Genomic DNA, 57,671 nt, shown 5'->3' on the forward strand with positions numbered 1-57,671 from the left:
ATTGGCAGCGTCCTGAGCCCTCGGATGAGCAGCCACGCATCGAAGGGCGAAAGCTTGCCGCCGAGATAGGGATAGGCCTCCGCCTTCAACCGCGCGATCATCTGCTTCGAGCCGGCAACGACACCGGCGACGACGTCGCTGTGGCCTCCCAGATACTTCGAGGCCGAATGGATGACGAGATCGACCCCCAGAGTAATGGGGCGCTGGAAGAACGGGCTCGCCCAGCTGTTGTCGATCATCGACACCACGCCGTGCTTCTTCGCAAGTGCTGCGAGGGAGCCGACATCGTGGGCCTCCATGATCCAACTGGTGGGGCTTTCCATGTAGAAGACCTTGGCGCCGGGCAGAGCCTTGGCCACGGCTTCCTCGTCGCGGCCGTCGACATAGGTAACCTCGATCTTCATCCGCTTGAGGATGGTCCCGAACAGCCTGAAGGCATCGGGGTAGACGTGCTTGACCGCGACGATCCGATCACCGGGCTCGACGAAGCTGAGCACGGCCGACGAGATCGCCGACATGCCGCTTGCAAAACCCAGTGCATCCTCGGCGCCTTCGAGCTTCGCCAGCATTTCTTCGAAGGCACGTACAGTCGGATTGAGGCCACGCGTATAGATCGGCCGCACCTTCTCGCCACGATAGGCAGAAATCATGTCGTCGTAGTCTGAAAAGGTGAACAGCGACGTCTGGAAGATCGGCGGAACGACTGCCTCGGCAAAATTACCGTCGTCATGGGCGGTGATCAGCGAGGCAAGTTCGAATTGTTCCGAGCCGTCATTCATTTGGACATTTCCTTGATATCTTCCTCGACGATTTCGAGGATCTTCAGTGTCTCGCTACGCGCCGCTTCCGGATCCTGCGCGACGATCGCGTCGAACAGAGTCCGGTGGTACGGAAACGACCGGCGTGCGAAGTCGAAACGTTCGAACGGATGGCTCCAGAAGCGCTCGAACGTTTCGCGCATCTGCTCAAGCAGTTGACGGAAGAGCGGATTGTGGGTGGCGTCGTAGACAGCCAGATGGAATGCCAGGTCTTCCGGTCCCGAAGCGCCCTTGGCGTGATGCACCCGCTCCATCTCCTCCAGCCGTGCCTCGATCATCTCCAGGTCAGAGGCAGTCCTCATCCGTGCCGCGACCATCCCGGCTTCGCATTCCAGCCCCCTCCGCACCTGCAGTGTTTGCAAGAGCGCATCGCGCAGGTTGGCCGTATCGAGTGATAGCGGCATATGGATCGTGCGTCTGGATATGGGCTTCAGCAGATAGTTTCCGCTTCCCTTTCGGGATTCCACCACGCCGAGCGCCTGAAACCAGCGGATGGCCTCACGGATGGTAGAGCGTCCGACACCAAGTGCGGCCATAAGTTCCCGCTCGGCCGGCAATCGATCGCCGGATTTAAGGTCGGCGCCCTCCACGTAGTCGGCAAGAGCCTCGCCTACTTGGCGAGCTCTGTCGATCGGCGGCAGCAAAGGGATCAGGGGCTTGTTCATGGCGTGCGTAATTGGTCTGACATCTGAGCAATAAAATATCGGCATGGATACTTTGTCAATGCGCCGGCGACGCAGCCAAATGTCGGGCGGATGAAGCGGTGAATGTTGAGGATGGAGGGGTGGCTCCGCTGGCCAATTCCGAACTATGGGCGGCCAGCCCCGGCTGCCGAGGACCGCAATAGGGGGACGACGAGCGTGATACGGTTTGCTTGGCGAAGCCGCTTAGCTCAATGGCGCATCAGCGCCGGTGACCTGCTGATCGTATCAGCAGGTCTCTTCGCCGATGTCGCCCTCGGCAAAGCCGGCTTAAACACAAATCTCTTTCGCTGCTCAGTTGGCGCTTTCACCGCCACATCGACCAGGTATCAAAGGACGGTTCTCGGTTGCCGAAGGATCCTGATCGGATTGCGTCAGAAGGTTCACATGCCCCTCAGAGCCACTGACGACCGTCAGCCGTCTGGCAGCCGTATGGCGGAAGAACATTGCCAAACGTTTCGTGCAGCTTGTCGCAACCCCATTTGTTGATTGGGCCCGGCATACGGCTGTTCAACTCGATACCGATCTCGTTGTAAGGGCTTTCGGTATTGGTGACGTAATTGTACCAACGGAAGCCGACAATGCCGATAAATGCAATTGCGGCGATCAAAAGCAGCTTGATAACTTTCATTCAGTTTTCCAATGCGCGAAACGGATCTTCCTCAGCGAATACGGCTAGGTCTGGAAAAGAGACTTCGTCCGCCGCCCCGCCGATTTCTCGAGGACGTGCGGTAACCATCCGTTGCGGCGAAATCAATCCCCTGCCCGAAATGCTCATGCTGGAACCCACCTCTTGCTGGCGCGCCTGAAATTAAACTTGCCCCCTGCTCGCGGTGGTTCCTATTGACTCAGCGAAACTGAAGGGTGGCGGGTTTTCTCCGATTGCTATCCTGCCTTGTCTAAAGGATAGTCCAGATCAGATTCGAAGTTGAAGACATTGCGATCGCAAAGGGTTCGAAATCGAAGAGATGCTTCCAGTGTCATCTATCTGCTTGCGGGCAGATCAGACGACCGAAGGACGAAGGAAGACATTTCTACCTCCCCTAAATCTCGCGAAAGCGACGGTATGATCCGAGCGATCGATGTTGCCGTTGAGATGATACCATCAAGGCCAACCAGGAACGAACCCATGAAGACACCGAGACGAGCCGCCAACCCCCGCGACGCCGCCGAAGCGCTGTTCAGCCCGGCGAAAAAGCCGCCTCCGGCGCCTGCGGAACGACCAATACTGCCGAACGCCAAGGAACTCGTGACGCTCAAGCTTGACAGCGAAGTGCTGGCCTATTTCCAGTCGGAAGGTAGCCGCTGGCAGGACCGCATCAATGCGATCCTGCGGGCCGCGATGAACGACAAGAACTAGAAGGGAAAGCTATCCGGATAGCATCAATGCATGCGATTTCGGCAGAATCGATGATCGCGGGTATGTCCATGTCATCAGCAGCTATGCGGCTCAAACGGAACTGAGCAAAAGGCTGGTTTCGCTATTCGACACGCCGTCGATCATGCGCACTTCGCGGAGCACGCGATCGAAATCCGAGAGGCTGGATGCGCGGATATTGGCGACGAGATCCCAATTGCCGTTGGTGGTATGAAGGGAATAGATTTCAGCTATGCCACGGAGCCTGCGGATAACCTGGGTGGTGGACTTGCCCACCACCTCGATCATCATGACCGCCCGCACCGATTGCGCATCGTAATCCTCCCTCACCCGCACGGTGAAACCAAGCAGTGTTCCGGTTTCCATCAGCCGGTCGAGGCGGTTTTGTACCGTGCCTCGGGCCACGCCAAGGGCCTGGGAAAGCCTCGACAGCGAGGCGCGCCCGTCCGCTCGCAAATGGGCGATGATCCGCCGGTCGAGATCATCGGGGATATATTTGGCAACATCCATAGCAAATCCTCTTGGCGAATTTGGCAAGATCATTGATCAATTTGCTCAAAATGCTGACCGATGCAACACAGGTTTGGCATTTAGCCGAACGCAGTGGGCTGGTATCCTTGCTGGAAGTACAAGGAGATCGATGTGCTGCAGGCCCCTTCCCAGAAAGCGCTTATTCCTTTCGTCAGCGTCGAAAACATGATGCGCCTGGTCCATCACATCGGCGTCGAGACCCTGCTTGAGGAGCTGGCAGGCGTTGTCGAAGGCGATTTTCGCCGATGGGAATTGTTCGACAAGACGCCTCGCGTCGCGTCTCATTCGCGTGAAGGCGTCATCGAGCTGATGCCCACCTCCGATGGCGAGATTTACAGCTTCAAATATGTCAACGGACATCCGAGAAACATGTCCCACGGGCTCCAGACGGTGACAGCCTTCGGTCTGCTGGCGGAAGTCTCCACCGGCTACCCCGTGCTCCTTACCGAGATGACATTGCTGACGGCTTTGCGCACGGCGGCAACTTCGGCGATGGCGGCACGTCATCTTGCGCGGAAAGGCGCCAAGACGATGGCTCTGATCGGCAACGGTGCGCAGGCTGAGTTCCAGGCGCTAGCGATGAAGGCGGTGCTCGGCATCGAGAACGTCCGCCTTTACGACATCGATCCTGCCGCAACTGAAAAGACAATCCGCAATCTCGCCGGCTCTGGATTGTCTGTCACCGGGTGCCGCTCGTCTCAGGTGGCAATCGAAGGCGCAGAGATCATCACGACCTGCACCGCCGACAAACAGTTCGCGACCATTTTGACGGACAACATGATTGGCGCCGGCGTGCACATCAATGCAATCGGGGGCGACTGCCCCGGCAAGACAGAACTCCACCGGGACATCCTTCTGCGCGCCGATACCTTCGTGGAATATCCGCCGCAGACGCGGATCGAGGGCGAAATCCAGCAGATGGCTCGCGACTATCCGGTGACGGAACTCTGGCAGGTCGTCGCCGGGTTGGCTCCTGGACGGCGCGACGCCAACCAGATTACTCTCTTTGATAGTGTCGGCTTTGCCATCGAAGATTTTTCCGCCCTCCGCTACGTCCGGGAAAAGCTTCGAGGAACGGAGTTTTATCAGGAGATCGACATCATCGCGGATCCTGACGATCCGCGCGACCTCTTCGGCATGCTCCAGCGCGCGCAGGCTGATTGACGACCTGTCCCACGAAGTCGCATGGCCGACGAAGGGAGTCATCGAGATGAAAGATGCTCGCCCAGCCTCCCTGGCGAATGGACGTCGTGGTCCTCTTCCGCTAATGCCTGACGAAGAAGGTGGCAGCGGAGAAATGCATGCCGGAACGGGACGTCATCATTGTCGGTGCAGGTTTCACCGGCCTTGTCGCTGCATCACAGCTGGCTGACGCCGGCCTCGACGTTCTCCTGCTCGAAGCACGCAGCCGGGTGGGCGGGAAGGTCGAATCCACCGTCCTGACGAATGGCAGGCGGGTTGATACGGGCGGGCAATTCTTCTGCCGTGACATGCCGCAGTTGATGGCGCTCATCGAAGCCCATGGCACGATGCCGATGATGTCCTATGCTGATGGGGACACCGTTTTCCGTCCTCCCGTTTCACCCGCCGAGGGTCTTGCCCTGTGGCATCGGGTTGATGCGCTTCGGGAGCAAATGATCGCAACGGACCCGCACGACCCGGAACTGGCCGGACTGACAGTTGCTGCCTGGATTGCGCGGCAGGACATTCCTGCAAATGTCGCGCAAGGCTTTCTTCGTCTCGTGAAGGGCCTATGGTGTCGTTCGCCCGAGGAAATCTCCTTCGCCTACCTTGCTTCGAACGATCGGCGGATAACCAATACTCATTGGGAACTGGAGATGTTCCTCGCCGAAACCATGCACTGGCTGGCCGAGCGGATCGCCGCCAACCTCGACCATCGACTGCGGCTGGATGCCCGTGTCACCCATGTCGATCATTCCCCCGGCGGTGTCACGGTAGGGGTGGAACAGGAGCTTTTTTCAGCGCGCAGGCTTATCCTCGCTCTGCCTCCGACCATAAGCCGCCGGCTGTCTTTCTCACCTGCTCTCTCCGACGCTTTAGGTCGCGCACTCGCCGCCTGGGGCGCCGGCAATGCGATAAAGGTGCACGTGACCTATGCTCGACCCTTCTGGCGCGTTGACGCGCTGAATGGATCGGTGATGTGGCAGGAGCCACAAGGGCTCTATGCCTGTGATGCAAGCCACGGGGACCATGCCGGACTGGTTGTCTTTATCGGCGGCCCGCTGGCGGACGATTGGCACAGGAAGTCCAACGGTGAGCTGCGAACCTTTATCCTGGGCTTGCTTGTCGACGCGTTCGGCCCGGAGGCCGGACAACCACAAGAAGTCCATATCCGTGATTGGGTCGCCGATCCCTGGAGCGGCGGCGCCTATAGCGACGTCATTGTCGAGCTCGATGCCGCAGACGCCGAGGATGTCCTCAACCACGGCGCACCGCCTGTCTATTTCGCATCATCGGAGCTCTCGCCATCTTTCCCAGGTTACATCGAAGGAGCCATCGTGGCGGGAAAACAAGTGGCTGCGCGCGTATTCTCAGACGTTAGACAAGGGGTTGCGACACCATGGCAAGAATAGAACCGGACGAAAACGACGCTCCCCGCCCTCGCGGTTCCGGCACTCAAAGCGTCTATGCGGTATTGCGTAGGGAAATCCTCGCCATGGCGCTGCCGCCGGGAAGCCCGCTTGATGAAGTGCGGCTGTCGGAGCGCTTCGGAATGTCGCGCACTCCCGTGCGGGAGGCGCTTCTGCGTCTTTCTGCCGAAGGCCTCGTCACCACGTTACCCAACCGCAATACCATCGTCTCGCCGATCGACTTTGCATCGCTGCCTGGTTATTTCGACGCTCTGACATTGATGTACCGGGTCACGACCCGCGGGGCCGCGACCCGGGCGGAGCCGGAGGCCATGGATGTCATTCGCGCCCGCCAGGCGGAATTCACCGCGGCCGTTGAGGCGCAAGACGCGTTGGGGATGATCGAAGCCAACCGCGAATTCCATGTCGCCATCGCCGAGCTTGCCGGCAATTCTTACTACATCACCTTTTTCGCACGACTCCTCGATGAGGGACGGCGAATCCTGCGGCTTTATTACCGGACATTCGATGACCGCCTGCCTCGGCAGTACGTCGAAGAACATGAAAAGATCATCGCCGCGATCGAGGCTCGGGATGTCGGACAAGCCGACGAGCTCGCACTTCAGCATGCCGCACAGATCGTCAAGCAGATCCAGGATTATCTTGCCCGCGATCTCGGCAATCCCCTCGATCTCAACAAAATCGTCTAAGTCAGATCCCCAATATTGGTGTCGACAAACTGAATACAGAAGCGTATAAAGGGCTGAGCAGCAAGGAACCCCATATGTCTTGGTCTTGGCCTCACCCTGTTCCTGACATCGCACACGACGAACGCCAGCGGCGGCTTTCGCTACTGCAGGCTTCGCTCGTGGAAAGGGAGTTGGGCGGACTGCTGTTGGGCGCGACGGAGAGCCTTCGCTATTTCACGGGCTTGGTCTGGCACCCAAGCGAACGCCTTCTCGGCGCGCTCGTAACACCGAATGAAATCCGCTACATCGTGCCCGGCTTCGAGCAGAGCCGCGTCGAAACCCTCTTCCGGCTTCCAGGCGATATTGCGGTTTGGCAGGAAGACGAAAGCGGTGCGGCTCTGGTGGCGTCACTCCTGCCGCCCGGCGCAAAACTCGCTCTCGACGACGCCTTGCCCCTTTTCGTCTATCATCAGCTCGCCGCGGTCTTCGGTGCCGATCGCCTTGTCGACGGAGGCCGGCTAATCCGCGATATGCGGCTTAGAAAGTCGGAAACAGAAATTGCCATCATCAAGTATGCGATGGACCTGACGCTGGAGGTGCAACGCCGCGCTCATTCCATCATCAGGCCGGGCATCCGCGCCTCCGAAGTCATTCGCTATATCGACGAACAGCACAAGGCGCTCGGAGCCGCCGGAGGATCGAGTTTCTGCATTGTCTCCTTCGGTCTCGCGACGTCGCTGCCCCACGGCGCCGATGGCGACCAGGTCTACTCCCCGGGAGATGTCGTCCTGGTCGACACCGGCTGCCGGTTGGACGGCTATCATTCCGACCTCACCCGCACCTACGTGTTGGACGAACCGACAAGCGAGTTTGCCGAAGCCTGGATGATCGAGAGGGAAACACAGCAGGCCGTGTTCGAGGCGGCGCGGATTGGCGCCACCTGCGGCAGCCTCGACGACGCGGCGCGGCGCGTCCTGGCAAGCCACGGACTCGGCCCGGACTATGTCCTCCCGGGGCTGCCCCATCGCGCCGGCCACGGACTTGGCATGGAAATTCACGAGGAGCCTTATATCGTTCGGGGCAACTCTACCGTGCTCCAGCCCGGAATGTGCTTTTCGAATGAACCGATGCTCGTATTTCCGGGACGCTTCGGCATACGTCTCGAGGATCATATCCACATGACCGCAACCGGGCCGGAATGGTTTACCCAACCGGCAAGGAGCCCGACCGAACCCTTTGCCTGACCGCTTCGCCGGCGGCGACGGATCCGACAACCATAGGAGTGCTTGAAATGACCACAGGCTGGAGCGGCGTTTTCCCCGCCGTGACGACACAGTTCAATGAAGATTTCTCGGTCGATATCGACGCGACGCAGGGCGTTCAGGACGCGCTCGTGCGCGATGGCGTCAACGGGCTGATCGTCATGGGCACCTGTGGCGAGAACAATTCCCTCGATCCGGAAGAAAAGCGCACGATCCTCAAAGCCGCGGTCGAAGTGGTCAATGGGCGGGTGCCGGTGATCACAGGCGTTTCCGAATTCGACACGCGCCGTGCCGTCGCCTATGCCCGGGACGCGGAAAAGCTTGGAGCCGACGGTTTGATGGTTCTGCCGGCCATGGTCTATGTGCCGAAGCCGGAGGAACTGATCGCGCATTTTAAGGCGGTGGCGGCAGCGACTTCCCTGCCGATCATGCTCTACAACAATCCGCCCGCCTATCGCGTCAACATCACCAACGAGGTGCTGCGCGAGCTCGAAGGTGTGGCAAACATCAAAGCCGTCAAGGAAAGTGCGCCTGATCCCCGCCGCTTTACCGACCTGATCAACGCCTTTGGCGATCGGTTCGATATCTTCGCCGGGCTTGATGATGTGGCGCTTGAAGGCTTGTTGCTCGGCGCCAAAGGTTGGGTGTCAGGCCTTACCAGCGCCTTCCCGCAGGAATCGGTGGCGCTCGTCGCTGCGACAGCCCGCGGCGATTGGGAGGAAGCCCGTCGCATCTACCGCTGGTTCATGCCGCTGCTGCATCTCGACGCCGAGCACGATCTCGTCCAGTCGATCAAGCTTGCGGAGCAGATCATGGGCCGCGGAACGGAGCGCGTGCGCATGCCGCGCATGTCGCTCACCGGCGCCCGCCGTGCGGAAGTCACCGCCATGGTCGAGAAGGCTGCCGCGACGCGCCCGACGCTCAGCAAGAAGGCCGCCTGAAAAGCTGCCTCCTTTTGGAAATGGAATTTGCAAAATGCCGGGGGACAAGCCCGGCATTTTCGATTTCAGCGCCCGGGACCCGGTTCGTTGCTCTGATCGAGAACGCGGCTCACGCTGAGCGCGATCAGGGTGCAGATCGCCCCTGAGATCAGATACCCGCCGATAAAGATGATGCCGAAATTGCTGGCAAGGCCAAGCGCCACCAAAGGCGCGAACCCGGCCCCAACCAACCAGGCAAGATCGGACGTCAATGCCGCGCCGGTATAGCGGTAATACTGGCTGAAGCGGGAGGAAACGGCACCGGAGGCCTGGCCGAAGGACAGGCCCAGGATACCGAAGCCGATGATGATGAAAGCATCCTGCCCCTTCCCCCCGGCATCAAGCAGGAAGGGTGCCGAGAACGAGAAGATCGCGATGATCACTGCGCCGACCATCAACTGGCTGCGACGGCCGATGCGGTCGGCCAATACCCCTGAGAGAATGATGCCGATGATCCCGACAGCCGCCCCTGCCACCTGCACCCAAAGGAATTCCGCCGCCGACTGACCGCCGTAGAGCGTCACCCAGCTCAGCGGAAATATCGTCACGAGGTGGAACATGGCAAAGCTTGCGAGCGGCACGAAGGCGCCGAGCACTACGTCATGGCCGTGTTTGCTGAGCATTTCAAAGACGGGCCGCGGCTGCAATTCATTGGCTTCCAGCGCCGAGCCGAACTCCTTGCTCGCCACGATCCGTAGCCGCGCAAAGAGCGCCACAACATTGATTGCGAAAGCCACGAAGAACGGGTAGCGCCAGCCCCAGGCCAGGAAGTCGGCTTCCGAAAGATTGGCGACAAAATAGCCGAACAGGATGCTCGCCAGCGCAAAGCCAATTGGCGCTCCGAGCTGCGGGATCATCGCATACCAGCCGCGATGATTCGGTGGCGCGTTGAGGTTGAGGAGGGAAGCCAGACCATCCCAAGCCCCCCCGAGCGCAAATCCCTGTCCGAGACGGAAGAGCGCCAGAAGCGCCACCGCCCAGTAGCCGATCGTTTCATATCCCGGCAGGAAGGCGATCGAAGCCGTCGATCCGCCCAGAAGGAAGAGCGCGACCGTCAGCTTCGTGCCGCGTCCATAGTTGCGGTCCACCCACATGAACACGAAGGACCCAACCGGACGCGCCATGAAGGCGAGCGGAAAGATCGCAAACGACATCAGCGTTGCGGTGACCGGATCGGGCGCAAAAGGAAAAATGAGCTTCGGGAAGACGAGGACGGAACCAAGACCGTAAACGAAGAAGTCGAAAAATTCCGACATGCGACCAATGACCACGCCGATGGCGATGCTGCCCGGCGATATCGGCTTGTCGTCATGAATGCGGCGGGCATCCCGTTCCAGGCCAGATGATGTGGGATTGACGACCGTGTTCATGCTTTCCTCCTGGCGTGACTCCGCCTCACTCTGGAAATGTTGATCAAACTGCCGGCGAGATCAAGGACAGCCGGCCGAAAAAGCCCGAGGGTCGTGTGCGGCCGCCCCTCTAGCCGGAGAGGCATTGCGTCCTAGATGTGATCGAGCGGCATCGGCGACCCCTCGGGATTCAGCAGCGGCAAGTGCTGATCGGCCCGAAAGGTCTCGTTGCTGCATTGCGACATATTGCTGCACTGCGACGAACGACCTCATTCCCGACCATGCATCGTCGCGATTAGTCCAACTAGACAAAACGCAAATTCGAGCCCGAGATGCAAAGTCTAATCAAGTTCGTCGGCCGCCTCTTCCTTTTCGTGTCTTTTCCGGCTCTTGCCGGATGCAACCTCGTGGTCATGTCGCCTTCGGGGGATATTGCCGTACAGCAGAGAGACCTCATCGTCGTCTCGACGGTGCTGATGTTGTTGATCATCGTGCCGGTCATTTTCCTGACACTGTTTTTCGCCTGGCGATACCGCAGCTCGAACACCAGCGCACCCTACGATCCGGAGTGGCACCACTCGACGCGGCTTGAAGTCATCATCTGGTCGGCGCCACTTGCGATCATCATCGCATTGGGCGCGGTCACCTGGATTAGCACCCATAAGCTTGATCCCTATCGGCCGCTCGACCGGCTGGATGCCGAGCGCGCCATTCCCGCCGAAGCGAAGCCGCTTACGGTCGAAGTCGTCGCGCTCGACTGGAAATGGCTGTTCCTCTATCCGGACTACGGGATCGCGACGGTGAACGAAATCGCCGCGCCGGTCGATGTGCCGATCAATTTCAAGATCACGGCCTCCTCGATGATGAACTCGTTTTATGTTCCCGCGCTTGCCGGCATGATCTACGCCATGCCAGGCATGCAGACCAGGCTGCACGCCGTCATGAACGAGCAGGGCGAATACGAGGGTCTGTCGACCAACTACAGCGGCGATGGCTTCTCCCATATGCGCTTCAAGTTTCACGGCCTGCAGCAAGCCGGTTTCGATGAGTGGGTTGCAAGGGTGAAGGCGCAGGGAACGGCTCTCAGCCGGGATGCCTATCTCAAGCTAGAAAAGCCGAGCGCCAGGGAACCGGTCCGCTACTTTGCGAGCGTCGAGAACGGTCTATTCGACGCAATCCTGAATATGTGCGCGCGTCCCGGCCAGATGTGCATGAGCGAAATGATGCATATCGACATGGCCGGAGGCGGCGGCGCCGAAAGCCACGACAACCGCGCCAAGCTGGAATACGACAATCGTCATGCCGATGACGCGGCACACGGAGAAGCAGCACCCGGAGCCACCTTCCCGGCGACAGGAAATCCTGCTCGCAGCCCGGAACCCGCCAAAGGCATAGATGCACCGCATCAGCCGACCGAAACGCCGATCCAGCAAAACATGCACGAAGGCCACACAACTCCAGGCAGCGCTCCGGGCGGACCCGCCGCGCCACAGATGAACCAAGGCACCACGCAGCCCTGACCGGCACATCAATCGATTTTGGACAATACAATGTTCGGCAACTCTACCCTGACGGAATTCATCTTCGGACGCCTCTCATGGCAGGCCATCCCTTACCACGAGCCCATCCTTGTCGTGACATTCGCGGCGGTTGTTCTGGGCGGGATCGCCCTGCTGGCGCTGATTACCAGGTACAAGCTCTGGGGCTATCTCTGGACGGAATGGTTCACCAGCGTCGACCACAAGAAAATCGGCGTCATGTATATCGTTCTCGCGATCATTATGCTGCTGCGCGGCTTCGCCGACGCGATCATGATGCGTATCCAGCAAGCCATCGCCTTCAACGGCAATGAAGGGTACCTCAATCCGCACCACTACGACCAGATCTTCACGGCTCATGGCGTGATCATGATCTTCTTCGTAGCGATGCCCTTCGTCACCGGCTTCATGAACTACGTGGTGCCGCTGCAGATCGGCGCGCGCGACGTCTCCTTTCCCTTCCTCAACAACTTTTCCTTCTGGATGACGACAGCCGGAGCCATCATCATCATGATGTCGCTGTTCGTCGGCGAATTTGCCCGCACCGGCTGGCTTGCCTATCCGCCTCTTTCGGGTGCCGATTACAGCCCTGGTGTCGGGGTCGACTATTATATCTGGGGGTTGCAGGTGGCAGGTGTCGGTACGACGCTGTCGGGCATCAATCTGATCGCGACGATCGTGAAAATGCGCGCACCCGGCATGACGTTCATGAAGATGCCGGTATTCACCTGGACCTCGCTTTGCACCAACATTCTGATCGTTGCGACCTTCCCGATCCTTACGGCTACGCTCGCGCTCCTGTCGCTCGACCGCTATGTCGGCACGAACTTCTTCACCAACGACCTTGGCGGCAATCCGATGATGTATGTGAACCTCATCTGGATCTGGGGCCACCCGGAAGTCTATATCCTGGTGCTGCCGGCTTTCGGCATCTTCTCGGAAGTCGTCGCCACCTTCAGCGGCAAACGGCTGTTCGGTTATGCCTCGATGGTCTATGCGACCTGCGTGATCATGATCCTGTCCTACATCGTCTGGCTGCATCATTTCTTCACGATGGGTGCCGGCGCCTCGGTGAACGCCTTCTTCGGCATCACCACGATGATCATATCCATTCCTACCGGCGCGAAAATGTTCAACTGGCTCTTCACCATGTATCGCGGCCGTATCCGCTACGAGCTGCCGATGTACTGGACGATAGGCTTCATGGTGACCTTTGTGATCGGCGGCATGACCGGGGTCATGCTTGCCATCCCCCCGGCCGACTTCGTGCTGCATAACTCGCTTTTCCTGATCGCCCATTTCCATAACGTCATCATCGGCGGTGTCCTGTTCGGTCTGATGGCAGGCATCGTCTACTGGTGGCCGAAGGCTTTCGGCTACAAGCTCGATCCGTTCTGGGGCAAGATGAGCTTCTGGTTCTGGCAGATCGGCTTCTTCGTCGCGTTCATGCCGCTCTACGTACTCGGCCTGATGGGCGTAACCCGTCGCGTCTCTCAGTTCGAAGATCCGTCGCTGCAGATCTGGTTCATCATCGCGGCATTCGGAGCTTTCCTGATAGCGATCGGCATTGCGTCCTTCATAATCCAGCTTGTCGTCAGTTTCCTGAAGCGCGACCAGCTACGCGACAACTCCGGCGACCCCTGGGATGGTCGCACACTGGAATGGTCGACCTCCTCACCGCCTCCGGACTACAATTTCGCTTTCACCCCAGTCGTGCATGATCATGACAGCTGGTACGACATGAAGCGCCGCGGCTATGAGCGCCCGCTCGGCGGTTTCAAACAGATCCACATGCCCAGGAATACCGGGACAGGTTTGATCCTGGCCGCACTCAGCGTCGCCCTCGCCTTCGGGATGATCTGGTATATGTGGTGGCTGGCGATCCTCTCCTTCGTCGCGATGCTCGCGGTCGCGATCGGCCACACATTCAACTATAACCGGGATTTCTACATTCCTGCCGAAACCGTAACGACAACAGAGGACGCGCGCTCCGAACTGCTCGCGGAGCGGACCTGACATGGCAAGCAATATCCAGGCCCAAGATACGGATAAGCCGGAATTCTACCTGACTGAAGAGCATCATCCAGAAGGCAGCACCATGCTGGGCTTCTGGCTCTATCTGATGAGCGACTGCCTCATCTTCGCGACGCTGTTTGCGACCCATGGGGTACTTGGCCGCTCCTATGCCGCCGGCCCCTCGCCCGCCGATCTGTTCAATCTGCCGCTGGTGGCCGTCAATACGGCCATGCTGTTGTTGTCGTCGATCACCTACGGCTTTGCCATGCTGCAGATGGAGCGCAATGCCAAAACCGAGACGCTGTTCTGGCTCGGGGTGACCGGCGTGTTCGGCGCGATCTTCCTCGGGCTGGAGCTCTACGAATTCATCCATCTGATTCACGAGGGCGCGGGTCCTACCCGCTCGGCTTTCCTCTCCTCCTTCTTCACGCTGGTCGGTACCCATGGCCTGCATGTCACCTTCGGCATCATCTGGCTGATCACCTTGATGGTGCAGGTTTCGATGCGGGGATTGATCCCCGAGAACCGCCGCCGGCTGATGTGCCTTTCAATGTTCTGGCACTTCCTCGACGTCATCTGGATCGGTGTCTTTTCCTTCGTTTACCTCCTGGGAGTCCTAGGATGATCTCGCACCCGCACGCCCCCGCCCATGAAAGCGCCTCTGCCACCCATCACGGCCACAGCAACGGCCATGAAGCCGGCCACGGCACTCTTAAGGGCTACCTAATCGGTTTTGTTCTTTCCGTCATCCTGACCGCCATCCCGTTTTGGCTGGTCATGGGCGAGGTCTTCGACAGCAAGCTGGTGACGGCTTTCTTCGTGATGGGCCTCGGCGTCATCCAGATTGTCGTTCACATGGTTTATTTCCTCCATATGAACCCGCGCTCGGAAGGGGGCTGGACGATCATGGCGCTGATCTTCACGCTGGTGCTCGTCGGCATCACGCTCGCCGGTTCGCTCTGGGTCATGCATCATCTGAACGCGAACATGATGCCCATGTCGCCTGAAATGATGAAGAACATGCCATAAGGGTCCACAACTGTGAGCTCGGATGCAGATCACCTGAGGTTCGGCGAGGAAAAATCCTTTCGGTCCCGCCGGTCCCGGGTCATTTTCGCGACGGCCATGTTGGTCCTTGTCGCGGTCTTCCTCAGTCTCGGCACATGGCAGGTGCAGCGGCTTTTCTGGAAGCTTGACCTGATCGAGCGGGTGGACGCCCGACTGCATACCGATCCCGTCCCGCCCCCCGGACCGACCGATTGGGCCGGCATCACTGCGGAAAAGGACGAATACCGTAGGGTCATAGCAATCGGTGCGTTCCTCCATGACAAGGAAGTCCTGGTCCAGGCGGTGACGGCGCTTGGCGCCGGCTTCTGGGTTGTGACCCCGCTTCAACGGCCGGACGGTACGACGATCCTGATCAACCGCGGCTTCGTGCCCGAAGACCGGCGCGATCGGGCGTCACGGACGGATGGAGATGTCCCGGGTGCGGTGGAGATCAGCGGGCTTTTGCGTATCACCGAGCCCAACGGCGCCTTTTTGCGAACCAATGCACCCCAGAATGACCGCTGGTATTCCCGTGACGTCGCGGCGATCACCGCAGCGAAGGGGCTCGCAAACGTTGCGCCTTATTTCATCGATGCCCAATCCACCCCCAACGCCGGCGACCTGCCGGTCGGAGGGCTGACTGTCGCCCAGTTCCGCAACAGCCATCTCATCTACGCAATCACCTGGTATTTTTTGGCAGCGATGAGCGCTGCTGCGGCCTATGCAGTCCTTCGCAGGCGGATCGGCTGAGGTGTCCCGCGACCGAATTTAAATCGTCCGCCGACCAAGTTTGACTGGTCATGGGAACCCTCGCGGGGTACCTATGGTTTTGGAGGATCGATGTCCGCTCGGTTGTGCAGACATCTTTTAGAGGAGGAAACGGGAGGTTTTAGCCAAAACAGGAGAGGCTTTGATGACCAAAACCGTTTTGAACGCCGTCGGTGACACGCTCTATTATAGTGGCACTTCAAAGGCGTGGTTTTCCGCCACCGGCTCCGGGCCGACACTATCTGGAACTGCCGGCAATGACTCCATGTGGGGCGACAGTTCGGTCAACGTCACGATGAGCGGCGGCACAGGCGACGACATCTACTACCTCTATTCCAGCATCAATCGCGCCTATGAAGCCGCGAATGCCGGCGTGGATACCATCGACACCTGGATGAGCCATACGCTCGCCGCCGGCTTCGAAAACCTCAGGGTGACAGGCGACAAACGCTTCGCTTTCGGAAATAGCGTCGACAACATCATTTCGGGATCTTCAAGCCGACAGACATTCGACGGCGGTGACGGCAATGACGTGCTCACGGGTGGAGGCGGCGCCGACACCTTCATCTTCGCCAAGGGCAACGGCAGCGACCTGATTACCGACTTTGGCGCAGACGATACCATCAGGCTGAACAATTACGGCTTCACGTCCTTCGAACAGCTCAGCAGCCGTTTCATACAGGAAGGCGCGAATTTGCGTCTTGATCTTGGTGGTGGCGAGAGCCTCGTTTTTGCCGGAACCACTCCCGATGAACTCAACTCCGATCAGTTCGCGCTGAGCCTCGACCGCTCTGGGCTGACACAGACTTTTTCGGACAATTTCAACTCGCTGTCGCTTCACAACGGCACAACCGGCACCTGGGACGCCAAATTCCCCTGGGCTCCGGACAAGGGCAGCTCCCTTTCCAGTAATGGCGAACAGCAGTGGTACATCAATCCACTCTATGCGCCCACGGCCTCGGCAAATCCCTTCTCCATCAACAACGGCGTGCTGACGATCACTGCGAAGCAGACGCCGGCGGCTATCGAAAGCCTGGTGAACGGGTATGACTACACCTCGGGCTTGCTCAATACACACTCCACCTTCGCCCAAACCTACGGCTACTTCGAAATCCGGGCCGACATGCCCAACGATGGCGGCGTCTGGCCGGCCTTCTGGCTGCTTCCGGAAGACGGAGCCTGGCCGCCGGAACTCGATGTGGTGGAAATGCGGGGACAGGACCCTAACACCCTCCACGTCTCGGCCCATTCCAACGCGACTGGCAAGCAGACAACCCAGACCTCGGCAGTCAACGTGCCCAGCACTGACGGCTTCCATACCTACGGGATGTTGTGGGACCAGGACCAGATCGTCTGGTATTTCGACGATGTTGCCATAGCGCATGCCGATACGCCGGCAGACATGCACGACCCGATGTATATGTTGGTCAATCTGGCCGTGGGCGGAGCCGCGGGAAGCCCATCAAGCGGTCTGGTCAATGGTTCTCAAATGAAGATTGACTACATTCGCGCGTATTCGCTCGAAGACAATCCGCCTGCTGCTACATCATCGACGGCGGATACGACGAATGACTGGCTGATCTAGGATCGGCCCCGTTCCCGACGACCTCGGATGACAGCATCCGAAGGGGCAGGATCGAGCCTTCCTGCCCCTCGATCTAACGGTATTTCATGGCAGCGGGCAGACTGCTGAGTGTGTCGTTTTGAAACGATGGCTGTGGGTATTCACAAAACGTTGATCATGTTTGCTAACGGTCCTGGAACTATGCCGAGGCGGCGACAATATTGTCCGTGCTGTAGAGACCCCATTGGTTACCCCGCCTACGGCCGGAGGCTTGGCGGCGTATGCGATAGGCGCCGCCGAGCCTCTGTCAAAAGTCCTATGAACCATTCTCCAGCCATCGGACCTGCTCCGGCGAAAGCCGGATATCGAGTGCCGAGAGGCTATCCTCAAGTTCGCCCACGGTTCGCGGCCCGATCAGCGGTATCACAGGGAAGGGTTGTGCGATGACATAGGCCAATGCCACATGGATCGGGTGGCGACCGAGCTTTTCAGCAAGCTCGATTGCTCGATCTCGGCGGTCGAAATTCCGCTCGGAATACCAGACGCGTACCAGTTCGTCGTCGTCCCGCTTGTCCCGTCCCGCCCGGTTCGTAAAAAACCCGCGGCCCTGGCTCGACCAGGCAAAGTTCGGGATCTGCTTTTCGGTCAACCATGCCTTCCAATCGTCGTCGGACGCAGCGACACATCCCGCCCAGATCGGATCGAGCATCTCTGCGAGCGAAAAATTGTTGGACAGGGCGCCCGGGGCCGTCTTTCCGTTCTTGCGGGCATAGGCGATCGCCTCGTCCATGCGCGCTCGATTCCAGTTCGACCCGCCGAAAATGCCGCGGATCCTGCCCCGCTTCACCTCCGCATCCATCGCATCGACGAACTCGCCGACCGGTATTTCGGGATTGTCCCGGTGCATGAAATAGACGTCGACATAATCGGTCTTCAGCCTGTCGAGGGATTGATCCAATTGCTTGGCAATCACATCCGGATAGCAAAGCGGTGAATGCCCGCCCTTGCCGATCAGGACGAATTCATCGCGCGGCACCTCCCGGCTTGTGTGCCAGTCGCCAAAAATTTTCTCCGTTTTGCCCGCCCCGTAGACGTAGGCGGTATCGAATACATTGCCCCCGGCTTCGTAGAAGGCATCCATGGTCAATGATGCCGCCGCGAAATTCGGGAAGAATTCAAAGCCGAGGCTGAGCGCCGAGGCCTCCTTCGCCACACCCGGAATCGGTCGCTTCGGAATACCGCTGCCGAGACGCACCTTGCCGCCGGTTATGTTGGTGGGGCGTCCAACGGCCGTTTCAGCAGCGTATTCCAGGCCGACGGATGCGCGCCATTGGTCGAGCACGCGCAGATTGCCGAGCGAATCCGCCGCACTCATCCCCGGCGACGCGAACTCCCCTCTCCCCTCACGGATCGCTTCGCCGACCGCATCGACCTCGAAGGAATAGAGATACCCTTTCTCTTCGAGTTCAATGGTTTCGCGTTCGTCACCCTTGATGATCTCGATCCGTCCGATCCCGCCCTGGCGACCCGAGGCGAACCAGAAATCCTTCACTTCGATCCGGCCCTTGGAACCGATGATACGGAGCGTATTGTCCTGCTGCGCCATGATCGAGCAGGAGACTTCGGCGACGATACCGTTTTCGAACTTGAGGACGGCGGAGGCCCATTCGTCGATGCCGGATTGACCGAGATGTGCGGCACCCGCCACTGTCTTGGGCTCCACGAAATCCTTTCCCTCGACGGCACCGGCAATAAGCCGGGCCATGGATACCGGATAGCCCCCGACATCCAGAATACCGCCGCCCGCCATATCGCCGTTGAAAAGCCGGTGCTCGGGCTTGAAGCTTCCCATGTTGAAACCAAAACTCGAGCGGATGATCCTGACATCTCCGATAACTCCGCTTTTGACTAGCTCCACGAGCCGCGCTGTCTGAGGATGCAGGCGATACATATAGCCTTCACCGACAAAGACCTTGGCCTTCCTTGCTTCGTGGAAGATCACATCAGCGTCGAATGCAGAAAGCGCCATCGGCTTTTCGACCAGCACATGCTTGCCGGCGCGAACCGACTTGATCGCCCATTCCGCATGTCCGACGTGGGGAACCGCTATATAGACCGCATCAATCTCCGGGTCGCTGAGCAGCACATCATAGCCGGCGACGATTCTCGCCCCCGGAAAGGCCTCCGAAAGGCCGGGCTTCTCCGGATTGCGGGTGGCAATGGCGGCCAGCCTGCCGGTCCGCGAATGCGCGATACCTTCAGCGAAAGCCCGTGCGATGGTGCCCGGGCCGATAATACCCCAGCGAACATGGTTCTCTTCAGTCATGGATTTTCCTTTGATATCCTTTGAAATTGCTTAGCGAAGGCGATTGCCTTTTTGATCGAAAAGAAAGACGCGCCTGGCCGGCACGCCCACGGTCAGGTGTTGGCCGTCGCCCCTGTGGCGACTCTCAGGTTGCTCGATGACGACCGTCTCACCGGAAAGGCGTGCGTGGACGTAGCTGGTATTGCCGAGATGCTCCGCCACCTCGACAGCCACTGTCAGGTCCGCATCACCTTCCCCGGGCAGGATAAAATGTTCAGGCCGAATGCCGAGCGTGACAGATGCACCGGCATTGATCTCGGTCGAAAGCGAGAATGCGAACCGGACAGTCCGGTCGGATGAGAGTGCCACGACCGCTCCGCCGGGCCCCTTCTCGACCACCTCCGCCTTCAGGAAGTTCATCTTCGGCGAGCCGACGAAGCCGGCAACAAATTGATTGGCAGGATCGTCGTAGAGATCCAGCGGCGCGCCCACCTGCTCGATGTGACCGGCCCGCAATACGACGATCTTGTCTGCAAGCGTCATCGCCTCGGTTTGATCGTGCGTGACATAGATCATCGTCGTCCGAAGCTGTTTGTGCAGCTTGGAAATCTCGACACGCATCTGGACGCGCAGCTCGGCGTCGAGGTTCGAAAGCGGCTCGTCGAAAAGAAAAACCTGCGGTTCGCGAACGATGGCCCGTCCGATCGCGACACGCTGCCGCTGACCTCCGGAAAGCTGGGCGGGACGCCGATCCATGAGCTCGTTGATCTGCAATATGTTCGCCGCAAGCGCGACGCGGCGGGCGGTATCGTCTTTCGGGTTGCCATTCATTTCCAGTCCGAAGGAGAGGTTCCGTCGGACGGTCATGTGCGGGTAGAGCGCATAGGACTGAAAAACCATCGCTATGCCGCGATCGGATGGCTCAGTGTTGTTGACCACTTTTCCACCGATGCTGATGGTGCCGGCAGAAATATCCTCAAGGCCCGCGATCATGCGCAGGAGGGTCGATTTCCCGCATCCGGACGGTCCAACGAAAACGGTGAACTCACCGTCGTCGATCTCAAGGTTTGCCCCATGGACCACCTGATAGGCCCCGAAACTTTTGACGACATTTTCGAGTTTGATTTTTGCCATGATCCCTCCCCGGCTATTTGACGGCACCGGCCGAGATCCCGGCGATGAAGTGGCGTTGCAAGAAAACGAAGACGACGAGCACGGGCGCGGTAAGCAGCACCGCGCCGGCCATGATGCCGCCCCAGGAAACTTTCGTGAGGCCGATCAAGGTTCCAAGTGCCACCGGCGCGGTCATCATGTTCGGCCGCGAATTGATCAGCAGCGGCCACAGATAATTGTTCCAGGACGCCAGGAACAGGATGATCGCCAGCGCTGCCATGGTCGGGCGCGCCAATGGCAGCGCGATGTGGAGGAAGATCCGCCATTCCCTGACGCCTTCCACTCTCGCGGCATCGAAGAGCTCACCGGGCATCATCGAAAAAGCCTGGCGCATGAAGAGGACACCGAGGGAGTTGAACAGCGGCGGCACGATCAGTGCGATCCAGGTATTCGCGAGCTTGAATTCGCGCGCGACCATGATGAACTGCGGGATGACGACCACTGCAAAGGGCAGCGTAATCGTCCCGAGGATGATCGCGACCACGATGGACCGGCCCGCGAAACGGTAGCGCGCAAGCGCCCAGCCTGCCATGGAAGTCAGCATGACAGACAGGGCCGTGTAGACGATCGCGACGATAATCGAGATAAACATTGCCCGGACGAAATTCGTGTCCGCCTGAAGGTTCTGAAAGTTGGCTGCAAATTCCGCCGACGGCCAGAGTACGATCTCCGGACTGAAGATCCCGTGGTCCGGCATGGTGGAGAACACGAACATCATCCAGAGCGGGAAAAGCCACAGGATCGCAAGCGGCGTCAAAACCGCGTGCAACGCGATCTTCTGGAGCAGCAGCGAGCGGGATTTCGACTTCATTTTTTCTCCCTCCCCAGGACGAGGTTGAGCAGAGAAATCGCCACGGCCAGACCTGCGATCGTATAGGCGATTGCCGAGGCATAGCCGAAATTCAGCGAGGTAAAGCCCTGGCGGTAGAGGAGCAGGCCGAGGGTTTCAGTTCCCCCACCCGGGCCACCGCGATTGGTAATCAAGAAGGGTTCTGTAAAGAGCTGCATGGTGCCTATGACCGACAGCACGACGCAGAAACTGATGATTGGCTTCAAGAGCGGAAGGGTGATGTGGACGAATTGCTGGAACTTGCTCACCTTGTCGAGTGTCGCGGCTTCGTAGACATCGTCAGGTATGGATTGCAAGCCGGCGAGAAGGATGATGGCGTTATAACCCGCCCATCGCCAGGTGATCGCTATGATCACCAGCGCCATCGCCGCGTTGGCATTGTCGAACCACGACACCGGTGACAAGCCAACCGAGGTAATCAGCTTGTTGACGATGCCGAAATCGGCGCTGAACATCAGCCTGAAGACCGCGGCATAGGCCACTTCGCCAACGACGACCGGTGCGAAGAAGGCGAACCTGTAGAGCGGTCGCGCCTTCAGGAGTGGGGAGTTCAGAAGGACGGCCATGACGGTAGCAAGTGCGATCATTACCGGCACCTGGATCACCAGGATGATCAGGGTGTTGTAAAGCGCGTTATAAAAAGCGGGATCAACGAATAGACGCCCCCAGTTGGCCGAGAGACTGAACCGCCACGGATTGACGCGGGTGTTCTGAAACGAGATCAGAAGCGAGTTTATGATCGGCCAGAGCCAAAAGGTGACGAAGATCAAAAGGTAGGGGGCAAGGAAGGCATAGGCCGCCCTATTCCTCGAAAGCATCTCATTCTCCTGTCGGGTACGCTGAGCGGCAAAGATCGGGCGGCTTTAGGCCGCCCGGCATTCTCATTGCGCAACGGGCAGGCCGGTTGCAGTCGCAATCTGCTTTGCCGCGTCGTCGAGTGCGGCCTTCGCATTCGGATAGCCACCGGCGAAGTACTTCGTTTGCGTGGCCTGATAGATAGCGTCCGCGTCACTTTGGAAAGCAGTGCCTCTGCTTGGAACGATCTGCGGCAGAGTGGCGAGGATATCCGCCCATACGGTCTGCCCGCCCCAGTAGGGTTGCGGCTCCTTCACGAACGGGTCCTGCACCGCCGACAAGAGTGACGGAACCAGCCCGAAGGACTTCAGCATGGTGACCTGGCCCTCATTCGTGGTCAGCGAGTATTCGATGAATTTCCAGGCAGCTTCCTTGTTTTCGGAGGCAGCGCTGAGGGCCAGCGAAGACCCTCCGAGATTGGCTGCCCGGGGGCCGTCGGCGGTGAGGCTGGGCATCCGGTAAACGCCCCATTTGCCGGCGAGGTTCGGGGAGGTTGAGCGGATGGTACCTTCGTACCAGGCGCCATACATCTGGCTGGCGGCCTTGCCTGCCGTGCTCGCCTGGATCTTTTCGTCCCAGATCGCAGCCGTGATCAGGCCCGCGTCCTTCATCTGCTTGACCTTCTCCAGCGTTGCGACGCAGGCCGGCTGGCTGATCGTGATCGTCTGGCCATCGGTCGAGAAATAGCCGCAGCCTTGCTCGTTCGAGATCATCCGGAACCATTCGCTGTCGCCATTGAAATCGGCTTGAGCCATCACGGTTCCCGGATTGGCAGCCATCACCTTCTTTCCAGCGGCGATGAAGTCGTCCCACGTCTTGATCGTTGCTGGATCGACGCCGGCCTTTTCATAAAAATCGCGTCGATAGAAGACCGCGACCGGTCCTGAATCCCACGGCACGGCGTAAGGAATCCCATCGACTTCCAGCTCGGTCCGCTTGAATTCGGGAAAGAGGGCCTGGATTTCGGGCGTGTAGCCGACTTCGCTCAGATTGGCGAAACAATCGGGAAAGCGGTTCCAGAAAACCTCGGCTTCAAAATTCTCGATCGAGACGATATCCGGCAGGCCTTCTCCTCCCGCTGCGCAGGCCGCGAGCGTCTTGTCGTAGACCTGGTCGTTGCCAAGATCCTCCACTGTTACCTTGATGCCTGGATATTTCTTGTTGAAGCCTTCGAGCGTCGCCTTGAGAGACGAGGCCGCGACGTTCCAGCTCCAGATGGTGACTTGGCCCGACTGGGCGAACGCGGTGCTCGATGCAAGCAGTACGGCGGCGGCCATCGGGCCGGCGAGTTTGAAGCGCATTGAAAACCTCCCTTTTCAATTGCTGTCCCTTCGGAACGTGCCTAAATTATCGCCTGCGAAACATCTGTCTCCGAAAAAGGGAACATGGATTTGGCGGAAAGTAAGGTAGTCAGCAGAGCGATCTACCAACCGGGTGCAAGCAGCATAGAAGGCTCGCCGACTGCCTTGCAGATGTTCTTCACGCACCCGCCGATCATGCTGATGCCGCACTGGCACGCGCAGGTGGAGGTGAATTACGTGATCCGCGGCACGGTCCGCTATCGCATGGGAGAGCATGATGTGCGGCTCCACGCCGGCCAGATGTGTCTCTTCTGGGGCGGGCAGCCGCATCGGATGGACGAATCCTCCGACGACTCCTTCTATGCCGGGGCGCACCTTCCGCTGGTGCACTTCTTTCGTTTGCGCCTGCCGGGCGATCTCGCGAGCAGGCTGATGCATGGCGCGACTTTGCTGACATCGGCCACCGACGCAGCGGACAAGGAGAACTTCGCGCGCTGGTTCGAATATGTGACCTCCGGCAATCCCCTCAAACGACAGCATGCCGTGGATGAGCTGCTCCTGCGGATAGAGCGGATCGTGCTCGATTCCTTTTGCATGGTACCGGAGGCCGCTGCCGGCACCGATCCGCTCAGCCCGGATCAACCTTATGCACAGTCAGCCAAAAGCGTCGCACGCATGTGCGACTTCATCGCAGCAAATTTCATGCAGGACATCGACACGATCGACATCGCGCGCGCCGCCGATCTTCATCCGAAATACGCGATGAACATCTTCCGGAGGTCGACCGGAATGACGCTCAGCAAATATGTCAACCTCCTGCGGCTCTCCCGTGCCCAGGCTCTTCTGATGCGAGAGGGAGCCAACGTGCTGCAGGTCGCGATGGACAGCGGCTTCGGTTCGATCAGTGCGTTCAACAAGTCCTTCCGGCATATTGCCGGCATGTCGCCATCCGATTTCCGGCGGGACAGTCGCTTTGCGGCCCATGCAATGCCGTGAGCCGAAATGGAGCCTCCGACCTGGGCGATGCCTACCTAATCTTACCGATGCTGGCATACATGCCGGTGGTCCTGAATTCCGTAGGTGTGATGCCGTAGATGCGGCGAAATACTTTGGCGAAATAATTCGGGTCATCGAAACCGCACATGATCGACACCTCCTTGACGGGCAGGAAGTCGGCTTTCGTCAGAAGTTTCGCCGCACGCTGCAGACGTTGTTGCAGCACGTATTCTGCAGGCGGAATCCCTTCACTCTCGGCAAAGCTTCGTGAAAAATGCGCACGGCTGAGGCCGACGATTTCTGCCAGTTCGTGGACGGGAAGCGGCTTTTCGAGATTGGCGTTGATATAATCGATGACAGGTTGCATCGCGCTTTGTTCAGCCACAAAGGCGGGTGAGCCAAAGACGCCATCGTAAAGTGCCATCGCCGCTTCGTAAGCTATGGCGGAGGCCGTGCCTGGCGTGGTCGCCCCCTTGACCAGCCTCAGGCTGCAGTCGGCGAGGTGATCGATCGTCGAGGGCTGCAGCTTGAGCACCGGACCGGCGAGGGCCAGCACCATCTTGTGGATGCGCAACGTCTCTTCGCCATGCATCGAGATCCAGAAATACTCCCAGCGCTCATCCTTCTCGAGCCAGTAGCGATGGTTGTGGGGCACGAGCAACAGGAAAGTATCGCCGCCCTGCAGCCTATAGTTCCGATTTTGGTAACGCAGTCGGCCGGAGCCGCTGATCGTGTGTTGCAGAACCGTAAAAGGGATCTGGCCACGCTTCCTGCCATCCCAGTCATAGACTTCGTTCTGGCGCACTTCATATCCGGCGCTGGTCGGCATGGCATGCAGCCGCTGCCGTCCCCGCGGGAAAGAAATCGTTCGCATCGATTGCCCGTGAGCGATCAAATCTTGCAGCACAAATTTACCCTCGAAAGCATAATACTTCTCTGGTGGCCTCTTCCGATTTGGGCATAATCCTGCGCAACAGAGAAAAAGAACCGCGGCCGAACGTAGGGCCGAGGGACCAAAAGCTCAAAACGAAGCATTTTCGGGCCATATGCGTGAGTATGCCGTCTATCCTCCTTTGCGCCACTCCAAGTTAGCATTTCTCAGACCAGGGTGAAGGACATGAGTTTCAAAATCGCTATAATCGGCGCGGGGAGCGTTGGTTTCACCAAGAAACTGTTTACCGACATTCTCTGCGTGCCTGAATTTCGGGACGTGGAATTTGCCCTGACCGACATCAGCGAACATAATCTCGAAATGATCAAAGCGATCCTCGACAGGATCGTCAGATCAAATGGCCTGCCTGCCAAAGTAACAGCCACGACAGACCGCCGCCGGGCTCTTGAGGGCGCGCGCTACGTCATCAGTTGCGTGCGCGTCGGAGGGCTTGAAGCCTATGCGGACGATATCCGCATTCCCCTCAAATATGGCGTCGATCAGTGTGTCGGCGATACGATCTGCGCCGGCGGCATCCTGTACGGCCAGCGCAATATTCCCGTCATTCTCGAGTTCTGCAAGGATATCCGCGAAGTCGCGGCACCCGGTGCGAAGTTCCTGAACTATGCCAATCCCATGGCGATGAACACCTGGGCTGCTATCGAATATGGCAAGGTCGATACGATCGGCCTGTGCCATGGTGTACAGCACGGTGCCGAGCAGATCGCCGAAGTGCTGGGTGCCAAGTCGCTGAGGGAGCTCGACTATGTCTGCTCCGGCATCAACCATCAGACATGGTTCGTCGACCTGCGCCTCAACGGCCGCAAGATCGGCAAGGACGAGCTGATCGCCGCCTTCGAGGCCCATCCGATCTTTTCCCAGCAGGAAAAGCTGCGCATAGATGTGTTGAAGCGCTTCGGGGTCTATTCGACGGAAAGCAACGGCCACCTCTCGGAATATCTGCCCTGGTACCGCAAGCGCCCGGACGAGATTGCCAGGTGGATCGACATGTCCGACTGGATCCATGGCGAGACCGGCGGCTATCTGCGCTACTCGACCGAAACCCGCAACTGGTTCGAGACCGAATTCCCGCAGTTCCTCGCCTCTGCCGAAAAGCCGGTCGATCCGACCAAGCGGTCCAATGAGCACGCGAGCCATATTCTGGAAGCGCTGGAAACCGGCCGGATCTATCGTGGCCATTTCAACGTCAAGAACGACGGCGTCATCACCAACCTTCCCGCTGACGCTATCATCGAGTCGCCCGGCTTCGTCGATCGTTTCGGAATCAACATGGTCGCCGGCATCACGCTGCCGGAAGCCTGTGCGGCGACCTGCATCGCATCCATCAACGTGCAGCGCATGTCTGTCCATGCGGCGATCAGCGGCGATATCGATCTGCTGAAGCTCGCCGTCCTGCACGACCCGCTGGTCGGCGCGGTCTGCACGCCCGAGGAAGTCTGGCAGATGGTGGACGAGATGGTCGTCGCGCAGGCCCCGTGGCTGCCGCAATATGCGAACGCCGTACCGGGCGCCAGGGAGCGGCTTGCCCGAAGCACGGTGAAGACCCGCGACTGGGCGGGCGCCGCCCGTCGAAACGTGCGCTCCATAGATGAGCTGCGCGCGGAAAAGGAGAGGCTGAAACAGGCTGTGTGAAAATGCTTTGGCGAGGCGGAGGGGTCAGACCTTCGGGAGGAAGGTTCGCGCCGCAAAATCCGCGTTCGCAAGTCGTTCGAGGAGAAACGGAGACGCCGCGGCGCTCCGAACAGGAGGGAGAGGCGATGCGCAATTTCAAAACTGCCGGCATTCTTGCCGGATTGGCATTCGGCGTCTCGGTGGGTGCGATGACCGCTCATGCATCCGAGCCGACCACGCCGCCGGTTCCGCCGCAATTTCCGGCGGAAGGCAAGATCAAATATGTGTCGCGCGACTCCATCCTGGAGTTCAAGGCGATGCCCGAGTATCACGAACCCGACTGGGTCACTAAAAAGTTCGTCGCCACCGGCAAGCTGCCGTCGGTCAAAGACCGATTGCCGAAGGAGCCGTTGGTCTTCAAGACGGAGAACATGCCGGACGGCACCGGCACCTATGGCGACACGTTGCGTCATGTCATCGGCGGCCGGCCCGAAGGCTGGAACTATGGAGCCGGCCAGACCCAGGGCTGGGGTGGCATCGATATCGGTCTGTCCGAATGCCTGACGCGCACTGCGCCTCTTTTCCAGGTCGAGGCAAAGGACACCGAACCGCTGCCCAACCTCGCGAAAAGCTGGGAATGGTCGCCGGACGGCCACAAGCTCACAATGCGCCTGGTCGAAGGTGCGAAATGGTCGGATGGCGCGCCGTTTTCGGCTGACGACGTGATGTTCTATTGGGAAGACGAGGTCGTTGACCCGAATATTTCACCGCTCGGCGGCGGCGCCTCCCCAGAAGCCTTCGGTGCGGGAACGACCCTCAAGAAGATCGATGAGCATACGGTGGAGTGGACCTTCAAGGAGGCCTTCCCGAAGCAGTATCTCTACACCATGGCCTATCCAAATTTCTGCCCAGGCCCGTCGCATGTCCTGAAACCCCATCATCCCAAATATTCGAAGAAAACCTACGACCAATTCAAGAACGCCTTCCCGCCGGAGTTCCTGAACATGCCGGTGATGGGTGCCTGGGTGCCGGTCGAATACCGGCCGGACGACATCATCGTCCTGCGGCGCAACCCATATTACTGGAAGGTCGACGAGAAGGGTAACCAGCTGCCTTATCTCAACGAGCTCCACTACAAGCTCTCGACCTGGGCAGACCGCGACGTGCAGGCGGTCGCCGGCTCAGCCGATATTTCAAATCTTGAACAGCCCGAAAACTTCGTCGCTTCGCTCAAGCGTGCTGCCGAAAAGACGGCGCCCGCGCGCCTCGCCTTCGGGCCGCGGCTGATCGGTTACAATATGCGTTTGAACCTCTCGGGCAACGGCTGGGGCGATCCCGACGAGCGCGGACAGGCAATTCGCGAGCTCAACCGCAACGAGGACTTCCGTAAGGCGATCACCATGGCGCTCGACCGCAAGGCGATCGGTGATTCCCTCGTCAAGGGTCCCTTCACGGCCATCTATCCGGGCGGCATTTCGTCCGGCACGAGTTTCTACGACCGCAACTCGACCGTCTACTATCCCTACGACCTTGACGGTGCCAAGGCGTTGCTTGGCAAGGTCGGGTTGAAGGATACGAACGGCGATGGCGTGGTCAATTTCCCCTCGGGCACGGCGGGCGGGAAAAACGTCGAAATCGTGCTTTTGGTCCATAACGGCTACGCGACCGACAAGAGCCTGGCCGAAGGTGTCATTGGCCAGATGGAGAAGCTCGGGCTCAAGATCATCTTCAACGCCCTCGACGGTCCGAAGCGCGACGATGCTCATTATGGCGGACGTTTCGACTGGGCAATCCAACGCAACATGCCCGAGCTCGCCTCCGTCGTGCAGAGCACCGAGCAACTTGCGCCCGTCGGCCCGCGCACGAGTTGGCATCATCGTGCGGGCAAAGATGGCACGCTCGATCTCCTGCCTTACGAGAAGCAGCTCGCGGATATCGTCGGCAAGTTCCAGACCAGCCAGAACAGCGATGAGCGCGTCAGCCTGATGAAACAGTATCAGAAAACGGCGACCGAGCACGTCGATACTGTCGGCCTCACCGAATATCCGGGCGCGCTGATCATCAACAAACGCTTCTCGAATGTTCCGCAGGGCACTCCGATCTTCATGTTCAACTGGGCCGAAGATTCCGTGATCCGCGAACGCCTCTGGGTGGCGGCCGACCTCCAAGGCAAATACGAACTCTTTCCCGAACAGTTGCCTGGAAAGCCCGGCGACAAGGGCCCCATGAACTAACCGTGTACCCCTCCCAGTGAAGCAACCGGCCGCGCGTCGTGGCGCGCGGCCGGGACGAACCTTAAACTTGCCGCCTATGCGGCCATCAGGAGAACGGACCGTCCGATGCTACGATTCCTGCTCGTGCGTATAGTCTCGGCGATCCCCGTCCTCGTCATCCTGAGCATAGTGACCTTCGCGATCATACAGGCGCCGCCCGGTGACTATGCCGACTACATTCGTTCGCAGCTCATCAATCAGAGCGGCGCGTCCTATGCCCAGGCCGAAGCCCAGGCGCAGGCATACCGTGCGGAGCACGGTCTCGATAAACCCTTGGTCATCCAATACCTGAACTGGATCAAGGGCATCGTCACCGAAGGCGATTTCGGGCACAGCATGTATTACAACAAGCCGGTAGCGGATGTTGTCGGAGAACGTCTGCCGCGCACGCTGGCACTGGCGCTCGTCTGCCATCTCCTCGCCTCGTTGCTCGGTATCGGCTTCGGGATATGGGCGGCGACGCGGCAGTATACCTGGATCGACAATCTGCTCTCCGGTATTTCCTTCCTCGGCATGACGGTGCCCCGCTTCCTGATGGCGCTGATCATCGTTTACCTGCTCGTCTTTCAGTTCAACGCCTCTGAAATCGGGAGCTTCTTTTCACCCCAGTATGGGGGCGCCCCGTGGTCCTTTGGAAAATTCGCCGATCTCGTCAGCCACGTCTGGCCAGTGGTGGCGATCGCCACTTTCGGCGGGCTCGCTTACAATATGCGGGTCATGCGAGGCAATCTGCTCGACACGCTGAACGCTCAATATGTCGAAACGGCGCGAGCAAAGGGCTTGTCTGGTGGTGCGGTCGTCATGAAGCATGCCGTCCCGAACGCGCTGCATCCGCTGGTCATGTATCAGGGGGTCGCCCTCCCCTACATGCTGACCGGCGAGATCGAGACGGCGATCATCTTTGCCCTGCCGACCGTCGGTCCCGCGATCGTAGGCTCGATGGCGATAGGCGACGTCTATGTCACGGCCACCTTCATGATGGTGCTGTCGGCAACCCTCATCGTCGGCAACATCATCGCCGATTTGCTGCTCGTAATGCTGGACCCGCGTGTCCGCCAGTTCGCGGGAGCCTGATATGCTCGCTTTCGATACCGCGCCATCATCATCGCCAGAGGAAACGGTGAACGACGAATTGCACCGCAATGAGAGCTACACGACTCTTGTCTGGCGTCGGCTGAGGCGATCCTGGACAGGCATGATGGGCCTCGTACTCGTTGCCCTTCTGATCGTCATGGCGATCTTTGCGGATTTCTTTGCCCCAATGGACCCCAAGGCCACCCATGTGGGTTTTGCCCCGCCGCAGATGATCAGTTTCCGCGACAAGGATGGAAACCTCGCCTTTCCGCCGCGCGTCTATGCGCTTTCTGAATCCGAGGAGCTCGACCCGGTCACGTTTCAGCCCATTGTCGGGCCGGATTACGACAATCCGCGCCATCTCGGCTTCTTCGTAAAAGGCGCCGAATACAGGCTCTTCGGCCTCATACCCCTTGATCGACATTTCTTCGGCACGGTCGACGGGCAACCCGTACACTTCCTCGGTACCGACAAGTTCGGCCGGGACGTGTTATCGCGGGCAATCGTCGGCTCACGCATTTCTTTGATGATCGCACTCGTCGTCGTTGCCATCGTGACGCTTATCGGCACCACCGTAGGTTTGGTGTCCGGTTATTTCGGCGGAACCTTCGACGTCTGGGTGCAGCGGTTTGTCGAACTGGTTCTCGCCTTCCCGCAACTGCCCCTTTATCTCGCTCTGACGTCGCTCATTCCGATCACGGCCCCCACCAATGTCTTTCTGGGCTTCGTCATCATTGTGATGTCCGCCCTGGGCTGGGCGCAAATGTCCCGCGAAGTGCGCGGCAAGACCATGGCGCTGGCGCGCGTCGAATACGTGCGTGCGGCGATCGCCGTCGGCGCCACCGACCGGCGGATCATCTTCCAGCACATCCTCCCAAACGTGATGAGCCATGTGATCGTCGCCGTCACTCTGCACATCCCGAGTGTCGTTCTGCTGGAATCCTTCCTGGGCTTCCTCGGCTTTGCGGTGAAGCCGCCGCTGATTTCCTGGGGGCTGATGCTGCAGGATACGGCGAACTATTCCGTCATCGGGACCTATCCCTGGATTCTCGCTCCCGTCTTCTTCGTGTTGGTTACGGTCTTCGCATTCAATGCGTTGGGCGATGGGCTACGCGACGCAGTCGATCCTTACTAAGGTGATAAAGAGATGGCTCTTTCCTTTGCGAGTTCGCTTGCTCCGCCGCTCCGGCACGATCACGACCTGCGCTCCGACAGGCCGATCATTGACGCACGCAATATCGGGGTGAGCTTCAAGGTGGAGCACGGCACCGTCCAGGCGGTGAAAGACATTTCCTTCCAGCTCTACCGCGGCGAGACGATCGCCATCGTCGGAGAATCCGGTTCGGGAAAATCGGTAACCGCCCGCACCGTGATGGGCTTGTTGTCCAAGCGAGCCGTCGTTTTGTCGAAATCGAGCATCGACTACGACGGCAGCAATATCTTGAAGCTCTCGGAAAAGGCGCGCCGCAAACTGCGCGGCAACCGCATATCGATGATTTTCCAGGAACCGATGAGCTCGCTCAACCCGATCTATGCGATCGGCAGCCAGTTGGTCGAGGCGATCCGTGTGCATCGGAAGATGAACCGAAGACAGGCCGAAGCACGTGCACTGGAGCTTTTGAAGCAGGTCCAGATCCCCGATCCCGAGGCGCGGCTGAAACAATATCCCCATCAGCTTTCCGGCGGCCAGCGCCAGCGCGTGATGATCGCCATGGCGCTGGCCAATGAACCGGACGTGCTGATCGCCGACGAACCGACGACCGCGCTCGACGTCACCGTACAGGCGCAGATCCTCAATCTCATTCGCGACCTCCAAGAGAAGTTGCGGATGGCGGTGATCCTCATCACCCACGACCTGACCGTGGTGCGCAAGTTCGCCGACTACATCTATGTGATGCAGCATGGCGAAATCCGGGAGCACAATACGAAGGACCGGCTGTTTGCCAATCCGCAGCACCCCTATACCAGGCATCTGCTCGGGTCCGAGCCGCGCGGCCGCGCCAATCCGCTGCCGGAGGGCTCGGACATAATTTTGAACGCGAAAGGCGTGCGCGTATCCTTCACGCTGCGGCACGGCGGGTTTTTCAAACCTGACTTGCGTGAGCTGGTCGCCGTCGACAACCTAGACCTGACGCTGCGGCGGCACGAAACGCTCGGCCTCGTCGGAGAATCCGGTTCGGGCAAGACCACTTTCGGTCAATCGCTGGTGAGGCTCAACACACCGCATCATGGCGAGATCACCTTCGACGGCCAGCCCATCCACCACCTCTCGCGGGCTGCAATGCGCCCGTTGCGCTCGCGCATGCAGATCGTCTTTCAAGACCCTTTTGCATCGTTGAACCCGCGCATGACGATCGGCCAGATCATCGAGGAGGGCCTCATCGTCAACGGGCTCGGCACCACAAAGGCGGAGCGGCTCGATCGCGTGCGGGCAGCGCTTTCTGCCGCCGGCATGCCGGGCAACATCCTTTCGCGCTTTCCGCACGAATTTTCCGGCGGACAACGCCAGCGTATCGCGATCGCCCGCGCCATCGCGCTCGAACCCGAATTTATCCTGCTCGATGAGCCGACATCGGCTCTCGACCTCTCCGTTCAGGCGCAGATCATCGAACTTTTGCGCAAGCTGCAGGACGAGCGCGGCTTAAGTTATCTCTTCATCTCGCACGATCTGAAGGTCGTACGCGCCCTCTGCCACCGCGTCATCGTCATGCAGCATGGCAAGATCATGGAAGAGGGCCCCGTCGACGAGGTGCTCACCCACCCCAAGACCGCTTACACGGAACGGCTGGTCAAAGCCGCTTTCGATGTCGCCTAACTGCCGAATGCCGGAGGTTTACATGGCAGCTAATCCCAAGATCACCTTCATCGGGGCCGGATCGACCGTCTTCATGAAAAATATCGTCGGCGACGTCCTGCAGCGTCCCGCCCTGTCAGGCGCAACCATCGCGCTGATGGACATCAATCCGCAGCGGCTGGAAGAAAGCGCCATCGTTGTCAACAAGCTGATCTCGACACTCGGCGTCAAAGCCAAGGCAGAGACCTATTCGGATCAGAAGAAGGCGCTGGCGAATGCGGATTTCGTCGTCGTCGCCTTTCAGATCGGCGGTTATGAGCCCTGCACCGTCACGGATTTCGAGGTGCCGAAGAAATATGGTCTGCGACAGACGATTGCCGACACTCTGGGTGTCGGCGGCATCATGCGCGGGCTTCGCACTGTGCCTCATCTGTGGAAGATATGCGAAGATATGCGTTCGGTCTGCCCGAATGCTGTCATGCTGCAATACGTGAACCCGATGGCGATCAATACCTGGGCGATCGCGGAGAAATATCCCGACATCAAGCAAGTCGGCCTCTGCCACTCGGTCCAGGGCACAGCGATGGAACTCGCGCACGACCTCGACATTCCCTACGAAGAGATCCGCTACCGGTCGGCCGGTATCAACCATATGGCCTTCTTCCTCACCTTCGAGCACCGCCAGCCGGACGGCTCCTACAGGAATCTCTACCCGGATCTTCATCGCGCCTATCGCGAAGGGAGAGCCCCGAAGCCCGGCTGGAACCCGCGCTGCCCGAACAAGGTGCGCTATGAAATGCTGACGCGGCTTGGTTATTTCGTCACCGAAAGTTCGGAACATTTCGCCGAATACACGCCCTATTTCATCAAGGACGGTCGCGAGGACCTGATCGAAAAGTTCGGCATTCCGCTTGATGAATACCCGAAACGTTGCATCGAGCAGATCGAGCGCTGGAAGGGACAAGCTGAGGCCTATCGCGGTGCCGACAGGATCGAAGTGGAGTCCTCGAAGGAATATGCTTCCTCCATCATCAATTCGATCTGGACGGGCGAGCCCTCGGTGATCTACGGCAATCTCCGTAACAACGGCTGCATCACCTCCTTGCCGGAAAATTGTGCGGCGGAAGTGCCCTGCCTTGTCGATGCCTCCGGTATCCAGCCGACTTTTATCGGCGACCTGCCGCCGCAGCTCACCGCGCTGATGCGAACCAATATCAACGTGCAAGAGTTGACGGTGCAGGCGCTGATGACCGAAAATCGCGAACACATCTACCACGCAGCGATGATGGACCCTCACACCGCAGCCGAACTCGATCTCGACCAGATCTGGTCGCTCGTCGACGATCTGTTGCATGCTCACGACACCTGGCTGCCGGAATGGGCGCGTTCCGGGCGCAAGGTTCGGGTAGCTTGAATTCGGGTCGGCGAAAATAGAACGAAGTTCCTCGTGGGGGTGCTTCGAAGTCATCGGACCCGTGGTTGACTCAGATCCTGACCCCAGGTGGCATCACTCCCTGCCCCGGCTATCACAGCCCGGGGCTTGGTTCCACCACCGGCGCCTGCCGACGACGCAGACGCGCGACATCGAACAGTGCCGCAAGTTACGAAATCCAGCCCGATCTTTCGCATACACCAATCGATCTGTCATATGAGAAAAGGTTTTCTCATATTGACTCCTTGATAGAGAAAAGGTTTTCTCACCCCAGATTTGGAAGGGAGGCCAATCTGATCAAGCTGCGAAACAGAAACGGCCGCGTCACCATTCACGACCTCGCGACGGCTGCCGGGGTCAGCGTTTCGACCGTATCGAAAGCCCTGAACGACAATGGGCGGATGGCGGCCGAAACCCGCGCGCGGATCAAGCGCATCGCGACCGAAATCGGCTTCCGACCCAATGCGCTGGCCCGCGGCCTGCTTTCCAGCCGCTCCTTCACCATCGGCCTTTTGACCAACGACACCTACGGGCGGTTCACCCTGCCTGTCATGGCCGGAATCTCGGAGGCATTGGTCGATCACGGGGTTTCGGTCTTCCTCTGCGCGATCGAAGACGATCCCGCGCTCGGCAAGATCCATGTCGACGCCATGCTGGACAAACAGGTGGACGGCATCATAGCCACGGGCAAGCGGATCGACGGCTCTCTGCCCGTCGATCTCTCCGGCCTGCCAGTACCTGTCGTCTATGCGTTTACAACCGGCACTCCGGACAGCGTGACACTCACCGCGGATGACGGCCATGGCGCAACGCTTGCGGCCGCCTGGCTCAAGGAGATCGGACGCAAACGTCTGGCTCACGTCACGGGTCCGGATGATTTCGCAGCCGTTCACGCGCGCGCCGCAGCTTTCCGCGACGTGGCTGGCCTCGATGTTCCCGTTCTCTACGGAGCCTGGTCGGAGAATTGGGGGCATGAGGCAATCGACCAGCTGTGGGGAGCGGGCAAAGAACGCCCCGACGGCATTTTCTGCGGCAACGACCAGATTGCCCGCGGCGTCATCGACGCCCTGCGTGAGCGCGGCGTCCGCGTGCCAGAAGACGTCTCCGTGATCGGCTTCGACAACTGGGAGATCGTCGCCGCACAGAGCCGACCACCTTTGACCACGATCGACATGAATCTCAAGGAGCTCGGCCGTCAGGCCGGCCTGACGGTACTCGCGCTCAGCGAAGGCAAGCCCGTGGAGGCGGGCCTGCGCAAGCTGCCCTGCCGGCTGGTCGTGCGCCAGTCCTGCGGCGGCAGGGCACAATCATAACCAGGAGGAAGGAGCCGAAGCGGCTCCATGACAAGGAGGAAGCACATGCTCAGGAAATTACTTTTCGCGACAGCACTCGTCTCCGTTCTCGGCTCCGGGGCTGCCTCCGCCGAAACGATCAATATGTGGGTTCGTTCGGGGATCGGCGACTCCTTCAAGGAGGTGGTCAAGGCCTACAACACCGCGCAGCAGGACAAAGTGGAACTCACCGAGGTACCGTTCTCGGAACTGGTGCAGAAGTATGCGACAGCCATCGCGGGCGGTCAGGCGCCAGACGCGTTGTCCCTCGATCTCATCTACACACCTGCCTTCGCTGCCGCCGGCCAGCTCGAGGATATGACGGACTGGGCAAAATCGCTGACCTATTTCGGTTCTCTGTCGCCTTCGCACGTCAAGCTCGGCACCTATGAAGAGCGCGTCTACGGTCTGCCGCTGCTCGTCGAGACGTCGATCTTCGCCTGGAACAAGGGCCTTTACAAGCAAGCCGGCCTCGACCCCGAGAAGGCTCCGACGACCTGGCAGGAAATCACCGCCAATGCCGAAAAGATCCGTGCACTCGGCGACAATACTTATGGTTTCTACTTCTCCGGCGGCGGCTGCGGCGGCTGTGCCATCTTCACTTTCACCCCGCTCGTCTGGGGTGCAGGCGCCGACATCCTGTCGGAGGATGGAAAGACCGCGACGCTTGACACGCCGCAGATGCGCAAAGCGATCGATATCTACCGCAATCTCATTGCAAAGGACACGGTGCCCGCGGGCGCGGCGAGCGACAACGGGGTGAACTTCCTCAGCATCACCAACGGCAAGATCGGCCAGCAGAGCCTCGGTGCGTTCGCAATCGGCACGCTTGTCACGAAGCATCCGGAGATCGATTTCGGCGTGGCGCTCATTCCGGGCGTGGACGGCAAACCCTCCTCCTTTGCCGGCGGCGACAATTTCGTCGTCACCAAAGGCACCCCGAAGCTCTCCGCCGTGAAGAAGTTCATCGAATATACCTATTCGATGGAAGGCCAGAAGATCATGGCCAAATATGGCAGCCTGCCGACCCGCGGCGACATTGCGGACGAAGTGCTGAAAGGGTTGGATCCGCGGCTCGACGTCGCCAAAGATGCGATTGCTGTCGCCAAGACGCCGTACACGCTGCAGTTCAACGACTTGATCAACAGCGCCAACGGCCCTTGGGCGACTTTCATCAATGCTGCGATTTTTGGGAACGACGTCGACGGAGCCTTTGAAAGCGCCCAGTCCGAAATGCAGTCGATAATCGACGCAGCTCAATAGAAAGCCGGAAGCCACGGAGGGGCGTGTCTACGCTCCTCCCTCGACTTGAGCAGAGCGAAAGTAACACTATGACGATGCCCGCCATTGCATCCTCGCCCGCGCGCAAACGCAGACGACGCAGTTCCGGCTGGCAAGGCCTTGCCTATATCGCTCCGGCGATCGCGCTCGTTACGGTCTTCTTCGTGCTGCCGGTGATTTTCACGCTCTGGATGAGCCTTCACCGCTGGCCGCTGCTCGGCGCGCCGCGCTGGATCGGGCTCGGGAACTATCTGCGCATGTTCGATGACGCTCGTTTCCTCGCCGCGCTCGGCTTTACGACGCATTATACCGTGGTCGTGACGATTGCCATTTTTGCCATCGCCTTTCCGCTCGCCTTCTTCGTCGAAAAGCAGCGCCCACTCGTCTCCACCTATCGCACCGTCATTTTCCTGCCGGTCGTCGTTGGCCTTGCCTCGGCTTCGCTCCTTTGGGTGTGGCTGGCCAATGTCGACAGCGGCCTTCTGTCGCCGCTCCTTCAGATGCTCGGCCTCACGGAACGGCGTCTCAACCTGCTAGCCACCTTCGATACGGCATTCCTGACCGTGATCGTCATGGTCGTCTGGAAAATCGCAGGCTTCACGATGATCATCCTGCTCACCGGCCTTCAGGCCATTCCAACTGAATTGACCGAGGCTGCCCGGATAGATGGCGCGCGTCCATGGCAGCGCTTCCGTCACCTCACTCTGCCGCTGATGCGCCGCACCCTCGCCCTTGCCCTGATCCTTTCGATCACAGGCTCGATCCTCGCCTTCGACCAGTTCTATATCATGACGAGCGGCGGCCCGCAGAACCGCATGATTTCCGTCGTCTATTACATCTTCAATCAGTCCTTCGTGTCTTTCAATCTCGGATACGGCGCTGCCCTCTCCATCGCGCTCCTGGTAATCCTGGTCCTGATCAGCGTCATCCAGCTCTGGCTGCTCAAAGTGGGGGACGACCGGCCATGAAGACGCGCAGCAAGCGGCGCGCCCGCCGGGCTTTCTGGAACGGCATCGCCTACCATGGCGTCGGGCTCGGGACGGCCTTCTTCTTTCTCGCCCCTTTCTTCGTCACCATCCTGGCATCGTTCCGGCCGAGCGCAGAGAGCGGTCGTCCGCCTCTGCCGCCCTGGCCAGTGACGGGCTTCAGCTTCGACGCCTATCATACGCTCGACGGCTTCGGCTCCGGCATCTGGCAGCACACGATCAACTCGCTGATCGTCTCGCTGGGAACCGTGGTGCTGACGGTCGCCATCAGCGTGCTCGCCGGCTACGGTTTCTCGCGTTACCGGTTTCCTTTGAAGAACGTGCTTTTTGTTCTCATCATCGCGACGCTGATGATCCCGTTCCAGTCGATCCTGACGCCGCTCTTCATCATCCTGGCAAAGCTCGGGCTGAACAATTCGCTCTTCGGCCTGATGCTGATCTATGTGACGCTTCAGCTCCCCTTTTCCGTCTTCATGATGCGCAACGCCTTCGACGCGGTACCGAAGGAGATCGAGGAGGCCGCCCGCATCGACGGCGCCCGCGACATCAAACTGCTCGTGCGCGTGCTTCTGCCGCTGGTGATGCCCGGGGTCGCGACCGTCTCGATCTTCGCCTTCCTCAACGCATGGAACGAATTTCTCGCGGCGCTGGTGCTGCTCTCCAGCAACGGGAACTACACCCTGCCGGTGCTGATGACCGCAGTCCGCGCCGGGCGTCTCGGGGCGATCGACTGGGGGGCCGTCCAGGCCGGCGTTACCGTGATGATCATCCCCTGCCTGTTCGTCTTCCTGCTTCTCCAGCGCTACTACATGCGCGGGCTGATGGCCGGCGCGGTGAAATAACGATCCACAAAGTGAAAGTGAGCCCATGAGCAAGACCCGTAAAGATCGCCAGTTCCGCCCCGTCGCCGTTCCGGATGTCGACCTCAACGGCTTCTGGGGCAAATGGCAGGACGCTGTTTGCAACGCTACAGCCGAAATTCTGCTCGACCGTTGCATTGAGGCCGGCATGTTGCAGGCAATCGATGTCGATCAACCAAGCCCCGGTATCGTGATTCCTATTCTGGAATGGGGCGGCACCACGCAAATGTTCTGGGACAGCGATCTTGGCAAATCGATCGAGACGATCGCCTACTCGCTCTATCGAAAACCCAACGCCAAACTCGAGGCCCGAGCAGACGCGATCATCGACCTTTATGAAAAGCTACAGGACAAGGATGGCTACCTGAATGCGTGGTTCCAGCGCGTCCAGCCCAATCGCCGCTGGACCAACCTGCGGGATCATCACGAACTCTATTGCGCCGGCCATCTGATCGAGGCCGCCGTCGCCTACTTTCAGGCGACCGGCAAACGCAAGCTGCTCGACATCATGTGCCGCTATGCCGACTATATGATCGAGGTGTTCGGCCACGGCCCCGGCCAGATACCTGGCTATTGCGGCCATGAGGAAATCGAACTTGCTCTGGTCAAGCTCGCCCGGGTCACGGGTGAAAACAAATATCTGGACCTGTCGAAGTTCTTCATCGACGAGCGCGGCACCGAGCCTCACTTCTTTACCGAAGAAGCAAGGCGGGATGGACGGGACCCCCGCGACTTCATCCAGAAGACCTATGAATATGGGCAGGCGCACCTACCGGTGCGCAAACAGGAAAAGGTCGTGGGTCATGCCGTGCGCGCCATGTATCTCTATTCGGGCATGGCCGACATCGCCACCGAGTACAAGGACGACAGCCTGACGGACGCACTTGAAGTGCTCTGGGATGACCTCGTCACCAAGCAGATGTATATCACGGGCGGCATAGGTCCGGCGGCCTCCAATGAAGGTTTCACCGACTATTTCGACCTCCCGAACGACACGGCCTATGCCGAGACCTGCGCTTCGGTCGGCCTCGTCTTCTGGGCGAACCGCATGCTGGGGCGCGGACCCGACCGCCGCTATGCGGACATCATGGAGCAGGCGCTCTACAACGGTGCCTTGCCGGGACTTGCGATCGACGGACGGACCTTCTTCTACGACAATCCGCTGGAAAGCACCGGGAAGCATCATCGCTGGAAATGGCATCATTGCCCATGTTGCCCACCGAACATCGCCCGTCTCGTCGCGTCGATCGGGTCGTACATGTATGCCGTTGCCGATGACGAGATCGCTGTGCACCTCTATGGCGAAAGCAAGCTGAGGGCCGAACTTTGCAGTGAAGCAAAGGTCACGTTGGAACAGGTGAGCAATTATCCCTGGAACGGCGCGGTCAGCATCAACGTTGCCCTTGAAAAGCCGGCTCGCTTTACCGTCTCTCTCCGCATCCCGGAATGGGCCGAGGGTGCGGCGCAGCTACGGCTGAACGGCGAAGTGCTGGAAATCCAGTCAATTGCTGTCGACGGCTATGTACGGATCGAGCGCGAATGGCAGGACGGCGACCGCATCAACCTCGACCTGCCGCTTGCCCTTCGTCCTCAATTTGCCAACCCGAAAGTGCGGCAGGATGCCGGCCGCGTCGCCCTGATGCGGGGCCCGCTCGTCTATTGCGTGGAAGAAACCGACAATGGCGGGGATCTCAACGCGATCGTCATACCGGATGTGCTGCCCGCAACGACGGAAACTGTCCTCGAAGAGCTAGGCGGCGCCGTCGCTGTCGATCTTCCGGTGCTGAGGGAAGACACCGCCGGATGGGGCTCTTCGCTCTACCGATCGACGCGGGCAGAACGAAAAGCGGGGTCGGCCCGTCTGGTGCCCTATCACCTTTGGGACAACCGGGAAGCGGGTGCCATGCTCGTCTGGCTGCAGGCCGAAAAGTAGGAACCGAAACGATGACGACTGTACCGACAGCCGCAAGCGTCGTTCTCGCCGATATCCGCAAGAGCTTCGGCAGCCTCGAGGTCATTCACGGCATCGATCTCTCGGTTACGGAAGGGGAGTTCGTCGTCTTCGTCGGCCCTTCGGGCTGCGGCAAGTCGACCCTGCTACGCATGATCGCCGGTCTCGAGGAGGTGACAGAGGGCGAAATCACCATCAAGGGTCGGGACGTCACCGACCTCGATCCCTCGGAGCGGGGTATCGCCATGGTCTTTCAATCCTATGCGCTCTATCCGCACATGAGCGTGCGCGAAAACCTTGCCTTCAGCCTCAAGATGTCGCGCACGAGCGTCGCCGAGATCGACCGCCGCGTCACTCAGGCCTCGGCGGTCCTGAAGATCGATCACCTGCTCGACCGACGGCCGGGGCAGCTGTCCGGCGGCCAACGCCAGCGCGTCGCAATCGGCCGGGCAATCGTGCGCAAGCCCGATGTGTTCCTCTTCGACGAGCCGCTCTCCAATCTGGATGCGGAACTGCGCGTCACCATGCGCATCGAACTTGCAAGGCTCCACCGCGAGCTCGGCAATACGATGATCTACGTGACCCACGACCAGACCGAAGCGATGACGCTTGCCGACCGTATCGTCATCCTGCGCGACGGCCGCATCGAGCAGGTCGGCACACCGCGCCAGATCTATGAGGATCCGGCCAATACGTTTGTCGCCGGCTTTATCGGCTCGCCGCGCATGAACCTGCTTCGGGGCAGATGGGTCGGTCCCGGCCGCGTCCGTGTCTCGGGCGTCGAGATCGATGTCTCTATGCCGGTCGCCGCTCCCCCCGAGGGCTCGGAGGTCGAGTACGGAATCCGACCCGAACACGTAGAGGTCGACCGAGATGCCCGCAGCGGCATGCCAGCAACGGTCGAGTTCAGCGAATATCTCGGCGGCACCCGATACATCTACACCAGGCTCGCGGACGGACAAAATCTCACGGTCGAGGATCGTACGAATATCGCTATCGAGAACGGGCAATCTATCTTGTTGTCCATGCCGGCCGGAAAGGGACTTGCATTTAACGGCAGTGGCGGACGCATTCGATAGTCTACCTCCGTTTTGCTGGCCTATATCGACCAGCTCTGCCTATTGGCACTGAATCAACAAGAGATATCTATCTGGCGGCCGACGTAGATCCCGCTGCCTGTCTGTGGGCCGTCGGGAAAAAATGCAGAGCCGATGAAAAAAACCGGTGGGCCGGTCGTCTTAGGGTCTGGAGCGCTGCTCAGCATGCGCCGAAACCGGGTTGATCAAGAACGAGTTCGCCGCCATGAAATCTCATCTTCATGCACAGCCGGGCAGACCAATTGTGCTGCGCTCCTCCGCCTCGGCCTCATTGGCGCGACATCAGAGGCAAGTAGAAGCCTCCATTCGCCCCGAAACCAACAGCCGCAATACCCGCCAGCCGGATCACTGTCGGCACTAGTCTCGCCAAGAACCGGCAGATCGCCGGCTCTTAGCGGGCGAAGCCAAAACGGAGCACCATTGCGTGATCGCTATTTGCGCAGCGGGGATGGAGAAGCATGCAATCGTCAAGGCAAGCGGCGGAAACGGCAACATTCCAGAGTTTCGCGAACTGCTATCTTCGTGAAGTAAATCCCGGCACGCCGATTGTACATCGGGCAGCCACCGAGCCGGTCGACTGCATCGAGTGGTCGCTGCCGCGTCAGCAAATGCTGTTGCGCGCGGAGATCGTTTCGCCGTCGATCTGCGGACCTCAGTACTTTGGCAGGCTTTGGTCCCGGGTTGCGTCCGACGCCTCCTGGCGTCAGATCGAACCTCTATCGGCCCTCACTTTTCTCATTCATGAAGCCTACCGGCGTATGGATGGAGCCTGGCGGGATGAGCTGCGCACATTCGAGGTGGAGCTACTGACGCGAGTTCTGGACAGCTATCAGCAGATGCACAATTACATCGAGCGAGCAGAGCATGGACATCGAGAAGAAGGCCATTTCATAGACGCAGAACAGTCGCTTGTTTTCGGCCATTGGCAGCATCCGACGCCAAAGAGCCGGCAGGGTATGACCTATTGGCAGCAGGAGAGATATGCGCCCGAGCTGCGCGGGCAATTCAGGCTCCATTATTTCGCCGCAAGGGCAGGTCTGGTGCGCCAAGCTTCCGCAGGCAGGATGCAGGCCGGCGAAATGGTGTGTACTCTGCTAGGGACGTCGGGCCGCGAACCTTACATCGGTGATGACGAATGCATTATTCCCATGCATCCGCTTCAGGCCGAGGCTCTCCTCCTTCAGCCGGAAATCCAAGCCCTGGAGCAGAACGGTGAGCTGCGGTCACTGGGTCCTTTGGGACTTCAATTCACGGCGACGTCCTCCGTACGGACCGTCTATAGCGATGGCGCCGACTGGATGCTGAAGTTCTCACTTCCCGTGCGGATCACCAATTCCGTCCGGATCAACCGTCGCCAGGAACTCGACGCTGGTGTGGCCATGGCCCGGCTAATGCAGCGTATCCATCTTGCAGAACGGGAAGAAAAGTTCCGCGTCATCCATGATTGCGCCTATATCACCCTCGACTTGCCAGATCGCGAGGAAAGCGGCTTTGAAGTCATTCTTCGTGAGAACCCCTTCCGGGAAGAGAAGGGACAAGGCGTCGTCACCCTGGCAGCGCTGACCGCCGATCCCCTCCCCGGGAGGCTTTCGCGATTGGAGCGGACCATCCGTGAACTGGCGGCAAGAAGCGGCGATGGGATACCCTATATCGCGCTTGCCTGGTTCAATCGCTACCTCGTCTGCGCCGTCGAGCCGCTGATCCGGCTCTACGACCATCATGGCGTGGCGCTCGAAGCCCACCAGCAGAACAGCCTTCTGGATATTTCATCAGGCTACCCTTCCGTCAGCTACTATCGCGACAATCAGGGCTTTTATCTTTCCGAACGCCATCGCAGCCGGCTCGCCAGCCTTGTCCCGGAAACGGAGACCATCGCGTCCCTCTATTTCGCCGATGCCGAGATTCGCGACCGCTTCGCCTATTACCTGATCGTCAACCAGGTGTTTTCCGTCATCAGCCGTATGGGCCATGACGGCCTCTGCGACGAAGGCACGCTTCTAAACGCGTTGCGGACGCATCTCGAAGAATGCGCACAGACGATGTCTGGTGTCGGCAGAGAATTCGTAAGGCACGTTCTCGACCTTCCGACGATCACCTCCAAAGCCAATCTGACGACCCGCCTGTTCGACGTGGACGAACTCCAATCCAGCGGCAACAACCCCCTCTACCGCCCCATTCCCAACCCGCTGCGCGTTGCCATCGCGCTCGCGGCATCGAGGACAAACCATGCCATTGCCTCTTGAGGAACCTGGCAAAGCCCGCGACAGGGTGGTCCGGCAGCTCGTTTCGGCACTGCTCTTCGAAGGCATCGTTGAGACGCGCACGAAAATCGGCAAAGACGATACGCAATTCGATTGGTCGCTTGGCGGAAAGCAGTTCCGCTGCCGTGGCGGGATCGGGCCCTTTGGACGACTCCGTATCGCGCCGGGCTCCGTCGAAATGCTTGGTCCCCACAACCGCTGGGAAGCCGCCTCCCTCTCTGCGATCGTTCCGGAACTGCCTGGAACGGGGGTTACCCGCAGCAGACTGTTCGGAGAGCTCGAACAAACGATCATCTTCTCGGATTGGAACCATCATCATATCCCGCCGAAGGAACGACGGGATATGTCCTTTGCGGCTCTGGAGGGTGCACTGGACGAAGGGCATCCATATCATCCCTGCTACCGTGCCCGCTTGGGCTTTTCGCTCACCGACCACGCCGCCTACAGTCCGGAAGCCGGGCAGCCGTTTCAGCTCGTCTGGCTGTTGATCGCGCAAAAACATCTTGGCAACGCATTTCCGGACCGCGAAGAAGATTTCTGGCACCGAGAGCTCGGTGAGAAAACATGGGCGCTCATCGGGGCAAAACGACGGGCACTAGGGTTGTCGGCCGAGGATTTCGGGCTCGTGCCGCTGCATCCATGGCAATGGAAAAGCCTCAGGGAAGGTCTTGCCGCTGGGTGGATATCCACCGGGGAGGCTCATTATCTCGGCGCGCTGGGTGACCGGTATCTGGCAACGCAATCGGTTCGGTCGCTTCTGAACATCGACCGACCAAGCGCGGCGAGCATCAAGCTGCCGCTCAACATCATCAACACCTCCTCGCGCCGTTCGCTCGAACCGCATTCGGTCTGCACTGCGCCGACGCTGTCCGGCTGGATCGCCGAGATCGTCAGCGGTGATCCGGTATTTCACGAACGATATCCGCTCACCATCCTCGAGGAATATGCGGGCCTCATCGCGGATGCCCGCGGCCCGCTCGCCGGCCAGATCGGGGCCATATGGCGCGAGAACGCCGAAGCCACCCTGCAGCCCGGCGAAGCCATCGTCCCCTTCAATGCCCTGATGATGATCGAAGGCGACGGAAGACCATTCGCAGACGAGTGGATCCAGCGCTTCGGCCTGATGCCCTGGATGAACAGGCTCCAGGAGGTCGCCATCCTGCCCGTATGGCATCTGCTGGTCTGGCACGGCATAGCGGTGGAAGCCCATGGCCAGAACATGCTGCTGGTGCATCGCGACGGTTGGCCCGTACGGCTCATCCTGCGTGACTTTCATGAAAGCGTCGAATTTTCCTCCGCCTTCCTGCGCGAGCCAGACAAGGCGCCGGACTTCCGGTCATTGAACCCGGACTATCGGGACGCCGAACCGGACCAATATTACTGGACGGACAATCTCGATTCGCTTCGCGAACTCGTCATGGACACGCTCTTCGTGTTCAACCTCAGCGAAATCTCGCATCTTCTCGATGTCTGCTACGGTTTTCCCGAATTCCGTTTCTGGCAACGGGTCGAAACTCTGCTGGCGGCCTATCGGGAGGATTGGCCGGTAGAGCAGCGCTTGGCTGAACTGGGGCATGACCAACAGTTCATCCGAACCGAATCCCTGATCCCCCGAAAGCTCCTCGCCCAAAAGCCGGAATATCACCACGAAGTGCCGAATGCCTTGGCCGCGAGAACAACCGAACGAAAGAGGAAGCCATGATCCAGATCGATGGACAGCTCTACGACCATGCCTATTTCGAGGAAGCCGGAGACCGGATCGGCAGGCAGATCGGCCTTGATGCGGGCAATACCGGCCGCTACGCCGTCTGCTTCGACAACACCGTCGAATGGCTCTCCTTCTTCTTCGCTATCCGCAAGGCGCGCGCCAGTGTGCTGCCGATCAATCCCGCCACGCCCTATCCAGCTGCGCGCAAGCTGGCGATTACGGCGAATTGCGACCGGCTTTTCTATGACAGCCTGACGGCGGAAGTATTGGAGGCGCATGAGGAGGCCGCAAGACCCGGTAGGCTGCTGCATATGAGCTCTGGCACGACGGGGGCTGCAAAATGCATCGCCAGGAGCTGGAACGAGATCGACCGGGAGGTTGAAAGCTACGTTGCAACCTTCCGCGAACCGGAAGATATGACTCCGGTCATCGCGTGCCCGACCACCCATTCCTACGGCCTGATCTGCGGTATTCTCGTGGCTCTTAAACGCGGACAGGTTCCGGTCATCGTGGAGACGGGAAACCCGAAACATCTCCTCAAGGTGCTGCGCGAGATCGAGCGCCCGCTCCTCTATTCGTCGCCCGCGATCCTCCACACACTCTCCCGGCTTCTGCCTGAGGGGGAGAAGCTCTATGCGGCCATGACATCCGGTACTTTGCTGCCCGATCCATGGTTCACGCAGATCCGCGCGAGGAGCGAGCATCTTTTCCAGCAATATGGCTGCTCGGAATCCGGTTGCATCGCGATCAACCCGGATATGCGCGCCGCCGCAGACATGGGCTTCGTCCTGCCGCACCTCAAAGCCTCGACGGGGAAGAGCGCCGACGACACCGGGGAAGTCGTTGTTCAAAGCGATGGGGGCACAGCGATCCACACGCGCGATCTCGGATATCGACGCGAAGACGGCATGCTGGTTTTCGTGTCGCGCATGGACGACATGATCAACGTGTCGGGCCTCAACGTCTATCCCGGCGATGTGGAGGACGCGGTCATGGCAATGCCTGCTGTCACCGACGCCGTTGCCTTCCGCAAGACCGACCGTTTCGCCGGGGAGCGCGTCGCCCTCCTCTACAGCGCCAGCCAGCCTGTTTCGTCGCGGGACATCCGCGAATGGTGCAGCCGCCATCTCGCAAGCCACCAATTGCCCATGGAGATGGTTCAGGTCAGCGAAATTCCCCGCCAGGCGAACGGCAAGATCAGTCGGCGCGACGTCGCGGCCCGCCATGCTGACGGCGAGTTCGTCGCACTTGGAGCAGGAGTTGCCTCATGAATCGCGACGAAATTCTGGAAGCTGTCCGCACTGTGCTTTCCAAGCAGATGGCTCATCCGCATATGCAAAGCTTCGCGCCGGAAGCCCGCCTCAACGAGGATCTCTATCTGGACTCCGTGCTGATCCTGCAGATCTTCCTCAATCTCGAACTGGAATACGGGCTTGCCATGCCGGAAGAGGCGATCGCCCGACAGGAACTCGCCACGATGGCAGATTTTGTCGCGCTCTATGCGCCGCAGACCACCATTCCATCATTTCCAATGACCGGTGGATCCACGGACGAAGGCGTCCATGGCGAAGCTTATTACGATATCAAGGTCCATTGCTTCGTAAGCTGTGTTTGCGACGGGCTGAAGCGTCAGGGTCTCGACCAGCGGCCTTTCTATTTCGGAGTCTGGGACGCAAAGCTCACGGTCAGCGACCGCTTCGAGCTTCTCTATCATTCGCCGGAGATCACCCAGGACTTCTTCCGCGACTGGTTCACCCGGCTCTACCGGGTTCCGATCCGTGAATGGTACGATCCGGCGAAATCGAAAGAAGACAACCTCACCGCGCTCATCGAACTCGTCGAGACCCGTCCTGAAACCGGCTCGGTCATGGTGATGCTCGACATGTTTCACCTTCCCGAACGCGAGAACAAGTTCAACCAGAACCCCTTCCCGCATTACCTGATGCTGCAGAAAACTGCGGATCCGGAAAGATGGTTCGTGCATGACCCCGACTATCGTTGGGAAGGCGAGATCGAGCGGGAGAAGGTGATCCATGCGATCATGCAGCCAACCGTCGGCGGCGGTTACGTCTTCGACAACGCTTTGGCTCGCCCGCCAGAACCGGAAGACCTGAAGGCTTATTTCGAAGCTTGCTTCGTCGCCGACAGAAATCCGCTGGCAGATGCGGTCCACGCCATCGTCACGGCACATCTTGAGGGTGATGGCGGATTGGCACTCGCTGACCTTGCCTCGGCAGTCCGTGAGTTGCCGGTGATCACCATCCGCAAATATGCCTATGAGCACGGCTTTGCCTTTTTCTGGCGCGCACTGAAACTTCCCGCCGCGGGTTGGAGCGCAAGCTGAAAGACCGTCTTGGCGAGGTCTTTGCGATGTGGTGCGATCGGCAGGAAACAGAAGCTATCCCCGACCTGAAGAGGGCGATGGCATGAAACTTTCCATCTGCAGCATCAGCTTCCGCCATCACCTGATATCGATCGGTGAGATGGCTGCCTGGGCACGATCAGCCGGCTTCCAGGGCATCGAACTTTGGGGCGTGCATGCACGCAATCTCGCCGCTCATCCCGAGCGAAATGGTGCATGGCTGGACGATTATGGTTTGTCGGCGCCGATGATCAGCGACTACCTGCCGCTTGACGCCGACGTCCGGTTGCTGCGGCAAAAGACCATCGAGCTTTGCCAATTGGCCAAGAACTGGGGAGCCGCGAAGATAAGGACCTTTGCAGGCAAGACCGCCAGTAAAACGGCTTCCGGCGAAGAGCGGCGGCTAATTGCAGGCGGGCTGCGCGAGGTTTGCGATGTCGCTGCCAGCTATGGAATCTATCTGCTCGCTGAAACTCACCCGGACACACTCGCCGATACTGCCGCCTCAACGCTGCAATTGATCGAAGAGGTGGACCATCCATTCTTTGCGATCAACTTTGACGCATTGCACGTCTGGGAGGGCGGCGACGATCCGGTCGCCACGCGCCGACGAATGGGTGCCGCCATACGCCATTATCACCTGAAAAACGTCCGTCACCGCAAAGATCTCGGCGTTTTCCAGCCTGCCAACATCTACGCGCCAGGCGGCGATCGCCGCGGAATGACGGCCTTGTTCGAAGGGGCTCTCGACTATTCGCGCTTTCTTTCCGATCTGATCGAGGATGCAGACGCCGAAGCCTCGTTGGAATGGTTCGGCGGCAATTGCCAGGAAACACTGCGCAACGACTTGACGCAGGTGCGACAGATGGCAACGAGGCGCCAAAGGGAGGTCTCGAACCGCCATCGTTTGGAGCCAAGTCACCGGGATCTCTGATCGCGGCTCTTTCAGCTGGCTCGACAACCTTTAACCGCATGCTTTGTGACGAACAAGCATGCGGCATAATATGACTGTTGTTCTCATGTTATTGATGCTAGATGGGACCGCGGGCGCGAGGCAGCGTGCTCGCGGCGCAAGCTCTGATGCGTCTGGTCTTCCGAGGGACGTCTAGCAAACCGATCAATGACGCTGAAAATCGACGATCGACATAGTCTTTACCTAACCCATCGCTCCGCGCTGGTGGACTATGCCGCACGCATCCTTGGCTCACGCGAAGCGGCAGAAGACATTGTCCAGGAAGCTTATCTGCGCTTGGCACCCGGAAGGACGACGGGCGAGTCGGCGCGACAGACGATTGCCTATCTTTATCGTATCGTTCGCAATCTTTCCTTCGATGTTTTGAAACGGCGCAAGATCGAAAGTCGGGGGCAATCGAGCGACGCACTGTTCTGGACAGTGCCTCAGCCTGTCGAAACTCCGGAGCAGACGGTAATGTTCTGCGACGAAGTTCGAATTGTCGCCGAGGTGCTGAACTCGCTGCCGAGCGAGATTCGTGCCGCAGCGGAAATGTACCGCTTCGGTGACCATACGCTGGATGGGGTAGCACAACATCTCGGCATCTCGGTGGCGACGGCACACCGGCACGTGCGCACTGCCATGATGAAGATCGCCACCGCGCTCGACAGAAAAAATACTTGAAACCCAGATTGCGCGAAAAATCCCGACAGATCGATCGTTCCTACGAAAGGAAAGAAATTTCGGGTACAAGCAGCGAGATATCCGAAGCAGGTACGACTTGACGCGGCACGACGAGACAGATGAGAGCATTCTGGAAGAGGCTATGGACTGGTTCCTGCGCCTGCGCGAGCCATCTTGTTCACCCAATGACCAACGCGATTTCAATCTCTGGCGAGACCGATCACCAGCGCATCGCGATGCCTGGATGAAAGCGTGCAAAACCTGGGACCTGATGGGCGAGGCAAAGCCTGTCGATGACAGGCTCCAGCCCCGAGCGACCCGGACGACAGTACCTCTCCCTCGCCGGCGGAGGGCCTGGGGCGTCAGCGTTGCGCTCGCGCTGGCGGCCTGTCTTGTGCTGGCTTTGGCCGGCCCCTCGCTTCTCCTTCATTACCAAGCGGATTTCGCAACCGCGACAGCCGAATTGCGCAAGGTCACGCTGGAGGACGGCACGACGGTCGAACTAGGCCCGAGGAGTGCGGTCGATACGGACTTCGCCAATGGCACACGCAACGTCACGCTGCTTGAGGGCGAAGCCTTTTTCGACGTGAAGCACGATCCGACGCGTCCCTTCGTGGTCAATGCCGCAGGCGTTAAGGTCACGGTGCTGGGCACGGCGTTCGACGTCCGGATGAAACCGGAAGATACGACGGTTGACCTTGTGCGCGGCCTGGTCGGTCTCACGGTGGAAGGGGCCGCACACCCCTTCGAACTGTCGCCCGGCGATTCCGTCGTGATCGGCCGTGGCGACGGTCGGATATCACGCAGCCGAACTGCGCCCGAGGACATGGCGGCCTGGCGACACGGTCGCCTGTTTGTCAACGACGTGACCATCGCCTCCGTGGTCGAGGAACTCCAGCGTTACCACCCCGCCTGGATCAGTATTCCGAGCAATGACCTTGCCCATCGCCGCGTAACGGGCCTCTATGACCTTTCGAACCCTGACCGGGCGCTCGAAGCGCTCGTCCAGCCCTATGGCGGTAAGATACACCGCATTTCGCCCTACCTGCGCGTGCTCGCCCTCTTCTAGGCCGTTAAATTTTCATAAAATTTTCACGAGCGGTGAAAAAACCGACGCCTGCAGTCGTCTCTACGCTGAAACGCTGGCCGGGGGGCCTTGGCGTGCAGTGCGTAGCAGGAGACGGGCGGATGAGCTTTCCGGTAAGTGGAGTTTTGCGTGGTGCGAAGACGAAGGGCAGGAACAGGGCCTTTGCACTGGGTTTGATGGCAACGGTAGCTGTAGCCACGATCGCGGTAAGCCCGATCGTCGCAACCCCTGCCGTGGCGCAGACAGCCACGCGCAATTTCGATATCCCGGCTCAGCCGCTCGCATCGGCTGTCAACGCCTTCGGCCGCCAGTCCGGCCTGCAGGTCACGCTTGCGGCTACGACCTCGCGCGGCGTCAATGCCCAGGCGGTCAGCGGCAATCTCACCCCGGACCAGGCGCTAGCCCGCATGCTGGCCGGTACCGGCGTCAACTATCGGATCGCCAACGGCACCGTCGTGATCGGCGCTCCGGCGCCTTCTGCTGGCGACCTCCCGGTCGAAGGCGCAACTACGCTCCAGCCGATCGTGCTGCGGGGGCAGCCAGGTGCGGAAGGCGATGTGGGTGAAACGGTCATCGGCCCGGAGCAGCTGGAGCGGATCAATCCAACCGACATTGCCGATGTCTTTCGTGAAGAGCCCGGCGTGCAGGTGGGCAGTTCACTGCCCATGTCTCAGAAGGTCTATGTCCACGGCGTTGAGGAGACCAACCTCGCCGTCAGCATCGACGGTGCGCGTCAGAACAACAAGGTCTTCCACCACAACGCGACCAATCTGATCGACCCCTCGATCCTGAAGGCGGTCGATGTCGATGCGGGCATTGCACCGGCGGATGCAGGCCCCGGCGCGCTTGCTGGCTCCATCAACTACGAGACACGGGATGCAATCGATCTGCTGGCGCCAGGCCAGTCGATTGGCGGTTTCGTCACCTCTACCTACAATTTCAACAGCGACACCGTCACGACCGGCCTCTCCGCCTATGGCAAGCATGAGGGTTTCGAGTTCCTGGGATATTTCACTTTCGGCAAGGGTGATGATTTCCACTCGGGCAGAGGCCATGAGGTGGGCGGGACGAAAACTGACTTACTGAGCGGACTTGGCAAGCTCGCCTATGAATCCGAAGACGGTCACCGCTTCGAGATCAGCCACGACCGGGTGTTGGACGACGCCCCTCGCCCGTTCCGCGCCAACGCCGGCTTCGTCGATACCGGTCGCCCATGGGAACCGCGCCTTCGGGATTATCGTCTTGACCGACAAAACACGGTCTTCACCTACACGGATACTTCACCGGAGGGTTGGTGGGACCCGAAGATCATGCTGGCCTACAGCTCGACCGAGGTGACAGTTCCTGTCTTTTTGCGGCCGCCCCTTACCCCCTCGCCCTATGACGCGATCGGTGAAACATCGAGCTTAAACGGGAAGTTCGAGAACAAGTTCTCCTTCGATATGGGCAATGTTGTTGCAGGCGTTGATTTTTACAGCGACAGGGCAGAACTTGACGACTTTTTTGAACCCGGTCGGGAGAAGGCCACCAATGTAGGCATCTATGCTCAGGCCAGGCTCGAGCCATGGGACCGTACCCGCCTGTCGTTCGGCGGACGCGCCGATCATCAGTGGTTCACAGGTGTCGCCGGACAGGAGTTCGACAACGGCGGCCTGAGCGCCAATGTTTCCGGTGAATATGACCTGACGGACTTCTTGACGGCAAAAGCAGGCTTCTCGCATGTCTGGGCGGGTGTTCCGCTGGCCGAAAACTTTGTCCTGAACCCGGCTTGGGATTATGGAGCCGACGGTCCTGAACCCGTAACGGCGAACAACTACATGATCGGGCTCGAAGCCGAATACGAAGGCTTCACCGCGGAAGCCAGCATCTTCCGGACGGATATCTATGATGCCCGTATCGCGGCATACAGAACGCCCGCAACGGGAGCGCTCATCAATCGAGATCTTGAATCAAAAGGATTCGAACTCGGCGCTGGCTATGAGTGGGCCAGCGGTTATGTGAAGGTGAAATATACGCATATCGATGTCGATGTTGATGGCCGGCCCGCCGACTCCGATACCGGCAACTACTTGGCGACGCCGGTCGGCGATATCATCATGATTACTGCTGCGCATACGTTCGTCGACTGGGGCCTGACGATTGGCGGCGATATCGAGATCGCCCCTGAATACGATCATGTTGCCGCTGGCACGGCGCCCTATAAGGCCTATGAGGTGGTCAATGTCTTTGCCGAGTGGAAGCCCGAAACCATGCAGAACTTCACCTTCCGTGCCGAAGTGAAGAACCTGCTCGATGAAACCTATTCGGATCGTGCCACCTATGGGCAGGAATTCGGCAATGTAACGCCGCTTTACGAACCGGGCCGCAGTTTCCTGCTGACGGCTAAAGCGACATTCTGAAGCAGGTGACCTCTGTTCACGTCGACGTGTGGCGGCTGCCTTTAAGGTTGCCGCCACACGCACGTCGCGATAAGTGGAATACTATACTCATATAAAGGAGCGACACTTGTTCCAGGCAATCGCAGAATGGCAGACTGAACACGGTGGGAAGTATCTCGTGCAGCTGTGCAAGCATTTCGCTCACAAGCTCGAGGTCACCTATTCCGAAACTCATGGCGAGTGCCGCTTTTCCTGCGGAACGGCCGTGCTGGACGCCGATCCCAAAGGACTGAAGATCCTTGCGATGGCCGTGGACCAGGAACAACTCGCCGAAACGGAATCGGTGATCGAGAGACATCTCGTACGTTTTGCTTTCCGGGAAAACCTGGAAGCATTGCAATGGCAGGCGCAGGATCGCGTCTGAGCCGATCGAGACGACGGATACATGGTGAGACGATGAATATCAGGCCGATCGTGGCGGCTGCCGCTTTTGCTTTTTCTGTGCTGTCAGCGCATGCGGCCGAGATCAGTACCGCCCGCGGACCGGTTGCCATCGAGAAGACGCCGGCAAAGGTTGCGGTGTTCGATATCGCAGCCATCGACACGCTCGACCGGATCGGCATCAAGCCGGCCGGCGTTCCGGAAAAGCTCTATCTTTCGCGGTTGGACTCCCTCAAACAGGGTGCGGCCGTCGTCGGCGATCTCTTCGAGCTGGATCTTGAGGCGCTGAGCGCTCTTTCGCCGGACCTCATCATCGTCGGTGGGCGATCCTCGACAAAAGTGGACACCGCCGTCAAGGTGGCCCAGACCATCGATATGACAATGGATGGCGACGATCTGATCGCGCAGGCCAAGGAGCGGCTGGCCGCCTATGGCGCTCTTTTCGGCAAGCAAGCGGAAGCCGAAAAAGCTGCAAGCGAACTGGACGACCAGATCAGAGCCGCAAAGGCAGCCGTCGCAGGCCGGGGCAAGGGGCTGATCATCATGACCAACGGGCCGAAGGTGACTGCCTATGGTCCCGGCTCGCGCTTCGGCTGGGTACATGCCGCGCTCGACCTGCCGCCCGCCGTTCCGGACGTGAAGGCGGCAGACCACGGCGAAGCGGTATCCTTCGAGTTCATCAGCAAGGCCAATCCCGATTGGCTGCTCGTTCTGGATCGCGCGGCGGCGATCGGCTCCGGCGAACAGGGCGCCAAAGCGACGCTTGACAACGAACTGGTTGCCCAGACGATCGCTTGGAAGAAGGGACAGGTCATCTATCTGCCGGCCGCGGAATTCTACATCGCCGCCGGCGGGGTTCAATCGATGCAGCGTGTGCTGGCGACCGTCGCGGAGGCCTTCGCCGACGCCAGATGAGTAACGCCGCTCGCCAGCAGTCATCGCGCACAGGATTGTTAGCGGGCTTCGTCCTCGCGGCTCTCTTCATGTTGAGCCTGTTCGTCGGTGTCATCGACGTGCCGTTTCATCGGGCGCTTGCCGACGCCGGAGCACTGGAACTTCTTCTGATCAGCCGCCTGCCGCGAACGCTCGCGGCCCTACTTGCCGGCTCGGGCCTGGCGATCGCCGGTCTCATCATGCAGACGCTCACCCGCAACAGCTACGTCGAGCCCTCGACAGCCGGTACCGCCCAGAGTGCCGAGCTTGGCGTGCTTCTCGTCACGCTGCTGTGGCCGTCGGCGAACCTCTTTGCAAAAAGCATCGTTGCAACCGCAACCGCGCTTCTCGGCACATCGGTTTTCCTCATGACGGCGCATCGGCTGCCGCCGACCCAGCCGTTCCTCGTTCCCCTCTTCGGCATTGTTTATGGCGGCGTCATCGGTGCGGCCGTCACCTTCGTCGCCTGGCAGGCAGACCTGTTGCAATATCTCTCGGTCTGGACCAACGGAGATTTCTCCGGCGTGCTGCGCGGGCGTTATGAACTGTTGTGGATCGGCGCGGCCATGCTGGTGGCAGCTTGGATGATCGCCGACCGGCTGACGATCATGGCGCTCGGTCGGGACGCCAGCATTGGACTTGGCATCGACTACGCCCGCATGCTGCAGCTCGGCCTCGTCATCGTCTCCGTCATCTCCGCGCTCAGCACCGTCGTCGTCGGAATGATCCCTTTCGTCGGTCTTGTCGTACCGAATATCGTGTCGCGGCTGATGGGTGACAATCTGCGTGGCACGCTGCCCGTCGTTGCCATGAGCGGCGCGATCCTGGTGCTCGGCTGCGACATTCTCGGCCGTTTAATCCGCTACCCTTATGAGATCCCGGTCGGCACGGTGATGGGCTGCGTCGGCGGCATCATTTTTCTCTGGCTTCTCTTTCGGCGACCGGCCCATGCGTGACCGCCGGCTCCTTTGCCTTGGCGCGGCTGCGCTTGTCTGCATCGCCGCTTATATGTCGATTGGACTGCGCGGCAATCTCGGCTTCGTGCTGACCCTGCGAGCTACGAAACTTGCTGCCCTTATCCAGGTCAGCGTCTCGATCGCCATTTCCACCGTGATCTTCCAGACGGTCACCAACAACCGTATCCTGACCCCCGCGATCATGGGGCTCGACGCGCTCTATCTGTTCGGCCAAATGCTGCTCGTCTTCCTGTTCGGCGGTGTCGGTTACGCGGCGCTCGATCCGCAGATCAAGTTCGGCGGCGAAGTACTGCTCCTCATGGGCCTTGCCACGAGTCTCCTGCTGCCGATGCTGAGGCACCGCACGGACATGGGACTGATGCTGCTTGCGGGCGTCATCTTCGGTGTTTTCTTCCGCAGCCTGCAATCGCTGCTGGCGCGCCTTGTCGATCCAAATGATTTCGCCGTGGCGCAAAGCATGAGCTTCGCCAATTTCAATAATGTGCGCACCGATTTGCTGATCTTTGCCACGATCCTGACTGCGATAGCCGCAGTTATCGCGTGGCGGGCACGACATGTCCTCGACATCGTGGCGCTTGGTGCCGATAGCGCGATCGGGCTCGGGGTGACTTGGACGAGAACCGTGACCGGTCTTTTGCTGCTCGTCTCGGCGCTGGTCGCGGTCTCCACGGCACTTGTCGGGCCGATTGCATTCTTCGGCCTGCTGGTCGTGGCCGCCGCGGAGCGGATCGTCGATAGCAGGCGCCATGCCATCCTCGTGCCCGCAGCGGCCCTTACCGCCGTCATCATCCTCGTTGGAGGCCAGACGCTGTTCCAGCACGGGCTAGGTAACAGTTCGACGCTCGGCGTCGTCATCGAATTCGCCGGCGGCCTCGCCTTCCTCATTCTCCTCTTCCTCGGGAGCCGCCGATGATCCAGGTTGAAAACGTCTCGCTGAAGCACAGATCGACGCCGATCCTGCATGATATTTCGCTTGAGATCCCGAAAGGCGGTATTACTGCGCTGATCGGCCCTAATGGTGCGGGCAAATCCTCGCTACTGTCGCTGATTGCGCGGCTTCAACCGCTGCAGGTGGGAAAGATCAGCATCGAAGGCTTTCCGGTCGACACGACGCCGAACCGGGATCTTGCGAAGATCATCGCGATCCTGCGTCAGGACTCGATCGTCACTAGCCGGTTGCGTGTCCGCGAACTCGTCGGCTTCGGTCGCTTCCCGCATGGTCGCGGCCGGTTGACCGCAGAAGACCAGGCGATCATCGACCAGTCGCTACAACAATTCGACCTGACCGACCTTGCCGACCGGTTCATCGAGACCCTTTCCGGCGGGCAACGTCAACGGGCTCTCGTGGCCATGGCCTTTGCGCAAGGCACGGACTATCTGCTCCTCGACGAACCGCTCAACAATCTCGACATGTATTTTGCCCGAGAACTGATGCGGTCCCTGCGCAAAATCGCCGATGGCAAGGGCAAAACTGTAGTCATCGTCCTGCACGACATCAACCAGGCAGGATTTTATGCGGACCGGATCGTGGCGA

The 57,671-nt window shown here is 59.6% G+C and carries 49 protein-coding genes (2 of these 49 cut by a window edge); 38 read left to right on the forward strand and 11 right to left on the reverse strand.

What is annotated here, in order from left to right; genetic code table 11:
- From C5L13_RS09015 to C5L13_RS09025, 3 genes are all read right to left on the reverse strand, one after another.
- Window positions 1-779 carry the 5' portion of a PLP-dependent transferase gene (locus tag C5L13_RS09015; protein ID WP_105382934.1) on the reverse strand. It extends 388 nt beyond the left edge of the window, so 779 of the gene's 1,167 nt are visible here — the first part of the coding sequence; the start codon lies at window positions 777-779; its stop codon lies beyond the left edge, outside the window.
- Window positions 776-1,483: a FadR/GntR family transcriptional regulator gene (locus tag C5L13_RS09020; RefSeq protein ID WP_105382935.1), complete on the reverse strand. Its 708-nt coding sequence runs from the start codon at window positions 1,481-1,483 to the stop codon at window positions 776-778. Before C5L13_RS09020 ends, C5L13_RS09015 begins: the two co-directional genes overlap by 4 nt.
- 430 nt (window positions 1,484-1,913) lie before the next feature.
- Window positions 1,914-2,150 carry a hypothetical protein gene (locus C5L13_RS09025; RefSeq protein ID WP_105382936.1) on the reverse strand — a complete coding sequence of 79 codons (237 nt, stop codon included), beginning with the start codon at window positions 2,148-2,150 and terminating at the stop codon, window positions 1,914-1,916.
- A gap of 498 nt (window positions 2,151-2,648) precedes the next feature.
- Here C5L13_RS09025 and C5L13_RS09030 point away from each other — a divergent pair, with 498 nt between their 5' ends.
- Window positions 2,649-2,879 (forward strand): BrnA antitoxin family protein, encoded by a 231-nt coding sequence (locus tag C5L13_RS09030; RefSeq protein ID WP_105382937.1) that lies wholly within the window; start codon window positions 2,649-2,651, stop codon window positions 2,877-2,879.
- Between the two features lie 90 nt (window positions 2,880-2,969).
- On the opposite strand, the gene C5L13_RS09035 is transcribed toward C5L13_RS09030, so the two are convergent.
- Window positions 2,970-3,407 carry an Lrp/AsnC family transcriptional regulator gene (locus C5L13_RS09035; RefSeq protein ID WP_105382938.1) on the reverse strand — a complete coding sequence of 146 codons (438 nt, stop codon included), beginning with the start codon at window positions 3,405-3,407 and terminating at the stop codon, window positions 2,970-2,972.
- Between the two features lie 132 nt (window positions 3,408-3,539).
- On the opposite strand from C5L13_RS09035, the gene C5L13_RS09040 reads away from it, so the two are divergent.
- From C5L13_RS09040 to C5L13_RS09060, 5 genes are all read left to right on the forward strand, one after another.
- On the forward strand, window positions 3,540-4,592 hold the full coding sequence (locus C5L13_RS09040) for an ornithine cyclodeaminase (RefSeq protein WP_105382939.1): 1,053 nt from the start codon (window positions 3,540-3,542) through the stop codon (window positions 4,590-4,592).
- A gap of 137 nt (window positions 4,593-4,729) precedes the next feature.
- Window positions 4,730-6,022 (forward strand): flavin monoamine oxidase family protein, encoded by a 1,293-nt coding sequence (locus C5L13_RS09045; protein ID WP_105382940.1) that lies wholly within the window; start codon window positions 4,730-4,732, stop codon window positions 6,020-6,022.
- Window positions 6,010-6,729 carry a GntR family transcriptional regulator gene (locus tag C5L13_RS09050; protein ID WP_105382941.1) on the forward strand — a complete coding sequence of 240 codons (720 nt, stop codon included), beginning with the start codon at window positions 6,010-6,012 and terminating at the stop codon, window positions 6,727-6,729. Before C5L13_RS09045 ends, C5L13_RS09050 begins: the two co-directional genes overlap by 13 nt.
- A 74-nt stretch (window positions 6,730-6,803) precedes the next feature.
- A complete protein-coding gene (locus C5L13_RS09055) occupies window positions 6,804-7,952 on the forward strand; it encodes a M24 family metallopeptidase (RefSeq protein WP_105382942.1) in 1,149 nt (382 codons plus the stop codon).
- Window positions 7,953-7,999: 47 nt separating this feature from the next.
- Window positions 8,000-8,911 (forward strand): dihydrodipicolinate synthase family protein, encoded by a 912-nt coding sequence (locus C5L13_RS09060; RefSeq protein WP_105383139.1) that lies wholly within the window; start codon window positions 8,000-8,002, stop codon window positions 8,909-8,911.
- Window positions 8,912-8,976: 65 nt separating this feature from the next.
- Here the strand turns inward: C5L13_RS09060 and C5L13_RS09065 are convergent, their stop codons facing one another.
- Window positions 8,977-10,320, reverse strand: a complete 1,344-nt coding sequence (locus C5L13_RS09065) for an MFS transporter (protein WP_105382943.1) — start codon at window positions 10,318-10,320, stop codon at window positions 8,977-8,979.
- Window positions 10,321-10,631: 311 nt separating this feature from the next.
- On the opposite strand from C5L13_RS09065, the gene cyoA reads away from it, so the two are divergent.
- From cyoA to C5L13_RS09095, 6 genes are all read left to right on the forward strand, one after another.
- Window positions 10,632-11,819: a ubiquinol oxidase subunit II gene (gene cyoA, locus C5L13_RS09070; protein WP_105382944.1), complete on the forward strand. Its 1,188-nt coding sequence runs from the start codon at window positions 10,632-10,634 to the stop codon at window positions 11,817-11,819.
- Between the two features lie 30 nt (window positions 11,820-11,849).
- Window positions 11,850-13,853 carry a cytochrome o ubiquinol oxidase subunit I gene (gene cyoB / locus C5L13_RS09075; protein ID WP_105382945.1) on the forward strand — a complete coding sequence of 668 codons (2,004 nt, stop codon included), beginning with the start codon at window positions 11,850-11,852 and terminating at the stop codon, window positions 13,851-13,853.
- Window position 13,854: 1 nt separating this feature from the next.
- Window positions 13,855-14,478 carry a cytochrome o ubiquinol oxidase subunit III gene (cyoC, locus tag C5L13_RS09080; RefSeq protein ID WP_105382946.1) on the forward strand — a complete coding sequence of 208 codons (624 nt, stop codon included), beginning with the start codon at window positions 13,855-13,857 and terminating at the stop codon, window positions 14,476-14,478.
- The gene (cyoD, locus tag C5L13_RS09085; protein ID WP_105382947.1) at window positions 14,475-14,882 is read left to right on the forward strand and encodes a cytochrome o ubiquinol oxidase subunit IV; all 408 of its coding nucleotides are present in this window, start codon (window positions 14,475-14,477) and stop codon (window positions 14,880-14,882) included. Before cyoC ends, cyoD begins: the two co-directional genes overlap by 4 nt.
- A 96-nt stretch (window positions 14,883-14,978) precedes the next feature.
- On the forward strand, window positions 14,979-15,650 hold the full coding sequence (locus tag C5L13_RS09090; protein ID WP_105383140.1) for an SURF1 family protein: 672 nt from the start codon (window positions 14,979-14,981) through the stop codon (window positions 15,648-15,650).
- 163 nt (window positions 15,651-15,813) lie between these two features.
- Window positions 15,814-17,253, forward strand: a complete 1,440-nt coding sequence (locus tag C5L13_RS09095; RefSeq protein WP_105382948.1) for an endo-1,3-1,4-beta-glycanase EglC — start codon at window positions 15,814-15,816, stop codon at window positions 17,251-17,253.
- 295 nt (window positions 17,254-17,548) lie between these two features.
- Here the strand turns inward: C5L13_RS09095 and C5L13_RS09100 are convergent, their stop codons facing one another.
- The 5 genes from C5L13_RS09100 to C5L13_RS09120 all read right to left on the reverse strand — a co-directional run bounded on the left by C5L13_RS09100 (window position 17,549) and on the right by C5L13_RS09120 (window position 23,716).
- Complete coding sequence (locus C5L13_RS09100) at window positions 17,549-19,558, reverse strand: aldo/keto reductase (RefSeq protein ID WP_105382949.1); 2,010 nt, start codon at window positions 19,556-19,558, stop codon at window positions 17,549-17,551.
- Window positions 19,559-19,588: 30 nt separating this feature from the next.
- The gene (locus tag C5L13_RS09105) at window positions 19,589-20,671 is read right to left on the reverse strand and encodes an ABC transporter ATP-binding protein (protein WP_105382950.1); all 1,083 of its coding nucleotides are present in this window, start codon (window positions 20,669-20,671) and stop codon (window positions 19,589-19,591) included.
- 13 nt (window positions 20,672-20,684) lie between these two features.
- The gene (locus tag C5L13_RS09110; protein WP_105382951.1) at window positions 20,685-21,521 is read right to left on the reverse strand and encodes a carbohydrate ABC transporter permease; all 837 of its coding nucleotides are present in this window, start codon (window positions 21,519-21,521) and stop codon (window positions 20,685-20,687) included.
- Window positions 21,518-22,378: a carbohydrate ABC transporter permease gene (locus tag C5L13_RS09115; RefSeq protein ID WP_105382952.1), complete on the reverse strand. Its 861-nt coding sequence runs from the start codon at window positions 22,376-22,378 to the stop codon at window positions 21,518-21,520. Before C5L13_RS09115 ends, C5L13_RS09110 begins: the two co-directional genes overlap by 4 nt.
- Window positions 22,379-22,441: 63 nt before the next feature.
- On the reverse strand, window positions 22,442-23,716 hold the full coding sequence (locus C5L13_RS09120; RefSeq protein WP_105382953.1) for an ABC transporter substrate-binding protein: 1,275 nt from the start codon (window positions 23,714-23,716) through the stop codon (window positions 22,442-22,444).
- An 84-nt stretch (window positions 23,717-23,800) separates the two neighbouring features.
- Here C5L13_RS09120 and C5L13_RS09125 point away from each other — a divergent pair, with 84 nt between their 5' ends.
- Window positions 23,801-24,712 carry a helix-turn-helix domain-containing protein gene (locus C5L13_RS09125; RefSeq protein WP_105382954.1) on the forward strand — a complete coding sequence of 304 codons (912 nt, stop codon included), beginning with the start codon at window positions 23,801-23,803 and terminating at the stop codon, window positions 24,710-24,712.
- 31 nt (window positions 24,713-24,743) lie between these two features.
- Here the strand turns inward: C5L13_RS09125 and C5L13_RS09130 are convergent, their stop codons facing one another.
- Window positions 24,744-25,586, reverse strand: a complete 843-nt coding sequence (locus C5L13_RS09130; RefSeq protein ID WP_105382955.1) for an AraC family transcriptional regulator — start codon at window positions 25,584-25,586, stop codon at window positions 24,744-24,746.
- A gap of 243 nt (window positions 25,587-25,829) precedes the next feature.
- Between C5L13_RS09130 and melA (C5L13_RS09135) the strand changes: the two genes are divergently transcribed.
- From melA (C5L13_RS09135) to C5L13_RS09255, 25 genes are all read left to right on the forward strand, one after another.
- Window positions 25,830-27,296: an alpha-glucosidase/alpha-galactosidase gene (melA, locus tag C5L13_RS09135; RefSeq protein ID WP_105382956.1), complete on the forward strand. Its 1,467-nt coding sequence runs from the start codon at window positions 25,830-25,832 to the stop codon at window positions 27,294-27,296.
- A gap of 125 nt (window positions 27,297-27,421) precedes the next feature.
- Entirely contained in the window at window positions 27,422-29,509 is a 2,088-nt protein-coding gene (locus C5L13_RS09140) for an ABC transporter substrate-binding protein (RefSeq protein ID WP_105382957.1), read from the forward strand.
- 105 nt (window positions 29,510-29,614) lie between these two features.
- Window positions 29,615-30,622, forward strand: coding sequence for an ABC transporter permease (locus C5L13_RS09145; protein ID WP_105382958.1), 1,008 nt, complete (start codon window positions 29,615-29,617; stop codon window positions 30,620-30,622).
- A gap of 1 nt (window position 30,623) precedes the next feature.
- A complete protein-coding gene (locus tag C5L13_RS09150) occupies window positions 30,624-31,757 on the forward strand; it encodes an ABC transporter permease (protein WP_105382959.1) in 1,134 nt (377 codons plus the stop codon).
- A gap of 12 nt (window positions 31,758-31,769) precedes the next feature.
- Window positions 31,770-33,437 carry an ABC transporter ATP-binding protein gene (locus C5L13_RS09155; RefSeq protein ID WP_105382960.1) on the forward strand — a complete coding sequence of 556 codons (1,668 nt, stop codon included), beginning with the start codon at window positions 31,770-31,772 and terminating at the stop codon, window positions 33,435-33,437.
- Between the two features lie 22 nt (window positions 33,438-33,459).
- Complete coding sequence (gene melA / locus C5L13_RS09160; RefSeq protein WP_105382961.1) at window positions 33,460-34,830, forward strand: alpha-glucosidase/alpha-galactosidase; 1,371 nt, start codon at window positions 33,460-33,462, stop codon at window positions 34,828-34,830.
- A 311-nt stretch (window positions 34,831-35,141) separates the two neighbouring features.
- Window positions 35,142-36,161, forward strand: coding sequence for a LacI family DNA-binding transcriptional regulator (locus tag C5L13_RS09165; RefSeq protein WP_245571197.1), 1,020 nt, complete (start codon window positions 35,142-35,144; stop codon window positions 36,159-36,161).
- A 45-nt stretch (window positions 36,162-36,206) separates the two neighbouring features.
- On the forward strand, window positions 36,207-37,442 hold the full coding sequence (locus C5L13_RS09170; RefSeq protein WP_105382962.1) for an ABC transporter substrate-binding protein: 1,236 nt from the start codon (window positions 36,207-36,209) through the stop codon (window positions 37,440-37,442).
- Window positions 37,443-37,510: 68 nt separating this feature from the next.
- Window positions 37,511-38,428, forward strand: a complete 918-nt coding sequence (locus tag C5L13_RS09175; RefSeq protein WP_105382963.1) for a carbohydrate ABC transporter permease — start codon at window positions 37,511-37,513, stop codon at window positions 38,426-38,428.
- On the forward strand, window positions 38,425-39,288 hold the full coding sequence (locus tag C5L13_RS09180) for a carbohydrate ABC transporter permease (protein ID WP_105382964.1): 864 nt from the start codon (window positions 38,425-38,427) through the stop codon (window positions 39,286-39,288). Before C5L13_RS09175 ends, C5L13_RS09180 begins: the two co-directional genes overlap by 4 nt.
- 25 nt (window positions 39,289-39,313) lie before the next feature.
- Window positions 39,314-41,239 (forward strand): glycoside hydrolase family 127 protein, encoded by a 1,926-nt coding sequence (locus C5L13_RS09185; protein ID WP_105382965.1) that lies wholly within the window; start codon window positions 39,314-39,316, stop codon window positions 41,237-41,239.
- Between the two features lie 11 nt (window positions 41,240-41,250).
- Window positions 41,251-42,336, forward strand: coding sequence for an ABC transporter ATP-binding protein (locus C5L13_RS09190; protein ID WP_105382966.1), 1,086 nt, complete (start codon window positions 41,251-41,253; stop codon window positions 42,334-42,336).
- Window positions 42,337-42,812: 476 nt separating this feature from the next.
- Window positions 42,813-44,597 (forward strand): IucA/IucC family protein, encoded by a 1,785-nt coding sequence (locus tag C5L13_RS09195; RefSeq protein WP_105382967.1) that lies wholly within the window; start codon window positions 42,813-42,815, stop codon window positions 44,595-44,597.
- Window positions 44,581-46,317 (forward strand): IucA/IucC family protein, encoded by a 1,737-nt coding sequence (locus tag C5L13_RS09200; protein ID WP_105382968.1) that lies wholly within the window; start codon window positions 44,581-44,583, stop codon window positions 46,315-46,317. Before C5L13_RS09195 ends, C5L13_RS09200 begins: the two co-directional genes overlap by 17 nt.
- Window positions 46,314-47,594 (forward strand): AMP-binding protein, encoded by a 1,281-nt coding sequence (locus C5L13_RS09205; RefSeq protein WP_105382969.1) that lies wholly within the window; start codon window positions 46,314-46,316, stop codon window positions 47,592-47,594. Before C5L13_RS09200 ends, C5L13_RS09205 begins: the two co-directional genes overlap by 4 nt.
- Window positions 47,591-48,667, forward strand: coding sequence for a DUF6005 family protein (locus tag C5L13_RS09210; protein ID WP_105382970.1), 1,077 nt, complete (start codon window positions 47,591-47,593; stop codon window positions 48,665-48,667). The genes C5L13_RS09205 and C5L13_RS09210 overlap by 4 nt, the downstream gene beginning before the upstream one ends.
- 82 nt (window positions 48,668-48,749) lie before the next feature.
- A complete protein-coding gene (locus tag C5L13_RS09215; RefSeq protein WP_105382971.1) occupies window positions 48,750-49,619 on the forward strand; it encodes a sugar phosphate isomerase/epimerase family protein in 870 nt (289 codons plus the stop codon).
- A gap of 186 nt (window positions 49,620-49,805) precedes the next feature.
- Window positions 49,806-50,321: a sigma-70 family RNA polymerase sigma factor gene (locus C5L13_RS09220; RefSeq protein WP_105382972.1), complete on the forward strand. Its 516-nt coding sequence runs from the start codon at window positions 49,806-49,808 to the stop codon at window positions 50,319-50,321.
- A 142-nt stretch (window positions 50,322-50,463) separates the two neighbouring features.
- Window positions 50,464-51,390 (forward strand): FecR family protein, encoded by a 927-nt coding sequence (locus tag C5L13_RS09225; protein WP_105383142.1) that lies wholly within the window; start codon window positions 50,464-50,466, stop codon window positions 51,388-51,390.
- Window positions 51,391-51,509: 119 nt separating this feature from the next.
- Complete coding sequence (locus C5L13_RS09230) at window positions 51,510-53,807, forward strand: TonB-dependent receptor (RefSeq protein ID WP_105382973.1); 2,298 nt, start codon at window positions 51,510-51,512, stop codon at window positions 53,805-53,807.
- Window positions 53,808-53,913: 106 nt separating this feature from the next.
- Complete coding sequence (locus C5L13_RS09235; RefSeq protein WP_105382974.1) at window positions 53,914-54,210, forward strand: DUF2218 domain-containing protein; 297 nt, start codon at window positions 53,914-53,916, stop codon at window positions 54,208-54,210.
- Window positions 54,211-54,242: 32 nt separating this feature from the next.
- A complete protein-coding gene (locus C5L13_RS09240; RefSeq protein ID WP_105382975.1) occupies window positions 54,243-55,142 on the forward strand; it encodes a siderophore ABC transporter substrate-binding protein in 900 nt (299 codons plus the stop codon).
- The gene (locus C5L13_RS09245) at window positions 55,139-56,116 is read left to right on the forward strand and encodes an ABC transporter permease (RefSeq protein ID WP_105382976.1); all 978 of its coding nucleotides are present in this window, start codon (window positions 55,139-55,141) and stop codon (window positions 56,114-56,116) included. Before C5L13_RS09240 ends, C5L13_RS09245 begins: the two co-directional genes overlap by 4 nt.
- Window positions 56,109-57,050 (forward strand): iron chelate uptake ABC transporter family permease subunit, encoded by a 942-nt coding sequence (locus C5L13_RS09250; RefSeq protein ID WP_105382977.1) that lies wholly within the window; start codon window positions 56,109-56,111, stop codon window positions 57,048-57,050. Before C5L13_RS09245 ends, C5L13_RS09250 begins: the two co-directional genes overlap by 8 nt.
- Window positions 57,047-57,671, forward strand: the 5' portion of a protein-coding gene (locus C5L13_RS09255; protein ID WP_105382978.1) for an iron ABC transporter ATP-binding protein. 134 nt of this gene lie beyond the right edge of the window; the window shows 625 of its 759 coding nt (coding positions 1-625); its start codon is at window positions 57,047-57,049; its stop codon lies beyond the right edge, outside the window. The genes C5L13_RS09250 and C5L13_RS09255 overlap by 4 nt, the downstream gene beginning before the upstream one ends.

Source organism: Neorhizobium alkalisoli, from assembly GCF_002968635.1.
Lineage (GTDB): Bacteria > Pseudomonadota > Alphaproteobacteria > Rhizobiales > Rhizobiaceae > Neorhizobium > Neorhizobium alkalisoli.

Coding starts and splice junctions, on each gene's coding strand:
- C5L13_RS09020 (WP_105382935.1), bottom strand. CDS start 1,483: ATGAACAAGCCCCTGATCCCTTTGCTGCCGCCGATCGACAGAGCTCGC.
- C5L13_RS09025 (WP_105382936.1), bottom strand. CDS start 2,150: ATGAAAGTTATCAAGCTGCTTTTGATCGCCGCAATTGCATTTATCGGC.
- C5L13_RS09030 (WP_105382937.1), top strand. CDS start 2,649: ATGAAGACACCGAGACGAGCCGCCAACCCCCGCGACGCCGCCGAAGCG.
- C5L13_RS09035 (WP_105382938.1), bottom strand. CDS start 3,407: ATGGATGTTGCCAAATATATCCCCGATGATCTCGACCGGCGGATCATC.
- C5L13_RS09045 (WP_105382940.1), top strand. CDS start 4,730: ATGCCGGAACGGGACGTCATCATTGTCGGTGCAGGTTTCACCGGCCTT.
- C5L13_RS09050 (WP_105382941.1), top strand. CDS start 6,010: ATGGCAAGAATAGAACCGGACGAAAACGACGCTCCCCGCCCTCGCGGT.
- C5L13_RS09055 (WP_105382942.1), top strand. CDS start 6,804: ATGTCTTGGTCTTGGCCTCACCCTGTTCCTGACATCGCACACGACGAA.
- C5L13_RS09060 (WP_105383139.1), top strand. CDS start 8,000: ATGACCACAGGCTGGAGCGGCGTTTTCCCCGCCGTGACGACACAGTTC.
- C5L13_RS09065 (WP_105382943.1), bottom strand. CDS start 10,320: ATGAACACGGTCGTCAATCCCACATCATCTGGCCTGGAACGGGATGCC.
- cyoA (WP_105382944.1), top strand. CDS start 10,632: ATGCAAAGTCTAATCAAGTTCGTCGGCCGCCTCTTCCTTTTCGTGTCT.
- cyoB (WP_105382945.1), top strand. CDS start 11,850: ATGTTCGGCAACTCTACCCTGACGGAATTCATCTTCGGACGCCTCTCA.
- cyoC (WP_105382946.1), top strand. CDS start 13,855: ATGGCAAGCAATATCCAGGCCCAAGATACGGATAAGCCGGAATTCTAC.
- cyoD (WP_105382947.1), top strand. CDS start 14,475: ATGATCTCGCACCCGCACGCCCCCGCCCATGAAAGCGCCTCTGCCACC.
- C5L13_RS09090 (WP_105383140.1), top strand. CDS start 14,979: ATGTTGGTCCTTGTCGCGGTCTTCCTCAGTCTCGGCACATGGCAGGTG.
- C5L13_RS09095 (WP_105382948.1), top strand. CDS start 15,814: ATGACCAAAACCGTTTTGAACGCCGTCGGTGACACGCTCTATTATAGT.
- C5L13_RS09100 (WP_105382949.1), bottom strand. CDS start 19,558: ATGACTGAAGAGAACCATGTTCGCTGGGGTATTATCGGCCCGGGCACC.
- C5L13_RS09105 (WP_105382950.1), bottom strand. CDS start 20,671: ATGGCAAAAATCAAACTCGAAAATGTCGTCAAAAGTTTCGGGGCCTAT.
- C5L13_RS09110 (WP_105382951.1), bottom strand. CDS start 21,521: ATGAAGTCGAAATCCCGCTCGCTGCTGCTCCAGAAGATCGCGTTGCAC.
- C5L13_RS09115 (WP_105382952.1), bottom strand. CDS start 22,378: ATGCTTTCGAGGAATAGGGCGGCCTATGCCTTCCTTGCCCCCTACCTT.
- C5L13_RS09120 (WP_105382953.1), bottom strand. CDS start 23,716: ATGCGCTTCAAACTCGCCGGCCCGATGGCCGCCGCCGTACTGCTTGCA.
- C5L13_RS09125 (WP_105382954.1), top strand. CDS start 23,801: ATGGATTTGGCGGAAAGTAAGGTAGTCAGCAGAGCGATCTACCAACCG.
- C5L13_RS09130 (WP_105382955.1), bottom strand. CDS start 25,586: ATGCGAACGATTTCTTTCCCGCGGGGACGGCAGCGGCTGCATGCCATG.
- melA (WP_105382956.1), top strand. CDS start 25,830: ATGAGTTTCAAAATCGCTATAATCGGCGCGGGGAGCGTTGGTTTCACC.
- C5L13_RS09140 (WP_105382957.1), top strand. CDS start 27,422: ATGCGCAATTTCAAAACTGCCGGCATTCTTGCCGGATTGGCATTCGGC.
- C5L13_RS09145 (WP_105382958.1), top strand. CDS start 29,615: ATGCTACGATTCCTGCTCGTGCGTATAGTCTCGGCGATCCCCGTCCTC.
- C5L13_RS09150 (WP_105382959.1), top strand. CDS start 30,624: ATGCTCGCTTTCGATACCGCGCCATCATCATCGCCAGAGGAAACGGTG.
- C5L13_RS09155 (WP_105382960.1), top strand. CDS start 31,770: ATGGCTCTTTCCTTTGCGAGTTCGCTTGCTCCGCCGCTCCGGCACGAT.
- melA (WP_105382961.1), top strand. CDS start 33,460: ATGGCAGCTAATCCCAAGATCACCTTCATCGGGGCCGGATCGACCGTC.
- C5L13_RS09170 (WP_105382962.1), top strand. CDS start 36,207: ATGCTCAGGAAATTACTTTTCGCGACAGCACTCGTCTCCGTTCTCGGC.
- C5L13_RS09175 (WP_105382963.1), top strand. CDS start 37,511: ATGACGATGCCCGCCATTGCATCCTCGCCCGCGCGCAAACGCAGACGA.
- C5L13_RS09180 (WP_105382964.1), top strand. CDS start 38,425: ATGAAGACGCGCAGCAAGCGGCGCGCCCGCCGGGCTTTCTGGAACGGC.
- C5L13_RS09185 (WP_105382965.1), top strand. CDS start 39,314: ATGAGCAAGACCCGTAAAGATCGCCAGTTCCGCCCCGTCGCCGTTCCG.
- C5L13_RS09190 (WP_105382966.1), top strand. CDS start 41,251: ATGACGACTGTACCGACAGCCGCAAGCGTCGTTCTCGCCGATATCCGC.
- C5L13_RS09195 (WP_105382967.1), top strand. CDS start 42,813: ATGCAATCGTCAAGGCAAGCGGCGGAAACGGCAACATTCCAGAGTTTC.
- C5L13_RS09200 (WP_105382968.1), top strand. CDS start 44,581: ATGCCATTGCCTCTTGAGGAACCTGGCAAAGCCCGCGACAGGGTGGTC.
- C5L13_RS09205 (WP_105382969.1), top strand. CDS start 46,314: ATGATCCAGATCGATGGACAGCTCTACGACCATGCCTATTTCGAGGAA.
- C5L13_RS09210 (WP_105382970.1), top strand. CDS start 47,591: ATGAATCGCGACGAAATTCTGGAAGCTGTCCGCACTGTGCTTTCCAAG.
- C5L13_RS09215 (WP_105382971.1), top strand. CDS start 48,750: ATGAAACTTTCCATCTGCAGCATCAGCTTCCGCCATCACCTGATATCG.
- C5L13_RS09220 (WP_105382972.1), top strand. CDS start 49,806: ATGACGCTGAAAATCGACGATCGACATAGTCTTTACCTAACCCATCGC.
- C5L13_RS09225 (WP_105383142.1), top strand. CDS start 50,464: ATGGACTGGTTCCTGCGCCTGCGCGAGCCATCTTGTTCACCCAATGAC.
- C5L13_RS09230 (WP_105382973.1), top strand. CDS start 51,510: ATGAGCTTTCCGGTAAGTGGAGTTTTGCGTGGTGCGAAGACGAAGGGC.
- C5L13_RS09240 (WP_105382975.1), top strand. CDS start 54,243: ATGAATATCAGGCCGATCGTGGCGGCTGCCGCTTTTGCTTTTTCTGTG.
- C5L13_RS09245 (WP_105382976.1), top strand. CDS start 55,139: ATGAGTAACGCCGCTCGCCAGCAGTCATCGCGCACAGGATTGTTAGCG.
- C5L13_RS09250 (WP_105382977.1), top strand. CDS start 56,109: ATGCGTGACCGCCGGCTCCTTTGCCTTGGCGCGGCTGCGCTTGTCTGC.